General features: G+C 58.1%; 39 protein-coding genes (1 of these 39 running past the window's edge). 12 read left to right on the top strand and 27 right to left on the bottom strand.

Going from position 1 to position 57,671, the window contains the following annotated elements:
* On the top strand, window positions 1–1,472 hold the 3' portion of the coding sequence (locus RSSM_RS05395) for a hypothetical protein (RefSeq protein ID WP_044301220.1). It extends 76 nt beyond the left edge of the window; the window shows 1,472 of its 1,548 coding nt (coding positions 77–1,548); its start codon lies off the left edge, out of view; its stop codon occupies window positions 1,470–1,472.
* Window positions 1,473–1,700: 228 nt separating this feature from the next.
* On the opposite strand, the gene RSSM_RS05390 is transcribed toward RSSM_RS05395, so the two are convergent.
* The 4 genes from RSSM_RS05390 to RSSM_RS05370 form a co-directional block, all read right to left on the bottom strand.
* Window positions 1,701–3,185, bottom strand: a complete 1,485-nt coding sequence (locus tag RSSM_RS05390) for a sulfatase family protein (protein ID WP_044301246.1) — start codon at window positions 3,183–3,185, stop codon at window positions 1,701–1,703.
* Window positions 3,186–3,383: 198 nt separating this feature from the next.
* Window positions 3,384–6,893, bottom strand: a complete 3,510-nt coding sequence (locus tag RSSM_RS05385; RefSeq protein WP_008675395.1) for a PVC-type heme-binding CxxCH protein — start codon at window positions 6,891–6,893, stop codon at window positions 3,384–3,386.
* 377 nt (window positions 6,894–7,270) lie between these two features.
* Window positions 7,271–7,900 (bottom strand): hypothetical protein, encoded by a 630-nt coding sequence (locus RSSM_RS05375; RefSeq protein ID WP_008675390.1) that lies wholly within the window; start codon window positions 7,898–7,900, stop codon window positions 7,271–7,273.
* A gap of 382 nt (window positions 7,901–8,282) precedes the next feature.
* The gene (locus tag RSSM_RS05370; protein ID WP_160168091.1) at window positions 8,283–9,020 is read right to left on the bottom strand and encodes a PEP-CTERM sorting domain-containing protein; all 738 of its coding nucleotides are present in this window, start codon (window positions 9,018–9,020) and stop codon (window positions 8,283–8,285) included.
* Between the two features lie 795 nt (window positions 9,021–9,815).
* On the opposite strand from RSSM_RS05370, the gene RSSM_RS05365 reads away from it, so the two are divergent.
* From RSSM_RS05365 to RSSM_RS05355, 3 genes are read left to right on the top strand one after another with little or no spacing between them, the layout of a single operon-like run.
* Window positions 9,816–11,807, top strand: a complete 1,992-nt coding sequence (locus RSSM_RS05365; protein WP_008675387.1) for a CotH kinase family protein — start codon at window positions 9,816–9,818, stop codon at window positions 11,805–11,807.
* A complete protein-coding gene (locus RSSM_RS05360; protein WP_008675385.1) occupies window positions 11,804–12,649 on the top strand; it encodes a polyphosphate polymerase domain-containing protein in 846 nt (281 codons plus the stop codon). Before RSSM_RS05365 ends, RSSM_RS05360 begins: the two co-directional genes overlap by 4 nt.
* On the top strand, window positions 12,642–13,322 hold the full coding sequence (locus RSSM_RS05355; protein ID WP_008675384.1) for a DUF4956 domain-containing protein: 681 nt from the start codon (window positions 12,642–12,644) through the stop codon (window positions 13,320–13,322). Before RSSM_RS05360 ends, RSSM_RS05355 begins: the two co-directional genes overlap by 8 nt.
* Before the next feature lie 316 nt (window positions 13,323–13,638).
* Here the strand turns inward: RSSM_RS05355 and RSSM_RS05350 are convergent, their stop codons facing one another.
* Window positions 13,639–14,340 carry a YceH family protein gene (locus RSSM_RS05350; protein ID WP_008675383.1) on the bottom strand — a complete coding sequence of 234 codons (702 nt, stop codon included), beginning with the start codon at window positions 14,338–14,340 and terminating at the stop codon, window positions 13,639–13,641.
* A gap of 269 nt (window positions 14,341–14,609) precedes the next feature.
* Between RSSM_RS05350 and RSSM_RS05340 the strand changes: the two genes are divergently transcribed.
* The gene (locus RSSM_RS05340; protein ID WP_008675382.1) at window positions 14,610–16,904 is read left to right on the top strand and encodes an AMP-binding protein; all 2,295 of its coding nucleotides are present in this window, start codon (window positions 14,610–14,612) and stop codon (window positions 16,902–16,904) included.
* 377 nt (window positions 16,905–17,281) lie between these two features.
* Here RSSM_RS05340 and RSSM_RS05335 read toward each other — a convergent pair whose 3' ends face one another.
* The 5 genes from RSSM_RS05335 to ubiE form a co-directional block, all read right to left on the bottom strand.
* A complete protein-coding gene (locus tag RSSM_RS05335; protein WP_044301212.1) occupies window positions 17,282–18,259 on the bottom strand; it encodes a DUF1559 domain-containing protein in 978 nt (325 codons plus the stop codon).
* A gap of 144 nt (window positions 18,260–18,403) precedes the next feature.
* Window positions 18,404–19,561, bottom strand: coding sequence for an aminofutalosine synthase MqnE (gene mqnE / locus RSSM_RS05330; protein WP_008675380.1), 1,158 nt, complete (start codon window positions 19,559–19,561; stop codon window positions 18,404–18,406).
* Window positions 19,562–19,619: 58 nt separating this feature from the next.
* Window positions 19,620–20,576 carry a UbiA-like polyprenyltransferase gene (locus RSSM_RS05325; protein ID WP_008675379.1) on the bottom strand — a complete coding sequence of 319 codons (957 nt, stop codon included), beginning with the start codon at window positions 20,574–20,576 and terminating at the stop codon, window positions 19,620–19,622.
* Window positions 20,573–21,262: a UbiX family flavin prenyltransferase gene (locus RSSM_RS05320; RefSeq protein ID WP_008675378.1), complete on the bottom strand. Its 690-nt coding sequence runs from the start codon at window positions 21,260–21,262 to the stop codon at window positions 20,573–20,575. Before RSSM_RS05320 ends, RSSM_RS05325 begins: the two co-directional genes overlap by 4 nt.
* On the bottom strand, window positions 21,259–22,062 hold the full coding sequence (gene ubiE, locus RSSM_RS05315) for a bifunctional demethylmenaquinone methyltransferase/2-methoxy-6-polyprenyl-1,4-benzoquinol methylase UbiE (RefSeq protein WP_390174044.1): 804 nt from the start codon (window positions 22,060–22,062) through the stop codon (window positions 21,259–21,261). Before ubiE ends, RSSM_RS05320 begins: the two co-directional genes overlap by 4 nt.
* A gap of 201 nt (window positions 22,063–22,263) precedes the next feature.
* On the opposite strand from ubiE, the gene RSSM_RS05310 reads away from it, so the two are divergent.
* On the top strand, window positions 22,264–22,956 hold the full coding sequence (locus RSSM_RS05310) for an HAD family hydrolase (protein ID WP_008675375.1): 693 nt from the start codon (window positions 22,264–22,266) through the stop codon (window positions 22,954–22,956).
* Between the two features lie 334 nt (window positions 22,957–23,290).
* Here the strand turns inward: RSSM_RS05310 and gatA are convergent, their stop codons facing one another.
* Window positions 23,291–24,790 (bottom strand): Asp-tRNA(Asn)/Glu-tRNA(Gln) amidotransferase subunit GatA, encoded by a 1,500-nt coding sequence (gene gatA, locus RSSM_RS05305; RefSeq protein ID WP_044301240.1) that lies wholly within the window; start codon window positions 24,788–24,790, stop codon window positions 23,291–23,293.
* A 344-nt stretch (window positions 24,791–25,134) separates the two neighbouring features.
* Between gatA and RSSM_RS32285 the strand changes: the two genes are divergently transcribed.
* Entirely contained in the window at window positions 25,135–25,467 is a 333-nt protein-coding gene (locus RSSM_RS32285; protein WP_201767181.1) for a hypothetical protein, read from the top strand.
* A 438-nt stretch (window positions 25,468–25,905) separates the two neighbouring features.
* On the opposite strand, the gene RSSM_RS05295 is transcribed toward RSSM_RS32285, so the two are convergent.
* From RSSM_RS05295 to RSSM_RS05285, 3 genes are all read right to left on the bottom strand, one after another.
* Window positions 25,906–27,243, bottom strand: a complete 1,338-nt coding sequence (locus tag RSSM_RS05295) for a sensor histidine kinase (protein WP_008675370.1) — start codon at window positions 27,241–27,243, stop codon at window positions 25,906–25,908.
* Window positions 27,243–27,830 (bottom strand): response regulator, encoded by a 588-nt coding sequence (locus RSSM_RS05290; RefSeq protein ID WP_173403134.1) that lies wholly within the window; start codon window positions 27,828–27,830, stop codon window positions 27,243–27,245. The genes RSSM_RS05295 and RSSM_RS05290 overlap by 1 nt, the downstream gene beginning before the upstream one ends.
* Before the next feature lie 508 nt (window positions 27,831–28,338).
* A complete protein-coding gene (locus tag RSSM_RS05285) occupies window positions 28,339–29,007 on the bottom strand; it encodes an RNA-binding protein (protein WP_008675367.1) in 669 nt (222 codons plus the stop codon).
* A 657-nt stretch (window positions 29,008–29,664) separates the two neighbouring features.
* Between RSSM_RS05285 and RSSM_RS05275 the strand changes: the two genes are divergently transcribed.
* Window positions 29,665–30,552 carry a hypothetical protein gene (locus RSSM_RS05275; RefSeq protein ID WP_008675366.1) on the top strand — a complete coding sequence of 296 codons (888 nt, stop codon included), beginning with the start codon at window positions 29,665–29,667 and terminating at the stop codon, window positions 30,550–30,552.
* A gap of 234 nt (window positions 30,553–30,786) precedes the next feature.
* Here the strand turns inward: RSSM_RS05275 and RSSM_RS05270 are convergent, their stop codons facing one another.
* The 3 genes from RSSM_RS05270 to RSSM_RS05260 form a co-directional block, all read right to left on the bottom strand.
* Window positions 30,787–31,275 carry a hypothetical protein gene (locus RSSM_RS05270; protein WP_236620958.1) on the bottom strand — a complete coding sequence of 163 codons (489 nt, stop codon included), beginning with the start codon at window positions 31,273–31,275 and terminating at the stop codon, window positions 30,787–30,789.
* 11 nt (window positions 31,276–31,286) lie between these two features.
* Entirely contained in the window at window positions 31,287–31,589 is a 303-nt protein-coding gene (gene hemP / locus RSSM_RS34535; protein WP_008675358.1) for a hemin uptake protein HemP, read from the bottom strand.
* Between the two features lie 333 nt (window positions 31,590–31,922).
* Window positions 31,923–32,210 carry a hypothetical protein gene (locus RSSM_RS05260; RefSeq protein WP_044301238.1) on the bottom strand — a complete coding sequence of 96 codons (288 nt, stop codon included), beginning with the start codon at window positions 32,208–32,210 and terminating at the stop codon, window positions 31,923–31,925.
* Between the two features lie 443 nt (window positions 32,211–32,653).
* Here RSSM_RS05260 and RSSM_RS05250 point away from each other — a divergent pair, with 443 nt between their 5' ends.
* Window positions 32,654–35,620: a hypothetical protein gene (locus RSSM_RS05250; protein WP_236620957.1), complete on the top strand. Its 2,967-nt coding sequence runs from the start codon at window positions 32,654–32,656 to the stop codon at window positions 35,618–35,620.
* A 445-nt stretch (window positions 35,621–36,065) separates the two neighbouring features.
* Window positions 36,066–36,527: a ferritin-like domain-containing protein gene (locus tag RSSM_RS05245; protein WP_008675354.1), complete on the top strand. Its 462-nt coding sequence runs from the start codon at window positions 36,066–36,068 to the stop codon at window positions 36,525–36,527.
* Between the two features lie 271 nt (window positions 36,528–36,798).
* Here the strand turns inward: RSSM_RS05245 and RSSM_RS05240 are convergent, their stop codons facing one another.
* The 10 genes from RSSM_RS05240 to RSSM_RS05190 all read right to left on the bottom strand — a co-directional run bounded on the left by RSSM_RS05240 (window position 36,799) and on the right by RSSM_RS05190 (window position 55,838).
* A complete protein-coding gene (locus RSSM_RS05240) occupies window positions 36,799–37,143 on the bottom strand; it encodes a GxxExxY protein (RefSeq protein ID WP_236620956.1) in 345 nt (114 codons plus the stop codon).
* Window positions 37,144–37,359: 216 nt separating this feature from the next.
* Window positions 37,360–39,051 (bottom strand): S41 family peptidase, encoded by a 1,692-nt coding sequence (locus RSSM_RS05235; protein WP_008675349.1) that lies wholly within the window; start codon window positions 39,049–39,051, stop codon window positions 37,360–37,362.
* A gap of 621 nt (window positions 39,052–39,672) precedes the next feature.
* The gene (locus RSSM_RS05230) at window positions 39,673–43,497 is read right to left on the bottom strand and encodes a DUF4347 domain-containing protein (protein WP_236620955.1); all 3,825 of its coding nucleotides are present in this window, start codon (window positions 43,495–43,497) and stop codon (window positions 39,673–39,675) included.
* A gap of 286 nt (window positions 43,498–43,783) precedes the next feature.
* Window positions 43,784–44,995, bottom strand: coding sequence for a type II secretion system F family protein (locus tag RSSM_RS05225; protein ID WP_044301207.1), 1,212 nt, complete (start codon window positions 44,993–44,995; stop codon window positions 43,784–43,786).
* Window positions 44,996–45,128: 133 nt separating this feature from the next.
* The gene (locus RSSM_RS05220; RefSeq protein WP_008675343.1) at window positions 45,129–46,820 is read right to left on the bottom strand and encodes a GspE/PulE family protein; all 1,692 of its coding nucleotides are present in this window, start codon (window positions 46,818–46,820) and stop codon (window positions 45,129–45,131) included.
* Window positions 46,817–49,879 carry a secretin N-terminal domain-containing protein gene (locus RSSM_RS05215; RefSeq protein ID WP_081613691.1) on the bottom strand — a complete coding sequence of 1,021 codons (3,063 nt, stop codon included), beginning with the start codon at window positions 49,877–49,879 and terminating at the stop codon, window positions 46,817–46,819. The genes RSSM_RS05220 and RSSM_RS05215 overlap by 4 nt, the downstream gene beginning before the upstream one ends.
* Window positions 49,880–50,186: 307 nt before the next feature.
* The gene (locus RSSM_RS05205; protein WP_044301235.1) at window positions 50,187–50,969 is read right to left on the bottom strand and encodes a hypothetical protein; all 783 of its coding nucleotides are present in this window, start codon (window positions 50,967–50,969) and stop codon (window positions 50,187–50,189) included.
* Between the two features lie 104 nt (window positions 50,970–51,073).
* Entirely contained in the window at window positions 51,074–54,187 is a 3,114-nt protein-coding gene (locus RSSM_RS05200) for a M28 family peptidase (protein ID WP_008675335.1), read from the bottom strand.
* 123 nt (window positions 54,188–54,310) lie between these two features.
* A complete protein-coding gene (locus RSSM_RS05195; protein ID WP_008675332.1) occupies window positions 54,311–54,775 on the bottom strand; it encodes a hypothetical protein in 465 nt (154 codons plus the stop codon).
* 181 nt (window positions 54,776–54,956) lie between these two features.
* Entirely contained in the window at window positions 54,957–55,838 is an 882-nt protein-coding gene (locus tag RSSM_RS05190; protein WP_008675331.1) for a helix-turn-helix transcriptional regulator, read from the bottom strand.
* Window positions 55,839–56,530: 692 nt separating this feature from the next.
* Here RSSM_RS05190 and RSSM_RS05180 point away from each other — a divergent pair.
* Together RSSM_RS05180 and RSSM_RS05175 are read left to right on the top strand one after the other, a co-directional pair.
* Window positions 56,531–57,196, top strand: a complete 666-nt coding sequence (locus RSSM_RS05180) for a ribonuclease H family protein (protein ID WP_044301233.1) — start codon at window positions 56,531–56,533, stop codon at window positions 57,194–57,196.
* A gap of 199 nt (window positions 57,197–57,395) precedes the next feature.
* The coding region (locus RSSM_RS05175; protein ID WP_008675327.1) for a GlgB N-terminal domain-containing protein at window positions 57,396–57,671 on the top strand (276 nt) is incomplete at its 3' end.

Here is a 57,671-nt window from a genome sequence, read left to right as displayed (position 1 = left end):
TGGACCAATTCGGTTTTCTTTCGCGGTTGCCTCGTGTCGCAGCGGACGAGACGCGGTTGCCGGCAGGTTCGGTTCAGTTTTCCGATGACATCGAACCCTTGGTGCGTTTGCTCGAGGAAACCGAACGTAGCAAAGTGATCGAGACATTCGCTCGAAAGATCGCATCGGGCACGAGCTACCGCGAAGTATTGGCCGCGTTGTTGCTCGCAGGAGTCAGGAACGTGCAGCCACGTCCGAGCGTCGGATTCAAATTCCATGCGGTTTTGGTCGTTAACTCGGCGCATCTGGCCAGTCTGGCGGCGCCGGAGTCGGACCGATGGTTGCCGATTTTCTGGGCGTTGGATTACTTCAAGTCTTCGCAGGCGCGGGACGAACGCGAGGGTGATTGGACGATGTCGGCTGTCGACGAATCCAACGTTCCGCCATCGCATCGTGCCGAGCAGGCGTTCCGCGACGCAATGGATCATTGGGATGGGGACGCGGCCGATGTTGCGGTTGCCGCGTTGTGTCGGTCGATACCGGCTAACCGTGTTTTCGACCTGATGGCTCACTACGGATGTCGCGACTTTCGCAGCATCGGTCACAAGGCAATCTACGTCGCCAACGCGTATCGGACTCTCCAGTGCATCGGGTGGCAGTACGCGGAACCTGTGCTGCGATCGCTCGCCTACGCGATTCTCAATCACAACGGTGAACCCAACCCGTCGACCAGCAACCTACACGCGGACGAGGCGTGGCACACGACTCAGGAAGAGAGTCGCCGACTCGGAGAGAACTGGAACCATGGCCGAACCGACGCGGCGGCGACGCAGGATTTGTTGGCTGTCCTGCGTGAGTCGACGCCAGCCGATTCGGTGCGGGCGGTCGCGAAGATGCTCCGCGATGGTGTAGCGACGCAGTCCATTAGCGACGCGATCTTTCTCTCGGCGTCCGAAACGCTCGGCCAACAACCCGGGATCGTGTCCTTGCATTCGACGACGTCCACCAACGCGATGCAGTTTGCGTTGCGAACCACGTACGGTGACCAAACCCGCAAGGAATTGTTGCTGCAGAACGCCGCGTTCCTGCCGTACTTCCGCGAATCGATGCGGTCACGCGGAAAGGTAAACGATCGGACGATCGAAATAGATGCTCACGCCAATACCGACGAATCGAACGCGACTCAGGCAGCGACGGTCGATGAGATTTTTCGTGCCGTATCAACGGACCGTCCAAGTGCCGCGGCCGACATGCGAACTTATCTCGCAACGGGAGGCGAACCGGAAGCGTTGATCAACGCGGCGCGAAGGTTGGTATTTCTCAAAGGAAACGATTCCCACGACTACAAATTCAGCAGCGCCGTGCTGGAGGACTACTACGCGGTTTCGCCACCGTTTCGGGCGGCCTATCTGGCCAACGCGGCTTACCTGTTGCCCGGCACGCTCGACCGCGACAACGGGCTCGTCGGTCGGGTGAAGGCGGCACTCGTGTAGTGCTTTGGTGAGCGAATCGCGGCGTTGAGGTTTCCTGTAGGCCGTATTGGATCTTGCTGAAGATCCTGCTGTGTGAGGATCTTTCACAAGATCCACTGCGCGGAAATAGGACTGGCGTAAACTACGCGACCATTTTGATGCTCGACTTGTTCGATCCCTGTGACTGGATTGGCCACAAGTCAAACCACCGACGTCTGGCGACATCGGCTACGTCATTCTTAGAACGCTTTAGATGCCTTGGTTGCGGATCGCCATGCAGGCTTTCTCGAGGCGATCAGCGACTTCCGGGTGATCGTCGATGACGTTTTTCGTTTCCGCGATATCCGTCGAGAGGTCGAAGAGCTTGTATGGCCGTTTGTCTCGCTTGCCACGAGGAGCTTCACGACCACCTGATCCGTTTCCGAGAACGAGTTTCCATTTGCCTTCACGGATCGCGAACATGCCGCCGACCGAGTGATGGATGACGGGGGGACGCTCGAGCGAATTGCCGTCGAAGGTCGCCGTGAAACTGTAGCTGTCTTCGGCCGCTTTCGGGTCAACCTCGGTACCGGCGATTTCAGCGAGCGTTGCGAAGACGTCGGTCAGGCAAATTGTTGCTGCTGATTTCTCGCCGGCAGGCACATGGTCAGGCCAACGGACGAAGAACGGGACGCGGTGGCCGGCTTCCCAGATATCAGCCTTCGTTCCACGGTACGGTCCGTTGGCACGGTGATGGTCGGCCCGGTATTCCTGAACCGAATGATCCTCGACATGGTCAACAAAGTCGGGGTCTTCGCTGCAACGCATGAACGAACCGTTATCGCTGGTGTAGATCACGATCGTGTTGTCGCGGACTTTCGCATCGTCGATCGACTGCATGATTTGGCCGACGGTTTCATCGACTTGCACCACAAAGTCGCCGTACGGGCCGAGGCCGGTTTTGCCACGATATCGTGGGTGTGGAATCACAGGTTTGTGTGGCCCCGTCAGTGGCACGTAGAGAAAGAAGGGGGTATCGGTTTTCGCTTGTTCTGTGATGTACGAGCCTGCTTCGCGAGCGATGTCGTCGAGAACATTTTCCATGACGAGATCAGGCGACCGTTCGCCTTTGCGGAGGAACTCGGGAAAGCCGCGGGCCGGTTGTGGCAGCGACGGGAACTGCGTCAGCTCTCCGTCGCGGATATAGACGTATGGCGGAAAGTCGAGCGAAGCAGGAATGATGAACGAGGACTCGAATCCGTGCGTGTGTGCACCGTCGCTGACCGGTTGGGTGAAATCGAACTCCTTGCCGTTCTTTGCGAATCCCAATCCGAGGTGCCACTTGCCAACAATCCCCGTTTGATACCCAGCGTTCTTCAGCATGTCTGCGATCGTGATCCGATCGGGTTTCATCAAGGGGGCGCCGTAACCATTGAGTACACCGGATTTGAGTCTCGTGCGCCAGCAGTAGCGTCCGGTCAGCAAGCCATACCGTGTCGGTGTGCAGACGCTGCTAGGCGTGTGGGCGTCGGTGTACGTCATACCCTCGCCGGCGAGCCGATCGAGATGCGGGGTTGGAATCTTCGAGTCAGGGTTCAACGCATGAACGTCTCCCGTGCCCATGTCATCGGCCAGAATCAACACCACGTTGGGCGGAGTGGTTTCGGCCGATGCGGCAACGGGAATGAGCACGGAAAGAACGAGACTCAGCAAACATGCGGTGATTGCCGAGGAGCAGGCGTTGATTGAAGACATGGGATTCATGGCGAGGGGCTAGTGGAGTCTCTGCGCGAAGGCGTCCGGTTGTTCGAGCCGGGCGTGACTTCCGGTGGGACGCCACGCAACGAGGATCGATCCCGTCGGCGTTGGCGTTTGATAATGAGTAATCCGCGTGATCATGAATCATCACAGCGAACGAGTAACACGCGATTGGCGACGAGCGTCGCGACGTGGTTACTTACTGCGGACGTCGATGATGTATTTTACCAAGTCATCGAACTCGCTGCGGCTCTTGAGTTGCCGGACCAAGTTCTCAGGCATCATCGAGACTTTCGATTCGATGATCTCTTCGACGTCGTCTTGTGGGATCGTGATCGGTTCCGGTGATGCGACGTTGCGTAGAACGACCTCATCGTCCGTTTCGGAAACCAGGATGCCGGTAATCAATTCGCCGTCGGCTGTCAGTACACTGACCTGCGCGAAGTCTTTGTTGATCAACACAGACGGTCGTAGGATCGCATCGACCAGTTGTTCGGGCGTTAACGCGGTGGTCATTTGAGCCAGGTCGGGTCCGAATTTCGCAGCGCCGCCCGGAGGGTCGTGACACGCAAAGCATGCCGCCGATGACTCGTAGAAGACCTTCTGTCCTCGCTTCGCGTTGCCGCGTTCGATCGCAACGCTAGCGAGTTCAGCAGCCGACGACGCGAGCAGTTCGGCTTCGAGAGGTTCGTTGGAGAACTCTTCTGCGGCCGCCATTGCCGCATCGGCAAATTCGGGTTCCAACGGATGCTCGGCGAGCAGGTCGGCGGGTTTATAGAACGTGGAACGTCCGGCGGTTTGTTCGCGGACACGTTTGACCGTACGGGAACTGATCGGGGAGGCTTCATTGCCCCATGTGTTGCGGACAAAGGTGAGCACGGCGGCGAGTTCTTTGTCGCTCAGTAGTGACCGGAAAGCGGTCATCGGCGGGGTGCCGCGTGCAGGATCAAACGTCTTGCCGTGAACCGAGAGTTTTCCCCAAAGGCCGTGGAGTGACAATTTAATCAAGCGTTCTTCGTCGCCGAGAACCCAGGGGCTGTCGACCAGCGACGGGTAAACCGTTTCGTTCCCTTTGCCGTGCGTCAGGTGACACGTCGCGCAGTGTGATTCACGTTGATAGACCTGTGAGCCGAGGCGATAGGTTTTGCGAAGTGATCGATCGAGGTGCTTCGGTGTCGAGAATTTGACGAACTCGCTTTCGGCCTCGGATGCGAAACCGCTTCCTCCGGTCGTGTCGACGTTCTCCCAAAAGTGTTTAACCGTTTTGGCAGCCATGGCAGCGTGTTTGACATTCGAGCTGAGCAACGTCTCGAGCAGTTCTTCGTTTCGAACGTTGTGTTGCTGATGCAGCCAAAGGGCCTCGAGCAAATGGTGGGCTTCCGTTTCGTCGTTCGGATCGAAATCGGCACACCATGTCTGTGCGGCGGCAATCACTTCGTTGGAATCGCGCGCGCTGAGTTCCACGCGGGTTCGGTGTCGAACGCCGTTGGTCGGGTGTTTGAGGTTTTCGAGGAGGGCAGCGATCGGTTGCCCGGCGATCTTGACCGGTTCCTGCAGCGGACGATCCTTGACCGTCAAACGCAGGATACGGCCGTGTGCGTGATCGCGATTGGGGTCACGAATGTTATGTTGCATGTGCCCGATGATGGCATTGTGCCAATCCGAAACGTATAACGCACCGTCTTCACCGACGACCGCATCGGTCGGGCGAAAGTTGCGATCATCGCTGTTGATCAGTTCGAGCCCCGGCGTGCCCCAGACTTCGCCGAACTTTCGTGATTTACCGTCGCCCTCGCGATCGAGAGAATATTGTTTGACCCCTAGGAACCCGATTGTGTTGCAGATGAGGAAATCGTTTTGGATCTCCTCGGGGAAGTGCTGCGATGACAAAATCGCGTTCGCGGCAACGGGGCGGAACTCTTTGGTCAGCAACGTGTGCATCTTGAATCCCTTGCCTTCGGGACGCACTTGGTACGACCGACCGCCGGTGCCGTCGTTGGCATAGCAGTAGCCCCAGTAGTCGAAACTCGTGCCGTGCGGGTTCGGGCTGTTGGCGGCATGAGGCGTGATGGCAAACGTCCGTGGATCGAATCGGTACATGCCCGAGGCACCGATATGCAGGTTTTGCTTCCACGGGGTTTCGTGGTTGTGGACCAGGAAGATTCCGCTCTGCCAGTAGATACCACCGTCAGGACCGTAGACCAAATTGTTGGCCGCGTGGTGAGTGTCCGACGTGCCGAGTCCCTGCAGCAACACCTGACGCACGTCGGCTTTGTCGTCGCCGTCGGTGTCTTTGAGAAACAGCAGATCGGGGCCGGACGTTACGATCACGCCGCCACCCCAGAATTCGAAACCGAGCGGATTGTGAACGGTCGCAAAGATCTTTCGCGAGTCCGCTTTGCCGTCGTTGTCGGTGTCCTCCAGGATCATGAGGCTGTCTTTGAGTTCCGTGCCGGGTTCCCATTTCGGATAGGAGTTCCAACTCGCGACCCACAACCGGCCGTGCCCGTCGACTTGCATTTGCACCGGATTGGCGAGGTCGGGGAACTGCACCTCGGATGCGAAGACGTTTAATTCGTATCCTTCGGGGGCGTTCATCTTTGTGATCGACTCTTCCGGCGTCAGGTAGTCGATGTTGCCTTCCTTCTTTGCGCTCGAACTGCGACTGCCACCGCCGATGTTCGAGATGACTTCGACCGGAGGAGGTACGTTGCTGTCGTCAACGACGTGTTGCTTTCCGGCGACCGCTGCCCAAATGGCTTCGTCGCGGTTGGCCGTCATCACGTCGAGCATCTCGAGTTCGTGTTTGAGCACGTCCGCGTTGCTCTGTCCGTCAACAAAAGTCAACGTCGAGCGGGATCCCCAAATGTCATTGCCATCGGTGGCTCGGTAGCGATTGTGCCAGTGCCAGTTTTTGTCTTGCACGGCGTCATAAACTTTGCTGATGTTGGATGTCTGCGTGAGCGTCGTGCCGGTCAGAGCGTCCGTGATGATCTCGGCGAGTTTCTCGTATCCTTTGGCGTTTAAGTGAATGCCGTTGAGCGTGTACGGTTCGGATGTGCTAGCGAACAGCCGGCGAGTCGGTGTGAATAGGTCCACGAACGAAACGCCCGCATCCTCGGCGGCTTTCGCCGTTGCCTCGGTGTAGATGGCCAGGTTGGTGTTCAGGTCGGTGCCTTCGGGCAGATTGCGATCGCCCAGGTTTTGATACGCGATTGGGCTGAAGAGCACGAAGCGAACTTCCTTGCCTTGCTCCTGCATCAGTCCACGATAGCGTTGGACGAGTTTGATGAGTTCTTGCCGATAGGCGTCGGCTCCTTCTGGTCCGGCGAACGATTCGTTGTACCCGTAAAAGGTGAAGACGACGCTCGGTGCGACGTGCTGTAGGTATTCGTCATCGTTGGTGAACCCTTTGCTGCGGGGTTTCTTGTTGACCATGTCGCCCGAAAAACTCATGTTTCGAAAGCGAACGTCGAGCCCTTGGGTTTGGCACTGAAGGAACGTTTCCACCCACGGTGAATGCTGCATTCGGTCGGCCAAACCGTTGCCGTAGATTGCAACGACGTCGTCTTTTTGGAACGCAAAGGACTCGTCGGCACCGGCACGATGAGGATCAAGAACAGAACCAATAGCGAGCGTGAGAAGCAGCACACTCCCGAGCCGGGCGAGTCGCTCGGCGGGGATGCAACGGCAAATGCGTTTCATATTTTCAGCGGCGGGTAGGTGTGGTGGCGACGAGCAGCGAACGATTCACGTCGGCTGTCGGTCGACCGGGGCGGGGGCAAGGCGGGCGCGTTCAGGATACCGAACGCGGGTGCATCGATTTCAGTCACAAAGTATAGACTAAAAGAAATTGTGCATCACCGCCTTGCGATTGCAAAGCCAAATGCGGCCGAAATGCCACGCATCAAAAACATGGTGAACGCCAGTGCAGCGGTCGCGGTCTGGGAGGCGGCTGGCGAGACACGATTGGTTTCCCCCTGATCCGCCGAGCCAGTACAGGAGCAGGCCAGAAACCGTTGGAGTGAAGGCTTTAGCCGACCAAGTCACACCCCATCGTATTTCACGGCCCCCACATTCCGCTAAAACTCCGCCGGATCCCAGTCATTCCCGTAATCATCGATCGGGTATGACTTCCAGATTCGCAAGGCTTTCTCACGTCCAACGGATTCAAGATATTCGCGTGCGTTGCAGTACGGCCACTCCGTCCATTTTTCGCAGTACCCGTGCTTGACCGCGTTATGCAAAACGTAATTGGTCGAGGCATGAAAGTGCCCCTCGGACTTCATCACGGTTTCCGCGGTGTTGCACCAAACTTGCCGCCCGCGAGTTTCATCATCGCCGTTCCAGTCGAACGAGGTGCGGCCATGCAGTTTGCCGAGTTGCTTGAGCAGGCTCTGGATTTCCTGGGTTTGAACGAGCGCGTGGTAGTGGTTGGGCAGCACGGTCCACGCGTAGATTTGCGTGCAGTTCTCGCCAAGCACACGAACAAGGTCCGCTTCGAACTTCGCCATGCGGTCGGGAGACTCGCCGATGACGGGAACGTGCTCGAAGCATGCAGCGGTAAGCATGTAAACCGTTCGCGTCTCGTCACTGCGATGCGGGATGCTGTGCCAAGGCTGTTGATACTGGCGACGCTGTTCGAGCGTCTGACGTCGCTGCTCGTCCGTCAAACTCCGCCAGCGATACATCGTTTCCGATTCACGCGGCATGATCTGAATACCGTTGGAGTGAAGGCTTTAGCCGACTTTACCCTCACTCAGCGAGATGACGCGCCGAATGATGGACTTGAGTTCGGTGTGATGAATGGTGACTTGGGATCAGGCCGCGATCGGCTAAAGCCTTGACTCCAACGGTGGGAGTGGCTGCGGGGCGCGATGAACAACTCTCTCTAATATTCCTACTCATAATGCCGTGAGCTTGAAACGCTTACCGAACGCGACCTTGAAGGCGTTGCGTTACCTTGGAGGGGAAGCACATCTAAGGCCCCCCTATCATCTGAACCCAAGACAAGCGAACTCATGTGGACCCTATCCAATCTCAAAAACTGATTTGCCTTGGCGTGGAACTATCCATCTTGGGCTAGGTCCTACCCTAATTCACTTTCGCCAATCTTCGACGATTCCGAAGGGTGACTACCCCCGCAATTACTCCTAGCAATGCGAGCGACGATGGTTCTGGAACGGCAGTTGCCGTTATTGTGCTGAACTGAACGCTCCAATCTTCAAAAGTCCCGGAATCAGCCAGGTCCCCCGTGTTGGAGTACTCGAAAGTTGGGTTGACGTACAAACCACCTAGCGGCGTGCTACCACCGACAAGTGTAATTGTCGTTCCACCAGACATACTTGTAATGCTGAGATCGGTATCGGCGAGATTGATGAAATCAACTTCGCTGACTCCATCAAAGACAACATCATGAGTCGCTGATGTATCGGAAACGATGTCGAATGTCATTGTGAATGACTCGCCCAGCGTGATCTGTCCGTCGCCCCCTAATCCCATTGTTTCTAGTGAAGTGGTGAAGTTTATATCGTTGGGAGAGGAGAAAGTGAGATCAAAAACGAAAGACTCATTGAAAGAATTGTCATCATTCAAGTCGACGTTGGAGACTGTGAACCGAGCGGATGTTGAGCCGACCTGGACCGAGGAGGGCGCCGTGTTAATAGCAAAGGAGCTAGTTCCATCAGTTCCGTTACCTCCGACGGTTCCCTCGAGTTCGGCTCCTGAAGAGGGGTTCCCATCTGCATTCATATCAACAATGGTGATTACCGACGATTGGCATTCAGCCGCTAGAAGAAGCACGAATGCCGCAACCCGGAGTGCGTGAAGCATCGTTCTTAGTTTGTTGGAGAACATTCCAAATCTCTTATTTCCACGAGTTGATCGTCAATTGAACCAAGTGAGTGGATTACTTGGTTTTCGGTGACGGAGTTAGATAGGTCACAAACAGCCGACGGGGTAAAACACAGCTTACAGGGTATTTACGGAAACACACCGTCGCCCCCCACTATTTTTCTTGAATTAACCGGTTCTTAAAGAGAATGAGAGGTTGGATGGTGCCACCCATGAGAGGTCGGATGGTGCCGCCCATCGACCGAAACACCAATCGGCTAAAGCCTTGACTCCAACGATGGCCGGATGGTGCCATCCACGGGGCGGAGGAGCGATCATGTCCCGCCTCTAGGCCGGCCTACACCTCGACCATTCGGGGCATTTTGCGTTTAGGGGTTTGTACGCGAAGCGTATGTCCTTCTAACGTTCGAGCGACCTTAGCCGGTAGCTGCCCTGCCCGCCCGATCGGGGCGGCTTTATATCTCAAAACGCGGCGATTTCCACATGCCTCTCTCTGGCAGGCTCTCTCTCTCGTCGCGATTTCAGGGTGGCGCCGATCCAAAGCCCAGGTCGCGTTTTGCGGCGCGGGAGAAATGTTAATTTTTGGTGGCGGTTTGTCGGCTGCCACGCAACTGGTTCAACAGCAGATTGATTTCGATCGCTGTTTCCTGCGTGAATCGTGGCCTCGGTGATGGCCACAGCGGCGTGAGCCGTTTTGGTGTTTATCGAAAGAGGGCATCAAAAGGAGGGCAGGGCTGCGATCCTTCTAGTCCCCGTTCCGTTGAGAAGCCCCTGATGTTGTCCCGTGTCGGTTTGATTGTTTTTGCTCTCGGTGTCGTCGCTGCGGCCACCTTCACTCTCGCACAACCGCCGGGAATGGGCGGTGAGGAAAGAGAAATTCTCGACCAGTTTGATACCGACCAAAACGGATGGTTGGACGAGGCGGAACGGCGATCGGCGAGAGAATACGTCAAAGAAAACCCGGCCCAGCGAGGAGGCTTTGGCGGGCCTGGAGGGCCAGGTGGCCCCGGCGGCCAGGGCGGGTTTGGTGGACCCGGCGGACCCGGCGGACCCGGCGGACCCGGCGGACCCGGCGGACCCGGCGGACCCGGCGGACCGGGCGGACCGGGTGGACCCGGCGGATTTGGTGGGCCACCGGAAGGATTCGGCCCGCCACCCGGATTTGGGCCTCCGCCTGAGTTCGGCCCAGAAGGAGACGAGGGCCGGTTTGATCGCGGTGGCCCAGATCGCGGCGGCCCAGATCGTGGCGGCCCAGATCGTGGCGGCCCAGATCGTGGCGGCCCAGATCGTGGCGGCCCAGATCAGCGAGGGCGAGATCAGGGTGGCCGAGATCGGGGCGGCTTTGACCGTGGCGGTTTCGAACGAGGTGAGCGAGGCCGTGGTGGATTTGGCGGACGCGGAGGTCGTGGTGGACCGGGAGGTCCCGGCGGACCGATGGGCGGACGCGGTGGCAATCGTCCGGAAGCCAAACCGGGAGAGAAGATCGAAAAGTCATCCGTCAAACCGCTCGACAACGAGCTCTACGATACCTCGGTGCTGCGAACCATCTTCATCGACTTTGCCAACGACGATTGGGAGTCGGAGATGGAAGACTTTCACAACACCGATGTCGATGTTGCGGCAACGTTGACGGTGGACGGTGAAGAGTATCCCAATTGCGGGATTCGTTTCCGCGGTGCGTCGTCGTACGGGATGGTGCCTTCGGGATACAAGCGTTCGCTCAACGTTTCGGTCGACATGGCCAACGAAGACCAACGCGTGCTCGGGTACAAGACGCTCAACCTGCTCAACTGCAACGGCGACGCCTCGCTGCTTAGCACCGTCTTGTACTCGCGGATTGCCGGAAAACATATGGTTGTCCCCAAGTCGAACTTGGTTCGCGTTGTCATCAACGGCGAGTACTGGGGCGTCTACAGCAACGTTCAGCAATTCAACAAAGCGTTCTTGAAAGAGAATTATGGCAGTGGCAAGGGAGCCCGATGGAAAGTCAGCGGATCGCCTCGCGGGGGCGGTGGGCTCGATTACCGTGGTCCTGATCCTACGAACTATCAGCACCCGTATGAGCAAAAATCGGGCGACGACAAAGATCTCGCCAAACTGATCGAACTGTGCCGCGTCCTCGAAGAAACGCCGACCGCGGACCTGCCCGCTGCTCTCGAGCCGATCGTCGACGTTGACGAATTGTTGTGGTTCTTGGCTCTCGACAATGGACTGATTAACTCGGACGGCTATTGGATTCGGGCGAGCGACTACAGCATGTTTTTGGATAAGGACGACGTGTTTCACTTCATCCCTCACGATATGAACGAAGCGTTCCGCGGGGCAGGTGGTCCGGGCATGGGCGGCCGAGGTCGTGGAGGTCGACGAGGTGGAGGCCCCGAGCAGGGCGAACGCGACAACACCGCCTCACCGGTCGAACTCGATCCGTTGATCGGCCTGAACGACGCCAGCAAACCGCTACGCAGTAAAGTGTTGGCTGTTCCTAAGTACCGCGAGCAGTATCTGAGCAACCTCCGTGAGCTCGCCGAGAATGATCTGAACTGGAACAACCTCGGACCGTTTGTCGAGCAGCAACGTTCGCTAATCGAAGATGCGGTCAAAGCGGAAACGCGAAGTCTGTCGACGTTCGAACAGTTCACGTCCGTGATGTCCGAATCGACCAGTCCCGCTCACGAGGCCGTTCCGCAACGCGGCCACGGCGCGATGAATTTGAAGGCGTTCGCGGACAGTCGTGGTGCGTTTTTGTTGAAGGAGGCTTCCAAGTGACCTACGCGAATCCTAGGCTGCGACGCGTCGAGATGAAGTTCATGCTCGACGCGGATTTGTCCGAACAGGTGAGGGACTGGGCGATCGACCGACTCGGTGTCGATGAAAACAGTGCCTCCGATGGCAGCAATAGTTACGACATCCATTCGCTCTACCTCGATACGCCCGACTACGATCTGTATCATCGCACCGGTGTGATTGGCAAAGCGAAACATCGCGTTCGCCGGTACGGCAGCGACGAGATGTTGGTACTCGAAACCAAACGCAAAAAGAACATGGTCGTGCGAAAGAATCGCTCCGCCGTTTTCGAATCGGACTTCGCCGCACAGGTTCTCGAATTATCGCGGCAGTCCGGTGGCAGCGTAGTGGCATCGGACCAATCGTCTGGTGAGCCTTGGTGTGGCGATTGGTTCTTGAAACGAATCGCGGAGCGACGTTTGTTCCCGGCGACAGAAATTGCGTACCGGCGATTCGCACGAACTTCGATGGTCAACGGCGAGAATTTGCGACTGACCATCGACAGCAACATGGTGGCCCGTTCGCCTCGTGGGTGGAGCGTTGCGATGCCCGGTGATGTTTATGGTGATGACGCCCGCAGCGGTTTTCGGTCGATCGGTGAGTTTGAGATTCTCGAGCTGAAGTTTGAAAAACAGATGCCGCATCTGTTCAAAGAGTTGCTGCGGAGTTTTCCGATTCCTGGCACGCGGTTCTCGAAATTTCGTACCGCGATGAAGCATCAATTGAGACGAACGGACCGAGCCCACACCGGGGTGGCGAGGCCAGCGATTCCCGACGCCGCTTTTCACCGCACTCATGCGACGGAGCAGATGAGCAATGCCTGAATGGTTCACGAGCGTCACGACGACTCAGGTGGATCCCAACCTTCCTGTGCTGGTCACTCGGTTGGCACTGGCGTGGTTGTGCGGGTGCGTGGTTGCATGGTTGGCCGGACGTCAACGGCCCGCGGATTCCCCGGACACGTTGACGTTGACGTTGATCTTGATGAGCATTCTGATCGCGATGGCGACGCAGATCATTGGCGACAATATCGCTCGGGCGTTCAGCCTGGTCGGTGCGTTGTCGATCGTTCGGTTCCGGACCGCGGTGCCGGCGACGCGCGACGTGGCGTTCGTTTTGGCTGCGGTCGTGGTCGGAATGGCCGTCGGTGCCGGTCAGTACTGGGTCGCCGGTTTCGGGCTTTGCTTCGTCGCCTTGGCGAGCCAGTTCAATCGCACCGAACCCAGTCGTACCAGCGGTGAATCACGCGGCAGCAGCAAGACGAAAGCGTGGCGGCTGAACATGGTCGTTGGTTTGAGTTCCACCGAAGGATGGGAGCCGGCGCTGGAACAGTTCGCCGAAAGCCATCAGTTGGTGTCAGCCCAAACGACACGCCGTGGCGGCGCGATGGAGTTGGTGTATCGAATCGTTCCAAAAACCGATGCCAACGCGGTCGAGATGGTGGCCACGTTGAACGGATTGCCCACGGTCGAGTCCGTTTCGACCAAAGAGGGCTAGAAATGAGGTCGCGCTCGATAGAAAACGTTTCATTGGGCCATCCAAAAATCTGACGAGCCTGATCATCCGTAGCGAAAGTCGCCAAGACTTTCGGCGATTGCACGAGGCACGCCGAAACTCTTCGGGGGGTGTTGATTTAATCAAGAGTCAACCTGTTTTCGTTTAGCCGGTAGCCGTAGGCGACGTGCAGTGGCAAGTAGGTCGCCTACGGCTGCCCGCTAAACGATTAAATCGACAAACTCTTGGCGAGTGTTGTTACCCCAGTGGATTCGAACACTGACATGTTCAATCCAGCTACGTCGTTTTTGAAAACGTTCTAGGACTCGAGGTCAGCGAGTTTCTTTTCGAGGGCTTCGAGGCGAGCGGTGACGTCGTCGAGGCGTTGTTGGATCTTGTCGATCTTGCCTTCGTTCGCGGCCGATCCGGGAGCGGTCGCGGGGACGGTCGAGCCTGCCGTCGCGGCTTGCTTTTCCACTTTCGCCGCGATGTGTTGACGCTCGGCGGGTGTGTAGAGGGTATGGGCGAAAGTCTGGCCGCGTCCGGGTGGAGTGACGGCAAAGACGAGGTCTTTTTCGACCAACGCATTGACTTCGGCCTGCACGGCGCTGAGGTCCACGAACGGGTGCATTCGCGAGGCGCGTGTTCGCAGTTCACCGAGGGTTTGCGGCCCACGCAGCAGCAGTTCCGTCATGATGGCCGCGCCGGGGCTGTCGACGTCGAACCATTCGTAGGCGGCGTGTCGGTATTTGGTCACCCGGCCGCTGCCTTGAATTTCGCGGACCGCGCCGGCTTCGCGGAGTTCGTCGAGTGCCCGCAATGCGTCTCCTTCGTCGACGTCCATTTTGGGATCACGGTTCGACTTTTGGTTGCAACCGGTGATGATTCCCGCCAAGCTCAACGGATAGCTATCCGGGGTCGTTTTCGCTTTTTCGACCAGCACAGCGAGGCATCGGCGGGCGACCGCGGTTAGCGGTTTGACGCGTGATTCGGATTCTTCGTTAGCGGATGGATCGCTCATGATGAATAAACTGCTCAGTGGGGTTCGTGCGGAGACAGCAAGACGTCCGATCGATGAATCGTATCATCTCGCGCCGAAATTCCGATCCCCCGGCAACCGGTGGCGGTTTTCTGTCGAACATTTCTTGGTGAACCGGGACAAATCTCGCGCATCGGTCTCTGCGCCGAGGGCACCAGATCGGTATCATCATGCGTTTTGGTGAATTAGAAATCCCTACTGTCCAGAATCGCGTGCCACGGGATGAATCCGACACGCGCCCGGGAGTTTGAATGTTGTCCCCGCTGACTATCACGTTGCTGATCATCGCAGTCATTATTGCGATTTGCGTTTACATGGCTTACCAACACCCGCGGCTATTCGTCCGCGGGATTTTTCGGCCGATTCTAGGCACGCTTTATCGCGGTCGAACCGTCGGGTTGGAGAATCTGCCGAAGGAAGGCGGCGTGATGGTGGTCAGCAATCACGTGTCGTGGATCGACGGGATTCTCATTTTGTGGCTGCTGCCGCGAAACGTTCGGTTCGTCGTCGACGGTGGCAACTTCAAGTCGCGGTTGGGTGATTATCTCGGCCGAGCGTTCGACACGATCTACATGATGGGCGGCCCCAAAGCGATCGGGCGAGCCTTGCGAACGGCCCGCGAAGGTCTCAACAACGGCGACGTGATCGGTATTTTCGCCGAGGGCACGATCACCCGAACCGGTCAGGTGCAGGCGTTCCGACCGGGGATGACAAAGATTCTTCAGAAGACCGACGCGCAGGTCGTTCCTGTTTATCTCGAGGGACTTTGGGGCAGCATCTTCAGTTTCTCGGGCGGGCGTTTCTTTAAGAAGTGGCCGAACAAAATTCGCCGCACCGTGACGTTGTATGTTGGCGAGCCTCTGCCGCCGGACACGCCGATCTCGACGATCCGCACCCGCGTTCAAGCTCTCGGGTCGCAGGCTCAGATCGACAACCGACGAGAGTTCCCTGTCTTGGCCAGACGAGTTCTCAAACAATGGCGACGACGGGGGAAACGACTGCAAGCCGCTGATTCACTCGGAATCGAGGCCGGCGGTCGCACGTTGTTGATCCGCACCTTGGCACTGCGTCGGTGTCTTCGCCGCGAAGTGTTCACCGATGACGAGCAGTTTGTTGGTGTGTTGTTGCCACCGAGTGTCGGTGCCGTCGCGGTGAACGTGGCTCTCGCCGCCGATCGCCGCGTCAGTGCGAACCTAAACTACACCGTGACGAGTGAGGTGATGAATCACTGCATTCATGACGTTGGGGTCAAACACGTTTTGACTAGCGATCGGTTCATGGAGAAGCTCGATCTCGATCTCGACGCGGAGGTCGTTTCGCTCGATGAGCTGAAGAAGAAGGTCTCGACGCTCGACAAAATCATCGCTGCTCTCCAAGCCACCGTGGTTCCGTCGTGGTTGCTCGATTGGATCCTCGGGCTCAACAAAGTCAAGAGTGACGATCTGCTCACGGTGATTTTCACCAGCGGCTCGACCGGGATGCCCAAGGGGGTTCTGCTGTCCAACGCGAACGTCAGCCACAACGTCGACGCGGTCCAGCGAGCGATCCGGCTCGACCAGGAAGATGTCGTGATCGGGATCCTGCCGTTTTTCCACTCGTTCGGGTACGCGGTGACATTGTGGGCGGCTCAAACACTCGGTCCGGCCGGTGTCTACCATTTCAATCCGCTCGATTCGAAGCAGATCGGAAAGCTGTCCGAGAAATACAAAGCCACGGTGCTTTTGGGGACACCCACGTTTTTGCGGGGCTATCTCCGGCGGGTCACGGTGGAACAGTTCAAGACGCTCGACGTGGTCGTCGTTGGAGCCGAGAAGATGCCACTCGATCTATTCGATGCGTTCGAAAAGAAGTTCGGCGTCCGACCGGTCGAAGGTTATGGGACTACGGAAATGAGTCCGTTGGTGAGCGTGAATATCCCGATGTCGCGTTCGCAGGCGAAGTATCAACCCGATCGCGTGGAGGGCAGCGTGGGCCGACCGCTGCCTGGGATCTCGGCGAAGATTGTGTCGCCAGACGACGGCAGCGAATTGTCGACGGGCGAAGACGGCATGTTGTTGGTGACCGGTCCGAACGTGATGCGAGGTTATGCCGGGCAAAAGGAGTTGACGGAAAAAGCGGTCGTCGACGGATGGTACAGCACGGGAGACATTGCCCACATCGACGCGGACGGTTTCCTGCACATCACCGGGCGGTTGAGTCGGTTCTCCAAGATCGGCGGCGAGATGGTGCCGCATTTGAAGATCGAAGAGGAAATCGCGAAGATGCTTTGCGAGGGCGATGAGGACGATCAATTGCGGGCATGCGTCACCGCGGTACCGGATGAAAAGAAGGGCGAACGGATTATCGTGTTGCACAAGCACACCGCGGTTTCGGTCGACGAAATGCGAGAAGGTTTGCGAGCGGCTGGGTTGCCGAACCTTTTCATCCCCGGAACGGATTCGTTCATCGAGGTCGATGAGATCCCGTTGCTCGGTACCGGCAAGTTGGATCTCAAAGGGGCAAAGGATTTGGCGTTGGAGCGAACCAGCAAAGCCACCGCAAAGTAGTGGGCCCGTCGTTGGGATAAACACGTAGCTCGGTCTTTCCAAGACCGAGTGCAGGCGTCGGTTGGGTTGGTGGATCGATGTGCTTCGATTGGTTTGCTAGCTCGGGAGTGGTTTGTCCGCCTCGGAGATGCGGACCTACGTGGCGGTGCTGCCAAGTCGTTGGCCTGGGTTAGGCAAATGGTTGGTCCTTTGGGCCGTTTGATGTTGAGATGTTGGGGTAAAACTAGCTCGGTCTTGGTAAGGTCGAGCTACGCACGTGAGCCGAATGGCCGTGAGGCCATGGGTGGAAGGGTTGTGCGATTTTGCGAGCCTGGCAGGCTGAAAACTCGAGTGCTTACGCACTTCGGCTCACCATTCAGATTCGGTCGAACCTGCTATCAGAATTCTGACATGTCGATGACTTCGTGCTCGGCGCGGGAGCCGATTGCGTGGCGTACTTCGTGGTTCATTGCTTCGTTTGCGAAGCGTACCGAACCGTCGCACATCAGAATGTGCAAACCGCCTGGGTGATAGCTGCCTAGAGAGATCTCTTTCTCTTCTTCACGTTCGTCGCCGTTGAGGTTGAAGCCGTAGTGCAGTGATCCGAGGACTTCTGAAAAGTCTTGGCCGTTGAGTTTGTCGATCTCGGGGTGGTACAGCGAAAAGTGGTCGCAGATGTTGCAGTCGTTGAATTCGATGTATCGGGTCTCGCCGACCAGGGCCGTGTTGCTGAGTCCGTCGAGCACGTCGGCGAACGACATCGCTAAACGTTCCGGGTTATTGTCGCACTTGTCCGTCGGGTTCACGATGTGGCAAAAATCGGTGGCTAGAAAAACACCGTCGCCTTTGTCGAACCCGATCCGCGACGTGGAGTAATTGTCCGTTTGGACGTTACCGCCGCCGATACCGAGATAGCTGTTGAGAACGCGACCTTCGATCTGGTCGATCGATTCACCGAGGGCGATCGGTCCGTACTGCGACGGACACCGGAACGCCATCACTGGCGTTTGAGCGAGTTGTCGAAAACGTTGGCTTTCGATCTGTCCGCCGGTCGGACCACCGGGTTCGCCGTAGGGGACAATGTCCGCGAGAGCGCGTTGTTCGATGAAACCCAAGATGTCCGTCGTCCAACTCAGCCCCCACCCGCCCTTGGCTCCCCACGGGATTCGGCGGTAGGTGGCCTCGTAGTTATGGATGCCGAGCCCGATCTGTTTCAAATTGTTCGAACACTGGACTCGGCGAGCGGCCTCGCGGGCTGCCTGAACAGCCGGCAGCAGCAAACCCACCATCACTCCGATAATGGCGATCACCACCAATAGCTCAACCAGGGTGAACCCGGTTCGGGGGCGCTGCAGGGGTGGTCGCGTCGACGGCATGAGCGGCGGGAGTGTGGGGAGGCGAGGATCGATCGGCCATCATTTTCGCCCAATCACCCCTCCCGGGGAAGCATCTGCGGATCGAAAAATCGTATTTCGTTGGTAAACAAACGTTCTCGCGGCGGTATTCGGTGCCGATTTTGCTTAAACGCTCGCTAGTTCGACGTCGACACTTTCGCCCGAATGCCACTTCGTGAAGTCGTTTGGGTCGCGGATCACACGGTTGTACGTCGTGTCACGTTCGATCGGATCGCGGCCGGCTTCCCGGATCAATTGTTGGATCTGATCGACCGACAGGAACTCAGGCGTCTGTGCCCCGGCGTCGTGGTAGATCAGTTCGTGCCGGACCGTACCGTCGATGTCATCGGCTCCATAGGCCAACGCGGTTTGAGCCGTTTCGATACCGAGCATGATCCAGTACGCCTTGATGTGACGCACGTTGTCGAGCATCAAACGGCTGATCGCGATCGTTCGCAGGTCCATCAAACCCGAAGGCTTTTTCAGGTCCGAGAGCTGTGTGTTTTCCGGGTGGAACGCCAACGGGATGAATACCTGGAATCCGCCGGTCTTGTCCTGCAGTTCACGCAAACGCATCAGGTGGTCGATCCGGTGGTACGCCTTTTCGACGTGCCCGTACAACATCGTGCAGTTCGTCTTCATGCCGATTTCGTGGGCCGTTTTGTGGATCTCAATCCATGACGGCGTGTTGGCTTTGTGTTCGCAGAGTTGGTCGCGGACCTCGGGGTGGAAAATCTCCGCTCCGCCGCCAGGCATGCTGCCTTGGCCCGCGTCCCGCATGTCTTCGAGCACCCAACGGAATGACTTCTTCGTTTGAAAGCGGAACCAATCGATCTCGACCGCCGTCCACGCTTTGAGGTGGATTTGCGGGAAGTTCTCTTTTAACAACGTGAGCATGTCGCGGTACCACTCGTATTTTCGTTGGTGGTGGAGTCCACCGACGATGTGCATTTCGGTGCAACCATTGGCAGTCGCTTCGCGGCCGCGTTCGAGGATTTGGTCGTCCGTCATCGCGTAGCCGTTCTGGTCGCGAAGGTCTTTGCGGAACGCACAGAAGCGACACCGGTACACACATACGTTTGTGGGATTCAGGTGCGTGTTGATGTTGTAGTAACCGACGTTCCCGTTCATCCGCTCGCGGACATAGTTGGCGAGTTCACCGATCGCCTGGATGGACACATCGGGCTCGTACAAAAACAACCCATCCTGCAGCGACAAACGCTCTTCGGCTTCGACTTTGTCGCGGATCTCTCGCAGGCGGGCACGGATGTTGGAGTTGGACATGAGAGACGTCAGGGGGAGAGGTAACAGGGTGAGGTGATAGGTAACAGGTTGGTGGTGTTCAGCCGGCAAGGCAATCGGCGGTTCCGGCGACTAGCAACAGCAAGCTGATGATGGCGTTGGTGTGGAAAAACGCAGCGTTCACGCGGCTGAGGTCGTCAGGACGGACGAGCCAATGCTGGACCAAAACCAACACTGCTGTCAAGGCAACTGCGACGGCAAAGATCCATCCGAGCCCGGCCGGCGAACCGCTCATCACAAGAGCGACGAGAAAGCCGAGCATGACGACGTGCATCCCAGCGGCGATCCGCAACGCTCCGGCGATTCCAAACCGACTCGGAACGCTGTGCAAACCGGCCGAGCGGTCGAAGTCCGCGTCCTGGCACGCATACAGGATGTCAAACCCGGCAACCCAAAACGCGATCGCACCGGCGAGAAATAACGGAATCGAAATGTATTCCCACGACATCGCATTACCTCGGATCGCCACCCAAACGCAGATCGGCGAAAGCGACAACGCCACGCCGAGCCAAAGGTGAGCCGAAGCGGTGAACCGTTTGGCGAGCGAGTATCCGAGCAAAAACGCGAGCACCGGAATGGATCCGTAAAGCGGCATCCGGTTGGGTAAAAACAGCAACGTCGACGCTACAAAACCGACTGAGCAGGCGATCGTGAACATCAAAACGCCGCGACGCGAAAGCACACCGGCGGGAAGGTGACGTGTCGCCGTGCGTGGGTTCTCCGCATCGATCCGATGATCGACCAAACGATTGAACGCCATCGCGGCGCTGCGTGCGGTGACCATGCAAAGCAGCACGCCGATGATGTCGGTCACCCGTACCGCGGGTGTGACTGCGTCTGTCGACGAGAGCGGAGTTGACCAGGCCAGGAAGGCGGCGAGGATCGCGAACGGAAGGGCGAAGATGGTGTGAGAGAACCGAATCAGTCCCAACCAATCTCCGATCGATGCCGAACCGGTTGAGTTACCGTTGTCGGTCGTGGGATTCACCGTCGTCATGACGTCTCCTTCCATCGAGAGATCAATGTATTGTCGACGCCGATTTGGTCGAGGATACGAGCGACGACAAAATCCACGAGATCGTCAATGCGTTGCACGTCGTGATACCAACCGGGCATCGCGGGCAGAAGAACGGCGCCGGCCGAAGCGAGCCGATGCATGTTTTCGATCTGCAGCACACTCATCGGCGTCTCGCGTGGAACGAGCACGAGTTTGCGGTGCTCTTTCAAGTGAACCTCCGCGGCGCGTTGGATCAGGTTCGACGCGGCGGCGCGTGCGACACCCGAGAGTGTGCTACCGCTGCACGGACAAATAACCATCGCGTCGGTCACAAATGATCCGCTCGCGATGGGCGTCATGTAGTCATCGAATTGGTGGTAAAAGAAACGTTCGTCCCCTTTTTGACCGAGCGAGCTATCGAGCTCAAAGGCAGGCAATTCGGACCACTGCGGGACACACGTCACCAAAGCATCGAGGTCGGGTTGTCGAAGGTTGAAAGACAATCCGAGTTCCTGTCCGATCACCGCCGCACCGCTGGGGCTGACCGTGAGGTGAATCTCCACGTCGCTGAGTCGCAGCGCCTGCAGAAGCTTGACCGCGTACGGTGCGCCGCTGGCTCCCGTGATCGCCACGACAATCCGTCGGGGACGTCCCGTGTCGTTGTTTTGCGTCGCCACCGGTGTCACTGCGCCACCATTTTCAGCGGTTGATCTGCTTCCTGATCGGTAGCCGTTTTCTCCGGCGCAGCGGAAGGTTTCCCAGGTTTAGTGCCGATGTAGATTGTGGCCACCCCAAGGGTCAGCGGGTGGAACTCGACTGAATCCAATCCGGCATCGCGAAGTCGAGACGCGAGAGCTTCGCCGCAGGGGAATTGTCCGACCGAGGCGGGCAGGTATTCGTACGCGGATTTGTCGTTACGTGCGAGCCACTGGCCGACTTTCGGCAAGATCGCACGAAAGTAAAAACCGTAGAGTTGTTTGAGGACCGGCAGCGTTGGCTGCGAAAATTCGAGCACCATGACTTGCCCGCCCGGACGGCAAACGCGAACCATCTCGCGGATTCCCTGGTCGGTATCGACAATGTTTCGGAGCCCGAATGCGACCGTCACGCATTGAAACCGGTCGTCGGTGAACGGCAACTGCATCGAGTCGGCTTCGAAGAACGGGATCGTCGGACGGCCCGCTCCGCCGGAGGTATCGATCACCCGTGAGGCCTCTTTGTCGCGAGCGATCTCCAACATCGCGTGGCAGAAATCGCTGCCGATCACACGCACGTCGCTGCCCGCCCGGTCGGCAATTTCGATCGCCAGGTCGCCGGTGCCGCAGCACATGTCGAGAATTGGTGCGTCGCCTTTGATTTTCAGCCGATCGACCGCTTTGCGTCGCCACCATTTGTCGATGTTCAGCGACAGGAGATGGTTCATCGTGTCGTAACGTGGGGCGATTTGCCGAAACATCTCGCGAACCCGTTTGCCGCTCTTGTCCAGCGGCGGTGTGGTGTCGTTTCCGGAATGGGAATCGCGGGCGGAGTGGCAGTCTGCCGAACGTGTGGACGCAGCCGGGCGATCGTGATGCGGCGTATCGTCCGTGGCCGCGAGTTCGTCGCGGATGGGCTGGTCGTTTTCGGCTGGGCTCTGGGACACTCATTGGCGTGACTAATTGATTCCACAAATTGGCTGGCAGGAACGATGCCGGCGGGAGCCGACGTGCGGGTTTTTTTATTTGATATCGATGGAACGTTGTTGACGACCAAAGGCGTCGGTAACTCGGCACTCTCCTTGGCGTTGAAGGAGGAGTTCGGCGTTCTGCTGCCGGATTGCGACGTGATGTTTTCGGGCCGAACCGATCGCAGTTTGGTCATCGAATTGTTGCAGCGTAACAACCTCGAACCGTCCGACGAACACTGCGACCGACTCCGTGATCGCTACATCAGTCTAATGGGCGGCCAGCTTGCTCGTCAGGGCGGGATCGTTTTGCCCGGAATCCGGCAGCTTTTGACGAATTTGTTTCGTCGCGACGCTCTCGAGCTTGCTGTCATGACCGGAAATTTCCCCGAGACGGCAACTCGAAAACTCGAACATTTCGACCTGCGGCAGTGGTTTGCGTGGATCGCCGGCGGTGACGCGCACGTCGATCGCGACGACTTGGCTCGCAGGACGGCGAAAATTGTCGCCCGTCGACACGGCAATCGGGTGAAGGAAATGGTCGTGGTGGGTGACACCCCAGCCGACATTCGATGCGGGCACGCGATCGGCGCTAAAACCATCGCCGTCGCAACCGGCGAGTTCACGATCGACCAGCTTGCGGCCGAGAACCCATCGCAGATGTTCCCGGACTTCTCGAAAACCGAGGAAGTGCTCGAGGCATTGATGCGAGACTGAGGTGGTGCCAGGCCGTTGGCCTGGGTTAGGCGAACGGATGGGGAACCACGTAGCTCGGTCTTTCCAAGACCGAGTGCAGGCGTCGGTTGGATTGGTGGACCGTTGTGCTTCGATTGGTTTGCTAGCTCAACAGTGGTTTGTCCGCCTCGGAGATGCGGACCTACGTGGCGGTGGCTGCTAGCGACGCCGCGTTCCACCGGTGAGCCGAAGTGCGTGAGCACTCGGGCATTGGGCGTGCCAAGTTCACTCAATCGATCGACGCTTCCACCCGAGGCCTCACGGCCGTTCGGCTCACTTGAGGAGCGCGGTTTGAGTTTGCTGTGCAGAGCACGAACTAGGTCGCGACGAATCCTTCGGGACGCTGTTGGTGGTGTGAGGTCGCGGATTGGAATGCGGCTCCGGCGGCGAGTAGTTTGCATTCTTGCATCACGGGGGCCTGCAACTGCACACCGACAGGCAAGCCGTCATCGTTGGTTCCACCTGGCAGCGAAATCGCGGGGACTCCGGCCAAGTTCGCTCCGACGGTGAACAGGTCGCACAGGTACATCGAGATCGGATCGTCGATGTTTTCGCCTAAACGAAACGCGGGCGAAGGAGTCACCGGGCCGAGGATCAAGTCGACTTTCTCGAACGCCGCGTCGTAGTCGCCGCGAATCAATCGACGCACCTTCAAGGCTTGGTTGTAGTAGGCGTCGTAGTAACCTTCGCTCAGTGCATACGTGCCGACCATGATGCGGCGTTTGACTTCGCTGCCAAAGCCCGCAGCACGACTCGAACGATACATCGCTTCGAGCGGTTGGGTGTTTTCGAGTGCCGCTTCGCCACTGGCGCCTGCCTCGTGACGATAGCCGTAGTGAGCCCCGTCGAAACGCGACAAGTTGCTGCTCGCTTCGCACGGCGCGATCACGTAATAAGTGGGCACCCAGTAAGGACTGTGTTCGAGGTCGATCTCAACGATCTCGGCGCCCAAATCGCGGTAGACCTTTTCCGCTTCGGCGAACGCGGTGCGAATCGCGGGAGTCACGCCTTCTTGATCGACCGCGCTCCTCAGCACTCCGATCCTCACGCCTTTCATGTCGGGATCCGTGATCGCGGCGCGGTAGTCGGGCACCTCGTGGTCAACCGAGGTGCTGTCGGCGGGATCGTAACCGGCCATGGCCTGCAACCCGATGGCAACATCCGACACCGCCCATCCCATCGGACCGGCTTGATCGAGGCTGCTCGCAAACGCCACCAACCCGTATCGGCTGCAACGTCCGTAGGTGGGCTTCAATCCGGTGATGCCGCAGAACGCGGCGGGTTGCCGGATCGATCCGCCGGTGTCGGTACCGATCGACAATGGCACCGTGCCCGATGCAACCGCGGCGGCCGCACCGCCGCTGCTGCCGCCGGGGGTTCGGTCGGTGTCCCATGGGTTTCGGGTCACGCCCATCGCGCTGGTTTCGGTCGACGCGCCCATGGCGAACTCGTCCATGTTCGTCTTTCCGATCACGATCGCGCCTGCCTGTTTCAATTTGGCGACCACGGTGGCGTCGTACGGCGGCGTGAAGTTCCGCAGCATGTTCGACGAACAGGTTGTCGGCATATCTGACGTGCACAGAACGTCTTTGATTGCGACCGGCAAACCTGCCAAGGGCGGCAGTGGGCGGCCGGCTTTGCGATCTTCGTCCACCTTCGCCGCCGCCTGCAACGCCGCGTCGTAGGAAACGTGTGTGTACGATTTATGCGTCGGTTCGGTCGCCCCGATGGCTCGCAAAGCGGTCTCGGTGACCTCCTTCGCGGTCGCGTCACCAGATTCCAAGAGTTCCAAAATCGTCGAGGTCGAATCCAACATGTTCGGCAAAATTCCGGGCAAATAAAAATGACGTTCGGCGGCACGATCGCGGGATCGTTCGGATTCGTTCAGAGTGGTTCCGGGCCGGACCGAATTGATCGGACGAGTTTTACCCGACGAAGGTATCTGACAACCGGAAAAATCGAAAGTAGGGACCGTGAACCCCGGCGTCGCGGGCCCGGTAAACGTTCGCTCGTACGAGCTGCCGGCAGATACGGCATAATGAACCGCAGGCTAGCCCGGGACACAGCCTTCTGACGGGCGTGCTCATCTTGGTTAGCCTTCTCGATCGTTGGCATTCTCGTTTCAGTCGGCAAACTCATGCGATCTCGCCAAAGGCATTGATGAATCAACTCGAAACTCCTGCTGAATCTGCTCCTGGCGAATCGGAATCCTCAGACCGCCCCGACGAGAACAGATCGACACAGAAAGTCCGGTCGTCTCCGGCGAGGATTTTGCGAACGCTTGTGATCGGGTTCGCCATCGCGTTGTCGCTGCTCGTTTTTCCGAGTGTTCTGCCTTGGATGATCGCCGGGTGGTTGGGCGTGTTCACCGTCGCCGCGTGCCGGGGACGTGTCACGTGGGTGCCGCTGGCGATTTGTTTGGCGGTCCTCGTCGTTCGTTTGGTGCCACACACTCCGGCGATGTTATCGAAGCAGATCGGTTCATTGAGGTAACCGACGCCTGGTTTTGGAAAGACCGAGCTACGTGTTGCCCGGACGATCAACAAACGACGTCCCGATCGGCCATTTTGATTTGTGTTGTGATGTTGGATCTTTAACAAGATCCACTACGGGGGCGTGAGCCGAATGGCCGTGAGGCCTCGGGTGGAAGCGTCGGTCGGTTGTGCGAACTTGGCCGGCCGAAAAACCCGAGTGCTTACGCACTTCGGCTCACTGGTGGGGACGTTGGCTTTGTGAAAGCGTTCCACGTTGGTTCGCATCTCCGAGGCGGACAAAACACCGTTTAGCTCGCGGGCAGATCGAAGCAGATCGGTTCATTGAGGTAACCGACGCGTGGTCTCGGTCTTGGAAAGACCGAGCTACGTGTTGCCCCGACGATCAACAAACGACGTCCCGATCGGCCACTTCGATTTGCGTTGTGATGTTGGATCTTTAACAAGATCCACTACGGGTGTTTGGGTGGTTTTGGGTCGGCAATGTTATCTTGGCGACACATCCGGCGATGGCAGGGACCAGTTCGAGATGGCCGCCGTGTAGTTCTGCGATCCGGTCGGCTCGGCAGAGTCCCAGTCCCAAGCCTCGTCCGGCTTCCCGGCCGCTGTAATATGGGTCCGTCGCGACGGAGGTCTGCTGCGGAGTCATCCCAGGTCCGCTGTCGGCGACTGAGATTTCGACTTCGCATTCGTTGACGGTCACATTCAATCGAATCACGCCATCGGTCCCGATCGCTTCGATCGAATTCTTTACCAAGACCGCTATCGCTTCGCCGATCATTTCATCGTCACCGACGATCTCGATGGGTGTTGGGGCCGATCCATTTTCAATGTCGATCGAAATTCCCAAACGATCCGCGGTCTGGCGCGCGGAATCTGCGACTCGCTCGATGCGCTGAATTAAATCGAAACGAGTCGCGTTCATCGCAGGCGGGTTCGCGTAGAACATCAAGTCCGCGATCATCGCGTGAGCACGTGATGTTTGGTCGACGATTCTTTGCAGCGAATCCTTAACGTCGGCTTCGTTGATGCGATGAACGAGCGACTGTGCACGTGTCGATATATTTGCCAACGGGTTGTTAATCTCGTGGCTCAGGCCGTACGCCAACCGGTGAGCCAGCCCGCGTTTGTTTCGTTGGACAGCTTCGCTGAACGAACCGGATCGCACGTCGGATTCGTCCAAGCGGCGAACGAGTCGATCGATTGCCAGATGCGCTTGGCCGAACGGACTGTCGTCGGCGCATGCGGGACTGCGCAGCTTAGTTTTCCACGACGACGGTATCGGGTTTGCGATTCCGACTGCGTCGAACCAGGGATCCGATTGCTCGACCCATCGGGACATCGGAACGACACGGAAATAATCATCGAGACGTTGGAACTCGGCGAGACCGGCGTCGCAGTCCGCGACGTCAGGAGCCGCTAACCAATCGGTTTCGTTCCAAACCTTTCGCCCGTTTCGTTGCCACCAGCGTGAAAGTTCGTTCGGGGCTAGTTCATCTGCCGAGGCAAATTGATCTTCAAAGTGCGTTGGCGGAACTTCGTTTGAATCTTGGCCGGACTGTTCTTGGGCTAATCGAGCGATCGTGAAGAGCACCAAGGCCGGGTCCGTGGAAAATGCACGGACGAGAGTGCCGCATGGGGATGCGGCGTTGGAGTCGACCACCGACAGCGCGTCGACGATTCCCGCGACCGAGGTCGCTTTGAGAGGAAACCATCCGCCACCGCCTCGAACAATCGGCGGCAGCCAACCTGCGTAGCGCGTGGTCTTCGGTGGCATTAACCCATCACGCCACGTTCCATTTCGAGCAAGTCACACGCACGTCCGACGAGGTCGTCGATCGAGAATGGTTTTTGCATGAAATCGTTCGCGCCGGCGGCCTTTAGTCCGTCCACCTTGCTGTGTTCGACCATCCCCGAGATGCACAGGATTTTCACCATGTCCATCGAAGGATCGCTGCGAACGCGTTGGCAGACTTCCTTCCCGTTGATATCGGGCAGCATCACGTCGAGAACGACGAGGTCCGGCCGAAATTCTTTCACGCCCATTCCGGCGTCGAAGCCGTTGTTGGCGGTGCGAATTTCAAAGCGACCGTCACGTTGGAAGCCGTCCTGCATCAAGTCAACAAGATCCTGATCGTCGTCAACGATCAGCAATTTTTTCTTGCCGCTTTCGAGGGCGTCGGTCGGAATGCCGTTGTCCTTCATGAACATATAAAGCTGTTCACGCGGGATGCGGCGGAATTTGCTGCCGGGGACGCGGAATCCCTTGAGCGAGCCGTTGTCGAAGCAACGGATGATCGTCTGTTGGCTCACCTTGCAAATTTTTGCGGCTTCGCCAGTCGTAAAGACAGTTTTCTTGGTCATGGCCGGAACCATCCTCCCTGTGGGGTAGTACCATTACCTAAAATAGCGAAGGCTTAGTTATCCCACCTTCACTGATTCACTTCATTTAGCAAAACCTCGGGCACGATGCACTAGCACTTATGCCCTGCAGTCGAGCACGCTGCCCCTAAACTCTTTTCATGGGCTCAAAGCCCGGTAGCGAGTGCAGAACACGTGCGGTCCGCAGGCGACATAAGCGACCTGTCTTCCCTGGATTGCCGATATTGAAGATTCTAACGGTTTGGCAATCTGGGTCAAGATTGATCTAAGACGCGGAAAAACCGCGGAACGCGTCCGGTCGTCGCGCAAAATCAACGCTTCTCGTATGGAAGCGCCTCGTCTCCAAACATTTCACGCGAGACCTCTCTAGAGGAGGTCACTTGCGTGGATGCAGCAAAATCAGACGCAGCAAAATCAGACGCAGCAAAATTAGACGCAGCGGAATAAGACGCTGCGAAATCAACCGACGAAGAAATCAACCGCCAGAAAATTATCGGCTAGGGTAAAACGGCTGGCTGCTGTTTTGAAAACTACGTGAAGGTGGCGGGAGCGTGTTGCCGCGGGTGGTGTTTCGCGACGGTTGTGGCGACGTTGAGGGGCGTGACCCGGTCGATTGCGAATCGGTGGGGAGTTGTGCCGGTTTGTCATCCGACAACGTCCAACGTTTTCCATTGAGTCCGGACTGGGAATTCCATGTCAAACCGGGCACGAACATGATCGATGCGATGCTTGGTCCATTGATCGACGCGGTGCCCCACTCGGTTTCCACGGTGATCATTTTGACATCGGTCGCTCCGGTGATCGAGTCACCGTTGAGCATGACGACTGTGGTGGTCGCATCGTCGGCCGATGCAAAACGCACCCCGGCGACTTCCGACAGCGGAATGCTCGCGGTTCCGAACGACGTTTGCATTTGCAACTGCGTCGTGTCGGTCAGCGTCCCTTCGATCGTGTTTTTTGTGATCAAACCGACCGTGACGCTGAGCGGGCGAACGGTGGGCGACGCCTTCGCCGGTGAAATCGGTTTGGCTTCGGTTGGTTCCGCTTTGATCGGTTCTGCCTTGACGACTTCCTGAGCGTTTAGCGGTGCGGTTGCACTGATCCCTGCCACGCAAACGAGTGCGGCGAAAGATGCGGAAAGGAAAATGCGATTCGACATGGGGACTCTCGAGAGATACGAGACAAACTGAATTGGCAGGAAACGGGAAGTGCCTCGCGGTTCACACCGAACCGGAAGGAGAAATCCCTGCAACGCAAAGGATAGTTACGAACCTATTCGAGCAAGCGAATTGATGGCGGTGGTCGGAAAGGCTCTCATGATTTTCGCAGAATAATCCCATTTCGTGCGAGTGCTAGGAAACAGCGGCATTTTGTGAACAAACGCTCAAAATGGAAGACTGGAAATTCGATGCAGACGTCACGATCTGACATAAACTAGAGTGAGGCGACTAGACTGACAAAGCCTCCGATCGGTTGTGTTCGGGCGGATCGCAACCACGGAGCAGACCCGGCAGCAGTGTCGAACCCGGCGGCAGTGTTCGGGGGCAGTTGCTGGGCCGGCGCTCTCCGGAGTGCAGCGACCCGGCACGCGATCGCTCGGCAGATTACTTTCGGCAGGCAGCACTCAGCGAACTCATTCGGCGGATCGTGATTCGGCGAATGATGGTTTAACGAAAGATTGTTCGGCGAAAGATTGTTCGGCGAAAGATTGTTCGGCATGTCGGCGGTCATGCTCTGGTATGTCGATCGGTCGTGCGTCTGCGATCGGAACGCTGCCTCGTAACCCGATTCCTTCTCCTTCTCGCGGTAATCCAACATGTGGCCACTGACCAACGGTTTACGATGCCTTACCGGGCCGGAAGCGTCGCTGTTTCGCGGCGGTGTGGGGATGATGATCGATCAGATCGTGATGGAACTGAATTCCACCTCAGAAGAATCAGCGCCCCCTTTTGTTGAAGACGAACCGAGCAGCGACTTCGGATTCCGTCCGCCGCGTTGGTATTCGATGTGGGAACCGCAGCAGCGGGTTTGGCTGCTCGAACGAGTCACGACATCGTTGCTCGCCGCTCGCGTGGCACCACCTCAATCGGCGATCTATGAAGCAACCGTGGAAGCGGTCTATGTCGAGATTGCCGATCTGATCGCGATGGAGATCACCACGGGGGCGCCGATCCAGCGCGGCAGTTGGCGTGGTTCGCTGTTGGATGCGTACGTGCAGCGGTGCCCGGAGGACAGCCTTCTCGGCGCGTTGCAGTTCGAGGCAACCACGATGGATCCGTGTTTGCCACCGTCGCTGACCCGGCAGTGGAACGAAGCCCAATCGGAAGAAGAGGCCGCCGATGCGAATCAAACGAGTGAAGCAAACGCATCCGATCTGGAATCATCATCCAGCCCAAGCGATCGAAACGAAGATTCGCTCGGCAGAAAAACGCGGAACTCCGCAAACGATTCTCGCGAGGAGGAACCGGACTGGATGGCGTGGTGGACCAGCGTGATCGAGCGTCTTGTCGATGCGACCTACGGACCGCGTCTTCACCACGAAGCCGAACGTTATCGCGACGGCGACCCGGAAATGCTACAGCGTTTTCTGCAGTTAAAAGGGGTCAACGACAAATTCATGCAGCGAATCCCGCCGCTGCGATCCCGCGGGCAAACACAGGCCGCGATCGACCGAATCCAAAAGATGGTTTTTCCCGACGAGTGAAACCGAAGACGCCCCACGTTGTAGAATCTTTCCAAGACTGAGACGACCGGGGCGAGTGAGCCGAAGTGCGTGAGCACTCGGGTTTTGGGCGTGTTGGGTTTTGGAGATCGGTTGGCGATTCGGCCCGACGCCTTACGGCCATGCGGCTCACCCACGTAGCTCAGTCTTTTCGTGATCGCTCGCCAAATCCGCTACTGCCATTGGAAGAACCTCCAATGGCAAGACGGCGATTCCCTAAGCAGGGACTGCGTCTTCGTTCGTGATCGAGAGAGCGATCACTTCGCCATCGGCCGACAGAACGCGGTTGGCTCTACTGCGGGACCGTTGGACTTCTCGGCGTCGCGTCTTTTGTTCGAAACGCGAAGATGCGAAACGTGACGGTGAGCCGGTCGCAGACTCCGAACCGCTACCGGGCAGCATGGTGGTCTTCATTGCTGCCCACTGCTGCATCGTCAATTCCATTTCGCTCTGGGTGAACCATCCGACCGCGGGGCTGAATGTTTCCTGGCGCAAGACGATCGGGCGATCCCGGATCGCTTGGACCTGTTCGCAGAATGGACGACTGCCCAACTGCAAAGATGCTTGAGCGGAGGTGTCGTCGGGCTGTTCGGGGGCGAACAAACCGACCGCGTCACGGGAATCCATCGACCGGTGCACGATCAACAATCGTTGATGTTCCGATGCCCCGGGGACTACCGATAGAACGTTTTCGTTGGGCGTCACGACTGACTCAATCACTTAGTGAGAATTAACTTTCCTTGTCGCGTTTTTCGCAACCGATAGAGCTGACCTTCGTTTTCGATCCAGATCTCGTCTCCGCACCGGGCGAGACTCTCGAATTTCACCACTTTCATGGCGTGCGGCGGATGATTGGCTCCCGCCGGGCTCCCCGGAGCACCGGTCGATCCCATCACACGCGTTTCGATCACAGCCGACTCCACCACGGTCGATTCAGTCGCGGCGAGACCGGCACCGGGAGCAGGCTGCACAGGCGGCCCTGGCTCATTCGGTTCAGAGGTCGGCGGCGTTGAGTCCATCAAGTAAGTCGCTGAGTCTGGAGAAATCCCGCGATATCATCACTCGCGAGGGTCAATTCAGCACCAATTTAAGCAGCGAGCGGAAAGCGAGCAAGACGTTATTGCGAATCATTTGCAACAAAAGCAAACGGAGCTTTCTGGTCGAAAATGCATAAAAAAAGCCGCCCGGTCAAAGAACGGACGGCGTTGGGGCGTGTGTGGGCTTGCCTGCGAGGAGCCGCATGCAGCCAATTGATTCGAATTCTGGCCGTCGAAATGGCTCACTCGAGGGTGAGTATTCGCGGGGCCGGAGCTTTGGTGGCTGGCGGTCGGGGGTGCTCGGGAGCCGGAGGCCTAGGATTGGTCCTTTTCGAGCATTTCTTTGTATTGATCCCGTTCGCGGCGGGTCGCTTCGAGGTCGAAGATCAGATACTTCATGTCCAGACGCAACTGCGAGAGAGCTTCTTGGACGAGGTTCAAAATCCGACGACGACGGGTGCTGCACTCGATCACGCGGGCCAATGCGGGAGCGACCGAATCACGGTAACGTTGCGGAAGGGCTTCGATGGCGGCAGCCATTTCTTGCAGTTCCACAGGGGTTTCGTCGGTGAGTTTCGCTTGGGTGGCGGCAATCTTGGTCATGATCAGTTCTTTCTGCTGGAAAGTTTCGTGCCGGCGTGTCGGCGACGGCCGTGTTGTTCTTGATTGATAGCCATCCATTGCATTCACGATGCCACTTCACTGAGGCACCTCGTCGAATCTCCGTAAGTCGTTTCCTGTAATGGACTTACGTGATTTGGTGTGTTCTGTTGCGAAAACGCAACGTTGTCTGGAAGCAACGTCGGATCAGCCTGGACGGCGGACCCAAAACTTGATACCAGAAGGACTTAGGTCTCATTTTAGTTCGAATTTGATCGTCGGTGCGAAAAAGCAACATGTCGTTGTTTGTCCGCCACATTGGTGCTTCGCGAGAGAGTTTCTCGTGCCAGCCTCCGGTGGCGTCGTGGTGATCGGTTGACTTCGCTCCGACAGCATTCTGCGTGCGAAGGGATTGTTCCGCCCGCGAGTGCTCGGGTCAACGATCAATGCCTCTTCCAAACCATTTGGTGGACTTTGCCGACATGGCTGTGCCGGGTAGGAAAACTGTTCAGCCGAAGCCCACGCGTGGCCCTCGCGTGTGGCCGGGGCTGCTCGCAATCTTGGCGACGGCGTTTGTTTTTTCTGCGGTCGCAAAGGGACAGTTAATCGACCCGCTCGATGCCTATCCGCCACGGTGGTCACTCGACGAAAACGACTGCGACGCGCGGATCACCGAGCAGGGCCACGCAAACGATCCGGGGGCCGACGGCGGTCGTTGTGAAACAATCACGATGTTGATGTCCCATGGCACGAAAGCTGTCTTGGTTTACCCGATCGAACCGGTGCGTCCGATTGATGCGTTGACAGCGACCCTTTCGGTCAAGGGACTTAGCCGGGGGATCCAAATCGGATTTCGCGTTCGGTTCCCGTATGTGATAGATCCAGAAACGAAACGTCCCGCTGCGTTGCTGGTGTATGGTTCGTCGTACGAGCACATCGGCGAGTTTCAACGGCTCGGTATCAGTGATATCGAAGGCGACCTAAAACTCAAACGTGTGGCCCTGCGCAACCAATTCGGTGCACGCTCCGACGTTTCATCACCGTACGTCGACGCGGTGGTGATCAATGCCTATGGCGGACCGGGCAATCATACGCTGCGTTTGGATCAACTGCGGATCGAGGCGATGGTGCCTCTGATCGATGACCTTGCCGCGGCCCATGCATCAGGCAAGTCAGCGATCACGCGCGCGGCCGGAACATCGATTTCGGGCGGTGACTCGGGATCGCAAAAAATGTTGAGTGTCCCCAATCCGTACGTGACCTCGTATGACGCGAATCGGTTGACCCCCTCGACGGGATTGCCTGCGGTGGCGTTCCCGCCCGGACGTGTGACGAGGATTCTGCAGCACAACGGCGAACCGCTCGCATGGGTTCGTTCACTGGGGTTCGACAGCGTTTGGATGTCACAACCGCCCAACGCGTCGATCCTTTCCGAAGCGATCGCGGCGCGGATGAAGATCTACGCCCCCGCACCTTCCTCGCCGGACGAATCGCTCGCTCCGTTGCTCGAACCGGTCGCCGGATGGATCGTCGGAGGTGACCGCCCGATGGATTCGTCCAACACCTGGGAGCACTCCGAAGATGTTCGCAGGCTGCGGCGAATGCCTGCTCGATGGCAACGACCGCTGGTGGGGTGCCCGGTGGAATCGTTCCGGGAATACTCGGCGATGCTCGACGCGGTCGTGCTCGACGCTCCGCCGCGTGTCAGAAACCTCTCAACCGCGGCGACCAAAGCATTCCGTGCACAACAGTCGATCCGCACCAACGGAAAGCCGATGGCGGTCGGCATCTCCGGGATGGCCAATCATGTCGCTTCGCTGCAGACCGACGCCATCGCCGCTCGGATTGGCACGCCAGGGCGAAACGGTTTCCGGTGGCACGGGATGTGGCGTCAGATCGCCGACGCACTTGGGGACGCCCCTGATGCGATCCTGATTCGTTCGACCACGCCGCTCTCGGGCGGCACGCCGTTGCAACAGAACCGCGCGATGTCGCTGTCGTTCGTCAACCGCTTCACCGCCGCACTCGAGCAATGGGTCAACGGCGGGTTAACCGATCCGCAGGGGGAACTGATTCATGACGTCGACTCCGACCGTCCGCTGTATTTCGCTCACCGCGTCAGCAGTGGGCCGACAACGCTCCTGATTTTGACGAGCGTCATGGGACGCGGCGATTCGGCCATCGCCGGCGACGGCAAATCGATCGGAATTCGTCTCCCGCCGTCTGATGAAGGCAAACTGATTTGGCGACTGACGCATTTTTCCGCCGAACGCCTGACACCTCAAACAACAATGGGTGGCACCGTTGTTCCGATCGTGTCGCCAGATGTCGTGGAGGTGATCGCGATCAGTGACGAGATTTCCGAAGCGGGTAAAATCGCGAGCTCCGCGAAACGTTTCGCCCGCCAAGCCGCGATGGACCGTTGGCAATTGACGAGTGAGGCGATCCGTCGCAGTGAGAACGCGTGGACACAAGCCGTCGCCGCACGCGTTGTATCACGGGCGGCACCGAATGATTTGCTCCAAGTCGCAGCGGCGTCTTTGGAGAGCGCCGAACAACTCGTCCGCAGTGGCCAATCGGAAGCTTCGCTTCGCATGTCACGGCGAGCCGACGCGTGGTGCGCCAAGAGTGACTGGATGTTGCAGGACGCGTTGCTCGACGACGTTCATACTCATTCGCAATCCCTGCCAACGACGCCTGAGTCATCTTCACAGCGTTTCATCAGCAGTCCACCGACGATCGTTGGCGACTTCGAAACGCAGGTGGCTTGGTCGCCGCTGTTGAAAACGCCGGTCGATGATTTGGCAACGTTCGCTCCTTCGGTCGCAAATCAATTGGGGTTGCGATCGCGTTGGGGCGTGAACCGGATCGCTGGCGGCGACTTTGAGCGTGGCGGGCATCTCGGCGATCGTGATGCATTGGCGCGAGAGGGGTGGACTCTCGGACGACGTCACGCGAAGTGGGCCGAAGCGGAGGCGACGTTGATTCACCGGGGCGCGTTTTCGGGCAATGGAGCTCTGCGTCTTCGGGTAACGCCTCGCGGGAGTGATCCGTTGCCGGGAGGTTACGAGGGCACGTGCCTGATGGTCCGCAGTCCCGCAGTTCGGCTGCAGGAAGAAGGCGTCGTGCGGATCGATGCCGTCGTTCGAACGCTCGGGTTCGCGAACCCGCATCAAGGGCTACTGATCTACGATTCGATCGGAACTCAGCAAATGGGGGTCCTGGTCAACGATCAACCGCAATGGACGCCCGTCACCCTGTTTCGACAGGTCGGCAAGAATTCCGTCGTGCATGTCATGATGGAGGTCATCGGCGGTGGCGAAGCGATCATCGACAATATCCAAATTCGGACTTGGGAAACGACCGCCAATCCAGCCTCGTTGCTGCGTCCGCTCGAAACGGCATCGAATTAGCAACATCGAAATTCAGCGGCTGTTTGGCGCGTCTTTGAAAACGAAGTAGTCGATGTCGCCAAACTGATGTAATCGATGCCGCCAGACTTCGGTGCCGTGGATCCTGGCGAATTCAGCTACAGGATCGGACGCGTCGAACTGCTCGCTCCGCTTTGATCGTCGAAGCGGCGTGTTTGGGCGAAGCGATGCACTGGATGCTCGCCGCGTAAAAAGATAGATTGACGCTCGTGTGGGACGTCCGCCCCTCGCAAGAGTCGACGGTGGTGGAGAAAACCCTTTCCACCGTGTCACAATCCTAGCCATCGTTTCACAATGCAATTACCGGCACTGAAACCGGCCGCGGGCGATTGCCAGCTCCGCACGCCGTTTCGCTGTAGCCGTTGCACGCGAACCGACATCCCCAATCACAACCTCGTCACTCACCCCCTAATCGAAAGAAAACGCCATGGCCAACGAAGCCCTGATCGATTGTCTCAACGAAATCTTGAAGCACGAGTGGACCGGCGTCGCTCAGTACTCGCAAGCTTCCTTCATCATCGAAGGATTGTGGCGAGAAGTTTACGCGCCGAAGTTTGAAGGCGATGCAAAAGAATCGTTCAAACACGCGAGATTGGTCGGTGAGAAAATCTCCGCACTCGGCGGAGTGCCCGTCGCCACGCGTAACGAGATCAAACAGAGCAAAGACCTTCGCGAAGTGCTCGAGTTCAGTCTCGCGTTCGAAGCCAAAGCAGTCGAAATGTATACCAAGGCCCTCGAGCTCGCCGAACCTCATCGCAGCCTCGTCGTGTTCCTCGAAGACATCCTGCTCGAAGAACAAGAAGGCGTCGACGAGTACACCAAATTACTCCGCGACACCCCAGCCGCTCACGCTTCAATGAGTGGCGAACCGGTTCGCAAGTCGAGCTAACGCGGAATTGCTTTCCGCCGAAAACGTTCGAAGCCGGATGTTGTCAGACTTCAGTGCCCCGAAGCCTGGCAACTCCGGCTTTTTTCTTTGCGCCGTAGCGTCTCTGCGCTTTAACTTCACAGACTCAATGACAGCCTATCCGTCGTTGCTCGGGGGCGGAAACGTAGGGTTGTGGTAGGTGTTTTTAACGCAAAGTCGCTAAGACGCAGGGACGCGAAGATGAGACTGGCGTGTCTGTGGATTTACGTTTGCGTCTTTGTGGTGTGGAGTCTCACAGGTCGTTCACGACACGGTGGATTCCGTCTTTGACGAGCTTTTTGCCGAAGTTGATGACTAGGCCCAGTTTGAGTTTCCTCAATCGTAGGTACGTCAGTAGCTGAGTTGCAAAGATTGGATTGTACTGCGTGACGGCTTTGCATTCGACAATCACGAGGTCGTTGACGATCAAGTCGATCTTCAAGGGCGTCGCAAGCGTGACGTCTTTGTATTGGATCGGAGAGGGAACCTGTCGACGAACATTGCAACCGTGTTGAGGCAATTCATACGCTAGGGCTTCTTCGTAGACTGATTCGAGCAAACCAGGACCGCCCAAGGTGCGATGCACTTCGATAGCCAAGAGACGATCGATTTGCTGATCTCGTTCTCAGTCATCGATCGGTTCGCTAACGTTGCATTGCTATGGAATCGCGGCTAACGCTAGGTGGGAAGTTGTTTTAACGCGAAGTCGCTAAGACGCAGGGACGCAAGGGAGATGCTGCTGCGTCTGTCCTGTGTCTTTTTCTCTGCGTCTTTGCGTTTTTGTTTTTCCGCCAAGGTCAAACGTTGGTGCGACTTAGAATCCGGCGGCACTGAGGTGCTCGATTGCTTTTTGCAGGACCGAGTCATCCAGTTCGGTGGTTAGTCGTCCCTGGTCGTCGGGGCGAGCGGCGATGTAGGTTGGTGGGACAACGATGTTGGGTTCGACACCGTTGCGGCTGATTGCCTTTCCGCTCGGCGAGTAGAACTTCGCCGTCGTCAGGCACAACCCGAACCGGGCCGACTGCATCCGGAAGATGCCCTGCACGCTGCCTTTGCCGTAACTGGTTTCCCCGATGACCGCACCGCGTTCGCTGTCGTGGATCGCTCCCGAGAAAATCTCGCTGGCACTCGCACTGTTGCGGTCGATCAAGACCACCATTGGGACGTCCCAAGTGTTGGGGCGATGTGCGGCGTAGTCAAAGTTCTCGCGAGCGTTTCGGCCACGGGTTGTCACGATTCGTCCGTTACTCATGAACCGATCCGCGACTTCCACTGCGGCGGACAGCAGACCGCCTGGGTTGTCCCGCAGGTCCATGATCAGCGATCGCATCCCGTCACGGTGCAACGCCCACAACGCCTGTTCGACTTCACGCGGAGTCGTCTTTTGGAAGTTGGTCAGGCGGAAGTAGCCGATGCCGTTGGCACGGTCGACGATGTGAACGTTTTCCACACAAGGCACATCGACACGGCGACGGGTAACGGACACTTCACGTTGCGTCTGATCGGCACGGAGGATCGTCAATCGTGCCGCGGTGCCTTCCGGTCCACGCAGCAAGTCGGCGATGTAGTCCGGATCCTTTTCGTCGGCACGGTTCGAGCCGACCGCCAAGATCCGATCACCGGCAACGATCCCGGCTTCAGCCGCAGGGCCGCCTGGGATCACCGAAAGGATCAACAACGAATTGTCTGCCGATTTCAACTCCACGCCCAAGCCGACGAAGTTACCTTCGATCGTCGAGAACATTTCATCGAGTTGACCGGGCGACAACAGGCGGGTGTAGGTGTCGAGCGTCGAGACCGCACCGCTGACGTATTCCAGCACCGTCGCGGTGCCGGAAATGCCGAGCTCCTCGTGTGCCATGCTGGCGACCAAGCCGACCGTCGAACGCAGATCGAAACGGCTCTGCGTCGATCGTTCGGCGATGCGATGATGGATCGCTTGGCGAAACGCTTCGATACGTTCGTGCTTGTCGGCTCCGACAACACGGTCAACGAAGGCAGGTTCGGTCAACGCGACTTCCAACGCTGCGGTGCCGTGCAGCAGGACTCGCGACCACTCGATCGTTTCCACGTAATGCGTTTGCAGGTTCGCGAGGATTTCGCTGTATAAATCCAACGTCTGCGAAGTGCTCATGTCGCGAACACTCGCGAGATAGGTTTTGTCTTCGTAGCGACGTCGGACGTCGAAGTGCAAACGGCTGATCAACAACCGTTGATACAAAATCCGATCTTCCGGATAAGCCCGAGTTGCAGAGTCGTAGTGGTCGATCGCATCGCCCCACTGACCGGCACGCTCAAGAGCGAGGCCGTCTTCGAGCAAGCGATCGCGAGCCGATTGGCCGTCAATGTTTTGTGTCGCAACACCGCCGGACGCAGAATCCGCAGCGTGGGCAGACGCCACCGGTGCGAGTTGGATCGTGGAAAACAGAACCAACGAACCCAGCACGATCCCGGCGCGGTAAACTCGACGCGAACGACGACACAATACGCTTGACAACAAATCCATACGGAACATCCATTGGAGTGTCTGGGCACAGGGGGACGGCCGCGAAATCGACACTCGAGAAGACGCGGCTGAGCAAACTTAGGTCACGATTGGTGCCCGGTCAAAAAACCGCGCCGAAAAAAAATCGTTCCATTTCCACTAACCCGAATCAGCCGACCTTAGGTGGTACGATCGAGCGGGTTAGGGTGATCAAGAGACGGAAGTGTCATCACTCTGTCTCAAGATTTTTGCGAACGAATTCGCCCGAGCCGGTCGTGAATCAATCTTCACCGGCGGACGGGCGACCTTTCGGATCTGCTAGTGCATCCTGTGCACTGAGAAAGAGTCCGGCACTCCTTCGTGTTTCACAAACGGAATCGTGAAACACATTCACTCGCTCCGTGGCGAGTGGGCCGAACGTCTTTGGCGTCAGTCAATTAATAGGCAGTGTCAACACGCCGGGCAAGGATCACGCTCCGGCGGAAACACCTCACGCGTCCGAGTTGCCTCAGTAAATGCCTGTTTTTGCGTCAAAGTCACGTCGTTCGGAAATGAAAATATTACCGAACGAGACTGCGTGCCTCATCCATCTTTCGTTTCAATCGACCGGATGAAGAAGACGCGTCGACGTATGCACGGCTGCTAGATCAGTTCCCAGCGTCCGATGCGGCCGTCGTCAAGGTCGACGTAATGCAGAATCCCGTCCGGTCCTTGGCTGATCGCGACGACAACGTTTGCACCGGTTACGAAAGTTTGCACGTCGGTAACGTTTCCGTTGGCATCGATCGACGCATGACGAACAATCCCCTGGCCGAGATCATTGAAGAAGATGTCGCCATCAAACACTTCGCCATAGAAGTCGCCGCGGTAGACGTCACCCATCACGATTGCGTTGATGCCGTCCACCTGGTGATTCAGTCCGTAGATGGACGCTTCGACATCGATGCTCTGAGAAAAGAATGCCTGACCCTCTGGGGTATCACGGTAACGCGTGTTGACCTCGCTCACTCCACTGCCGCCCTCGTAGAACGGCCATCCAAAGTTCGCACCCGGTCCGGCCGCGTTGATCTCTTCCCATTTTGTCCAACCCACATCACCGACATAGAGTTGCCCGGTTTCAGGATCCACGGACATGCGGAATGGATTTCTCAGTCCGAGCTGATACACCTTGCTGCGGTTAGCGTCCGCATCGCCGTTGAAAAATGGGTTGTCGGTCAGCCCTTCACCGGTGATCGGATCAATCCGGAGAACCTTGCCCGAAAGACTATCGATGTCCTGAACCCGATCGGCACGAACGTCGACGCGGTTGTAGCTCGCCCCGTCACCAATCGAAACGAACAAATTGCCATCGGTGCCAAACGCGAGAGCGCCGATGGTGTGCGACTCACTGTCACTCGGAATAAAGTCTTCGAGGTAGGAACCGTCAGGCAGTTCGCCGGCGGGCGGTTCATTGAAGTCGAACGTGCTGTTGGCGAACCCGTTGAAATTGTCCCATGTGCTGTTGGTCCCTAGCAGGACAACTTCGCTGCCCGCCACTGCGGTGTGGTATCCGTTGTCGACGTCGGCGGTGACGCGAATCAGTCGTCCTGCGCGATTGCCGTTCCCGTTGGGGCCGGCCAGTGTTCCTGCCGCTTGGTTGTAAACCTCCGGCGGGTCGTACGTGAACAGCAGGTAAACGTACGGGTTGTTTTCGAAGTCCGGATGAACGGCGATGTCGAGCAGTCCACGGTCACGGGTTCCGTTGACCATCGTTGAGATGTCAATGAACGGAGTCGACGAAACACTCTCGCCGACGCGTGCCTTCACGACGCCTCCCTTTTCGGCAATCAACATGGTTCCGTCGGGGAGCCAGTCGATCGCTGTTGGTTGATTCAATCCCGACGCGAGGGTCAAAGAGTAGACCGTGTCGGGTTGTTCGGCCGGCGGGTCGAGCGCGGGGGCTTGTTGGTCGAGACTCCAATTGCGAATTCGATGCGAGTTGTCCAGTCCACCGGTCCCGGCGGTAAAGCCGACGTAGCCGGTGTCACCAACGATCGTGCCTAAATCAACAGTCGCTTTCATCAACGCCAACGCCGGTTTGTCGGGAGTCGACGAAAGGAACACCGACAAATTGTCACTGACCCCGTTGTAGTCGACCCACACGTAGTACCGGCCGCCATCGTTCAGGTCCACATCGGGTATGGCCGTTCGCAGGCTGTCAAAGATTGTTCCTGAGATGATCGATACGTGATTTGCATTGACTTCGAGATCGCCGTTGCGATAGGTGTCGAATTCGATGGCAACCGAGTTTTCGATTCCTTCGTATCCGAGACGCCCACCGTTGGCGCCCACCGCATCGGCCTCGCGAGGATCGTTTTGGATCGTGAACGTCAAGCCGTCGGCACCGTTGGGGCCACCGCCTCCGGTGATTTCGAAACTGAACGCAGACCGAAATGACGCGTTTTGATCGAGTTTGATCGGAGAGGTGAAGAACGCACTACCGGCGCGATTCAGGTTGTCCGTCGTCAACTCCAGCGCGTTACCGGTACGTCGTGCGTCGCCGTTGAGTTGCAACCCAGCGACAGAGTTGAAGTTCGAGTAGCTCGGCAGTTCTACTTCATCGTCGACGATCGTCACCGTAGCCGTGCGGGGCACGAGCAACGTCGCACCTCCGGTTACGTTGTCGATCGTGACGTTGAACGCTTCGTTGGATTCGATCGTGTTGTCATTGCTGAGTGCGATCACGATGTTTTGGGACGTCTGACCGTTTTCAAACGTCAGCGTTCCTTGCTGGCCGACAAAATCTGCTCCATCGGTCGCGGTTCCTTCCTGGGTTTCATAGTCGACCGTTACCTCCCCGTCGCTGCCTCCGCTGCGGATGACTTCGATGCTCACGGTGCCGGCATCTTCGTCTACGTTTACGTTGCTCGTTTGCAGCGAGATCACGCCCGGGTTCAATGCGCTGCCGTACTGGAAGTATCCGTTGATGTGCAACGTTTCGGCTTGTTTGTATCCAGGCGAGATTTCATCGTCCTGGTAGGTGCCTGTCGAAAAGACGTCCGGGGCTTCGGTTTCGTACACCGCACCGTCGATCACGACTTTGTCGACACGCAGGTTTCGGTCGATCTCGCCATCGTTTTCGTAGAGATCGTTTGAGAAGACAATTTTCACCTGATCGATGCTGACCTGCGAAGTCGCGGTGTAGTCGTACCGCACAAACTCTCTCGCGTCGGCGTCGCCACCGATGTTGTTCCACGTGTTGGCGAGCGTTCCGTCGATCCACAGTTCCATCCGTTCTGTGTTCTCGCTGCCGGCGGCATAGATTGAAATCGAACTCGGCAATTCGGAGTTGTCGTAATATTGGAAATATCCGTTGCCGTGAATCCATTCGCTCTGGCGATACCCCGGCGAGATCCCGTCATCGGGCAACCACGTTCCGGTTCCGAACACGAGCGGATCTTCCGATTGCACGGTGTTGCCATTGACGACCACGCGGTCAACACGCAGGTTGCGGTCGAGGTCGAGCGACGGTTCGTAAGCATCGTTGCTGAAGATCACACGCACTTGGTCGGCGGTCGCGTCGGCCCCGCCGTTGTAGGTGAACTCTTGGAAGACGCCCGCCTCCGCGTCACCGGCAACGTTGTTCCACGTTTGGACGATCGTCCCATCGATCTCGAGTTGCATCTGTTCTTCGCCCGTCGAACCGGCGGCGAACACGGTGATTGGCAATGTCGTTGTGAAGCGATTCAGATCTTTCGCTGAGGCGAGTAGGTTTGCCTCGATCGCACCGGTGGTGACTTCCAAATCCCAGTCGCCGCGGAACCGGTCCGATCCGGTGACGTCGGATGACGCAGCGACATCGGCGCCGGTATGCCTAGCGAGCATCTGGACGAAACGTTCTCCCTCGCTTCCGGCGGCGACTTTGCACCCATAGATCAGGATGTCTGCGTCGTCTGTCAGCCGTTCTGCCCACGAACGCAGCATCCCCGCGTGCGATTTCAATCGCTCGGCGTCGATCAGTTGGTCGCCAATCATCAAACGGCCCGAGTCACCGTGCGAAAGGATGTGAATCGCAGAGATAGCAGATCGCTTTTGAATCGCCGCGTCCATTTGCATGACCGCATCGGACGATGAGTCGACGATCACCAACTCAACGCCGTCTCGAACCCAGGCATCGATCTGTTCCGAAACTGCCACCTCGGAATCAACAAACGCGATCTCGCGGGCGGCCGTTTCAGCTTGCAGTGTGGCTTTGGGGGAGGATTCCGCATGCTCGGATCCGGAGACATCTGTCGACGTGGGAGCGGAATCCACCGCAGCGGCGACCTCGGCCCCGGCATCCCCGGCCAACATCCTCCGCGGTTCGAGGTGAGCCAACGACCAGTGGTTTTGCCGTTGGAGTTCGAGCGGCTTTTGGTCGCGGGACCGACGGCGCAGGATGGACGGTTTCATTCCGGTAGCGAGGGTGTGGGTAATTTTGGGGGGCATCACAGACCCTGACATACTAAATACCGGCGCGACCAATGCAAACGTTCAGACCCACCAATGGGGAACAATCCGCATTCTCGGCACGCGACCGCATTCTCCGCACACAGCAGCGTTTCCCACACAGCAGCGTTTTCCGCGAGCAGATGCATTTTCCGCGGTCAGTTGCCCCGGCGTCGTCGCGGCGACCTCATTCGCCCTGGCAAATCGCGCAGAACACTCCTCCCACCCGGGCGAAAAAAAGATCCGCCCAGGGTTTGCAGCAGTTGGGGGCCGAGAGGGCGGTCGCCTACAGAGTCGTGCTGCTCTTGAGGACCGGAACGAGCAGGGCGAGGACCACGGCGAGAACCATGATCGCCATGATCAGCAACATGATCGGCTCGAGCAGACGGACAAACAAATCGAGTCGCCGGAACGTTCGCTTCTCCAACGAATCGGCGATCTCGGGCAAGACGCGGTCGAGCGAGTTGCTTTCCTCGCCGACGCGGATCATCTCCACAACCGCCATCGGGAAATAGCCCGACGCGCCGAGCGGTTTTGCCAAACTTTCACCGCTGCGGATGTTGTCGGTCGCGTCGCCGATCGATTGACTCAGCAACCGGTTGCCGGTCGCACTGCGGCTGATGTCGAGCGATTTGATGATCGGAACCCCGTTGCCGAGCAACGTTCCCAGCACGCGGCAAAACCGAGCCACGGATAGGTTCATCAGGATGTCCCCGAGGACGGGGATTTTCAGTTTGAATTGATCGGCCTGTTCTTTTCCTTTGTCGGTTTGCAGGTGCATCCGAAGGGCGATCACCGCGGCAGCCAAAGCGATCAAGATAAAGATGCCGTAGCTCTGCAAGAAATGACTGAATACGAGCAGCCATTCCGTCATCGCGGGCATCTCTCCCTTCTTGCGAAGTCGGTCGAACAGCATGTCGAACTTCGGCACGAAGAACACTAACAAACCCGAGACCACGACCGTTCCGACGGCGAACAGGAACGTCGGGTACGCCATCGCACTGACGGTTCGGCCTTTAAGGTCTTCCTGCAGTTCGGTAAACACGCTCACCCGGTCCAATGCGTCTTCGAGGAAACCGCCTTCGGTTCCCGCCCGCACCATGTTGATCGCCATCTCGCTGAAGACGCCGGGATAGCGGGCCATCGCGTCGCCGAGCGTCTCGCCGTCTTCGACACGGGCTTTGATTTCCGACATCACTTCGCCGAGGACCGGTTCGGACGATTGGGAGCCGAGCAACGTCAACGAACGAATCATCGGCACGCCGCTGCGCAACAGCGATGCGAGTTGCCCGTAGAAGGTCGCCATCGTTTGGCCTTTGACCTTCTTGCGACCCCGGCGAAAGATACTCGAACCGGCCGACGCCTGTTCGGTAATCTTTGTGGGAAACAGCTCTTTGCCCGACAACAGCGAACTCGCCTCACGCGCGCTGCCGGCCTCAATGGTGCCAGAAACCATTTTGCCGGATAGGTCGCGAGCGGAGTAACTAAAGGATGGCACCGGTGACGTCGTACTGTGTGAGAAAGGGAAACGGACTCGGAAGGGCAAACCCAACAACGAGTATAGCGATCGAAGTGGGGGCGATCATCAACGCGCCGGCATCGGACGCCCGCGTCGAATCGGAAACGAAAGCCTACAATGCCTCGCCCTTGGTAACACGGAGCACCTCGTCAATGCTCGTGACACCGGCGACGGCTTTGTCCCACGCGTCCATCCGCAGTGTTCGCATTCCCTCACTGACGGCGGCGCGTCGGATGTCCCAACTGCTCGCCCGGGCCTGAGCCAATTCGCGGATCGGTTCGCTCGAGACGAGCAATTCGTAGATACCGAGACGTCCGGAATACCCGACGTTTCGACATTCACGGCAACCGACCGAACGGTACAACGGTTCGCCGTTGAGTTCGTCCCATGGGAAGTCCTTGGGCAACTCGTCGCGGTCCGGTTGGTAGGCTTCTTTGCAGTGCGGGCAGAGCCGGCGAAGCAGACGCTGGGCCATGACCGCCTCGACGGTTCCCGCCACCAAGAACGGTTCGACGCCCATGTCGACCATCCGAGTGAACGCTCCTGCGGCGTCGTTGGTGTGCAGCGTGCTGAAAACCAAGTGACCGGTCAACGAGGCTTGGGTCGCGTTTTCGGCGGTTTCCAAATCGCGAATTTCCCCGACGAGCACGATGTCCGGGTCGTGACGCAGGATACTCCGCAGGGACGCGGCAAAGGTCAAGCCGATCTTGGAGTGGACCTGAATCTGGTTGATCCCATCGAGTTGGTACTCGACCGGATCTTCGGTCGTGATGATTTTGTTTTCGGGACCTTTGATCTCGAGCAGGCTGCTGTAGAGCGTCGTCGTTTTACCACTACCCGTCGGACCGGTCACCAAAATGATGCCGTGCGGTATCCGGATCAAACTTTTGAACCGGTTGTAGATTTCGGTGGACATCCCCAACCCTTTCAGGTCGAAGACCATCGAGGATTTATCGAGCACCCGCATCACGAGGCCTTCGCCGTGGATCATTGGGATCACACTCAAACGAATGTCGACCTCGCGTCCGTGGACACGCAATCGGATGCGTCCGTCTTGCGGCAAACGCTTTTCAGCGATGTTCAGCCGAGCCATGATCTTCAGGCGGCTGATGATGGCGGCTTGGAAACGTGTGATCTCGGGCGGCACCGGTTGCGGGTGCAGGATCCCGTCAATCCGATACCGAATGACCAACCCGTCGGACTGGGATTCGATGTGAATGTCACTCGCCCGCGAGTCGACCGCTTCGGTCAGAATCTCGTTGACCAATCGCACCACGGAGGCTTCCTGAGCCATCTCGCTCAGTTCGCTGCCGTCGGTCTCGATGCTCTCGAGCAGTTCAATTTCTTCTTCGCCCGCCGCCGCGACCAGACCTTCGATCGTTTCGCTACCGACACCGAGGTGTTTCTTGACGAGGCGATTGATCTCGGCTCGCTCGGCCACCACTGGCGTGACAGTTTTTCCCGTCGCCGCGCATGCTTCGTCGAGCGGGTAGAGGTCGAACGGGTCAGGAGTTGCGACCCGCAGACCACCGTCGGCCCATCCGATCGGGAACAACGAATGACGATAGATCAGCTTTTGCGGAAAGCCCTGCAGAGCCGACAAATCGACCTCGGCGGTACGCAGATCGATGAAGTCCAAACCGACTTCATCGGCGATTGCCTCGAGAGCTTCGCGGGCGGAGACATATCCCAACGTGACCGCGTTGTCGACAATCGACTCCGGATCACCGCTACGCGATTGCTCGAGTTGTTGAGATGTGAGCAGACCTCGTCTGCATAGAATTTCCGCCGCGTGCATGATCATCTTCCGCGTCCTCCGCGTCCGCCTGTGTTTCCGCCTCCGCCGCGGGTGCCTCCCCCGCCGCGTGTGTTTCCTCCGCCACGTCCTGTATCGCCGCCACCTCGACCGCCTCGGTCACCGCCACCAAATCGTGAACGGAAGGCTTCGATTCGACGTTGGATTTCTTCCTGGGAACTCTGATCGGACGAACGGCCCGATGAATTGTTCGAGGAAGAACTGCTGCTCGACGACGAGTCCGTTGTGGAAGGTTCTTTGCCGGTCACCGACTGCAAAGCCTGCAACATGATTTCCGGACGAACCGATCCTCCCATCGCGATGACTTCCACGCGTTGTTCGGATTCGAGTCCTTGCTGATCGAGCGTCTCGACCAGATCACGGACCGCCTGCAGGTTCTGTGGGGTTGCCGTCACGACGAGCGAATTACTCCGCTCATCGACAGCGACAATGATTTTACTCGGTTCGCTTTTCGGTGCAGCCTGGTTATTGCCACCACCCCCGCCGCCTCGACCACCACGGCCGCCGCGGAGTGCTTCGAAGAATTCTTGAGGGCTCGGTTGGCCACCACGTTGGTTGTTGCCTCCGCTGCTGGAGTCGCCCATCAAATCGGCAAAGACCGCTTTGACGATGTTCGCAACCGCCGTTGCGTCCTGGTAGATCACCGGAATCAACGTCGGGCGAGCGATCGTTTGAATTGTTTCAGGGCTTTCCTCCCGGTCAATTTCCTGCAGCACCGTGCGGATGAAGTCGAGGTCCGCCGGAGGAGCCTGAACGATCAACGCATTCAATCGGTTGTCGGGAACAATGTTCACGCTACCACGGCTGGTCAGGATCGTCCGTGTGTCGGATTGGTCGCCGCCTCCGCCGCCACCCATGCCGAGCAAACCGCCCAGCATCCCGCCACCGATTCCGCCCATCATCGACTCCGTCAACGCCGCCGCCGAACCGCTCGAGTCGGCACCGCCGAGAACCCCTGCGACCAATTCCGCCGCGATGTCTGCTTTGAGGAATCGTAGCCAAAAGATCGTGGGCAGGTCGGAGGCGAACGAGTTGTCCGTGCCGAGCGACGAAACCAATTGTTCCATCAAGTCCAACGCGTTCTGATCTCGCGAAGCGATGACGATCCCACCGGGAGTCAATTGAACCACGATGTCTTCACCGGCGAAATCTCGCTCGGCAGGCATGTCACCGTTCTCCGGCGCAGTGCGTGGTTGTGAGGAAACGTCGTTTGGCTGGGCCACGAGTGATTGAGCTTCCGACGAATCGTCGCTCTGATCCGACTCGTCGCCGGGATACTGCCACACCAACGTTTCGTTGTTCGTTTGGTAAGAAACGCTGGTGTCTTCGAGTCGCGACGAATCGAAACGATCCGGTTGGTCGTTGTTCGACGGCGAAGAACCGCGGTCTCGCGAGTCCTGCCGATCTTGGGCGGCCGATGGAGTGATCACGCGGATTCGGTTGGCGCGACCGGTCAACGGCCACAGGCTTTCGATTTGCCGCAATGTTTCCGAGGCGGCCGTTCCGGTGAACGGAAGGATCCGGACATTGTCGCCAAGGCCACCGGACAGAGGATCGTTCTCGAGTTCCGCGATCAGTCGTTTGACCGACTCGATTTGGTCCGTCGAACCGCGAACCCACAAACGTCCCGTGACCGGGTCGCCGTCGACGATCGGGCCGTTGCCGCCGCCTTCTTCGGTGACACCAAAGAATTTATTGATCGTCAAAAGTGCCTGTGCCGGTTCGAGTCGTTTCAGATCGATGATCGTGAAATCTTTTCCGGTGCCTTCGAGTTCCGCGATCGTTTTCGAAATGGTCTTTTGAGTCTCCGGACGGGCGAACGCGATCACCGCACCGCGGTTGGCATCGATCGCCAAACGGGCATCGGGTGAACCCGCGATCAACGTTTGCAACACGTCGTAAACCGTTTGCAGATCCGCCGACGCGACCGGATGCGTTCGCAGTTCTGGGGTGATCAAAGTTGCGTCGACCTCTTCGGTCTCGCCCGGCATCGGCCGGTCGGCTTTCTCGATCACGCTCGACAGTAGGTCGAGTTTGGATTGGTTGCCGGTCGCGAAGATGCGATCGCCGTAGATCGAAACGGACAAACGAATCTCGTCGTTGGCGTTGCTGCCTGGTTCCAACCCGAGCAACGGGCGAGCGATTTCGAGCACCTCGTCGGCGGCCCGATGTTTCAACGTCAATTCCACCACACTCGACTGAGCCTGGGTTGCGGCGCGAAGCACTTCGTCGATCACCTTCAGTTTGCCAACCGTCTCGGTCACGACGACTTGGCGGGCACCGGCGAGCACATTGATCCGGCCCCACGGCCCGATGATTTGTGACAACTCTTCGCGGGCCTGATCGGCCGAAATCGATCCGAGTGGGAACACGCAGCGAACAATGTCGCTGTTCCCACGTTCGCCGAATGTGCTCGGGGTGACCAGTTCGGCCATTTCCGAGATCAGTTTCTCGGCGTTGTCGGCTTCCAAGTCGACGACGAGCAACATGCGTCCTCGGCGAACGACGGCCCAACCTCGGTCGAGCAAAAGTCGGTTGATCAAATCCAACGCTTCGGAAACCGTGTATCCCTTGGTCGGGTCGACAAAATTGACCGTCCCGGCGGGAACCGCGTCGACTTGCAACGACAGGTCGGCTTCGTCCGAGATCCACTGCAAAACGTCATTCCAGCTCGCGCCTGAGAAGTTGAACCGCAGACCGTCTTGTTGAGGCTCGGGCGAGGACGCGGGAGCAGGTTCAGAGGCAGCGGCCGGTTCGGGGGCAGAAACCGGTTCCGGGGCGGAAACCGGTTCGGGGGCAGTGTCCGGTTCGGGGGCAGTGTCCGGTTCGTCCGCCGCCGGTTCGGTGGGCGCGGGTTGCTCGGCCGATGCCGGAGCCTGCTCCTCAGCGGCTTCGGGCGGAGCGGACGTGGTGTCCGCAACCGCGGGGGCATCGGAATCGGTTTGGGCAACCGCAACCGAAGCTCCCTCGTTGGTTGCCGTCGCGATCAAAAATACGACCAGGACGCAGCGAACTGGACGGAAGAGTGTTGAGACGATGAGTGGCATTTCGCGGCGTTGACTAGAAAAGGAAAGCGAAGCGGGACAACCGGCCAGACGGGAATCGATCAGTCTACTCGACTCGGCAATTTTCCCCACTAAAAATTGGGGCGAACCGCCGTCAATGCCGTGTTCCCGACCGGATATGCCGATTCAACACCGTCCTCTCGCGGAAGTTCCGTCAAATCGCCGGCCCCGTTAACGATGTGCGACAACCCCTTGCGAGATTCGAGTGGGGAACGCACCGCAGTTGATCGTCCAAGCGGGTTTCGTGAAGCACCACGCGGCACTCTCTCGCCGGCGGCATGACGCTCATTCAGGGGTTGAGCCATTGATGCAGATCGCCTGACCGGGGAACCGCGAATTTTCCGTGGTCGGTTTGACGATCGAGTTCGCGGTACCGGATGCCAATCAGGTCGACGGCTTTTTGAAACTCGGCGCTGACAATCTCTTTGAGCCAAGGCTGTGCGTCGCCCCCGGTCAACGATCTTAAAACCGACGAGCGGCCGTACCGCGAACGACCCGATCGGCGGCTTGCTGCCGTGATCAGCGGTTCACTTTCTTCCCGCGTCAAAATCACCCGATCCTGTTTGCGGACGGCCGACAGGAAACGCGACGTCACCCGCGGATCCGTCGACAAACGCACGTGATCGAACTCATGCAGCACCAGCGGCGATTCCCAAAACGCCTCTCGATCGGGCATGTCCTCAAACCACATCAGATGGCTGACGTTCAAACGCAATCGGTCATACCCGACCCCGATCGCCAGTTCCCGATCGTTCGGCGAACCGTTCCACGCCCAACGACATCGGCTTTTGAACGTGTAGCTCAGCCGGAACTGCGTCTCCGCATCAAACGTACGGCCACGCGTTCCGGTCGATCGACTTGGGTCGACAACGGACGGACGCGTGCCACCAATTAAAAAGGTGATGTCCCCTTTCCCGATCAATTGCTTCAATTCAGCCGGCGGTTCGGGCAAACTCCTCAGCGACAACTTTCGCTGGCCGTGCTGATTGGGCGAACCGAGCCCCTCGTCCGCCCGGGCAACGCTCTGCGGATACAGTAAAACGCTGCCCGCGAGCAAAACGATCGCGATCATGCCAACCCATCCGAACGCCCGATGTTCTCGATCTGCGATGCCCGGCCAGGCTGTCACACGCGACGGACCTAGCCATTTCTCTATCAACGGTTTTCGCAGGTCGCTCAATCTCGCGACCCCGGTGTCACTTCGAACTGCAACGTTTCGCCGTCGCGGACGACTTCGATCGTAATCGGTTCGCCGATCTTCAGGGCCTCGATCGCGTAGGTGTAGTCGTTGATGTCTTCGACCACTCGGCCGGCCACCTTCACGACCACGTCACCGCCTCGCAATCCACCCTCGGCCGCCGGAGCACCCGCCGTCACGCCACTGAGCCGTTGTCCTTTGACTTCGCCGGCGGCGTAATCGGGAATCGTTCCGAGATAGGCCCGCAACGCAACCCGAGGCGTTTCTTTGCCAGCGTCGCCTTCGTTGAGTTCGAACTTCGGCAAGCTCGACGAACCGAGAAAGCCACGGGTCAGCAAACCGAACAAGCGGGCGATCTTTGCCGTCGCGTCGTAGTTCAACTTGTCGGCCGTATCACGAGGCGTGTGGTAGTCTTCGTGAGCACCGGTGAAGGCGGACAGGATCGGAACACCTCGCGAGACAAACGCCGACGCGTCGGTCGGCAAACCTGTGCTCGCGCGGTCGAGTTGGATCGGCAATCCGACCGGCACGTTCCGGCGGCCCACTTCACCTTCGAAACCAGGCGACGAACCGATGCCTTGGATGATCAGTTTTTGATCCAATCGTCCGACCATGTCGAGGTTCAGGTAGACGCCGATCGCCGGTGACAGCGACGAAGGCTCCGGGGTCATCCCGTGAGCCGTCGCCATCGCAGCCGCCTGCTCGTCGACGATCGGTTTGGGCGCGTCGGGATATTGTTTGGAAAAGTTCTCGACGAAGTACTGCGAGCCGAACAACCCGAGTTCCTCCCCGCTCCATGCGGCGATGAACAGATCGCGTTTCATCTTCCATTTGCCCGCCCGTTTCTCTGAGGCGATCGATTGAGCGATCTCGAGCATCGATGCGACACCGCTGGCGTTGTCGTCGGCGCCGTAGTGAATCTGTCCTTCCTCGTCATCACGTGCCAACGAGTTGCTGCTGCCGCCGCGTCCGAGGTGATCGATGTGAGCTCCCACCATCACGACCGGATAAGTCGCGTCACCGGAATCGCTCGCCGGCAATCGAGCCAACACGTTACGCCCGGTTCCCGTCCGGCGGATGATTTCGACATTCGCACCGAGGGTGACTCCTTCGATCGGGAATCCCATCGCGAGCGATCCGTCATCAAGCGACTTCTGCAGTTCACCGAGATCCTCTCCCGCGTGGCTGATAATTTTGGCCGCCGTCTCATTGTCGATCGAAACCGCCGCAATGCTGACCTCCGCTTGCGACGCCGAGCGGTCAAACCGGATCAGTTGCCGGTTCACTTTGCTGGTCGGCCCCGACACAAACAAAATACCCCTGGCCCCTAGATCGCGGGCAATCGTCGCCTTGCGGCGTGGCGACCCATAACGTGCCATCCATTGCCGCGTTTCCGGCGTAATGTCCTGCGGCACGTCGCGGAAGACCATCACCCATTTGTCCAACACATCCAGGTGAACGTAGCTGTCGTATTGGTCGTGGTTCTCGTCACCTTGGATCTGCATCCCGTATCCGGCAAAGACGATTTCCGCCGGTTCGATTTCGCCCGTCTGTGAGAAGGACAACGGAGTCCACTGCGATGACAAATCCAACGCCTGCGACTGTTCTTTGGACGAAAGGGTCAGCGTCGCGCGATTGGCGTCGCCCAACGACGAACCGGCCGGGAACTCGAACGATTGGAAGAACGTTCCGTCGTCGCCCGCGCCGACAAAACCGAGGCTTTCCAAATAAGCGGCCACGTAAGCCGTCGCCCGGCGTTCGCCTTCGGTTCCCGTCATCCGTCCGGCGAGTTCCTTGCGGGTCAGGAAATCCACGTGCCGCATCACGTCGCTCGGACGATACTCCGGCGCAGTGGCTTGTACGTTCTCGCGAGCGATCTCGGTCTCGCGGCTTTGTCCGTCCTCGCCGTCTTCGGTCAACCCGAGCAACTCGCGTGCTTTTTGATCGTCGAAGTCAGCGAGATAGATCTGCGACGTTCCCTGTTTCGGTTTCTCGTCTTCCATCGCCAACGTTCCGTCCGCGTTCAAGACACGGTTGGATGTCCACGAGAGTTGATCGCCACCGGGCAAGAAAACCGGCAACCCGTCAAAACCGGGTGTGGTCGTCACACGAACCGGTTCGCCGGTTCCATCGGCACGAACGAGGTACAGCTCAAAGTTCGCAAAGCCGTGACGGTTCGTCGTGAAGATCAGGTAGTCACCGCTGGGATGAAAGTACGGTGCCCAACTCATCGCGTTCAAACTCGTCAAACGTTTCACATCGGTTCCGTCGACGTTCATCGTAAAGATTTCGGCAGTTGCGCCGTTCGGTGCAAAACGTCGCCAACAAATCTTTTCGCCGTCGGGTGAGAAGAACGGTCCACCGTCGTAACCCGGTTCGTCCGTGAGACGTTTGACCGTCTCGCCGTTTTCGAAAGCGGATCCATCGGCCTTGATCATGTACAGATCGATCATGAAAGCCGGATCCGTTTCGAACTGTTCTTTCTCGCGCGGCGTCAATTCACGGCGGTAGGCTTCGCGATTGGACGCGAACACGATCAAACTGCCATCGGGACTGTAGCTACCCTCCGCGTCATAACCTTTCGCGTCGGTCAGTCGCCGCAATCCTTCGGTGGTGCCCTCTTCGATCGCATCCAAATCGGCCGCGTAAAGTTCGTAGTTCGGATCGTAGTCCCAACTGTAGCGGCGCTGTTTGCCTGATTCGCGAAGTGCGATTTCCTCTTCCTGCTTCGCCACGGCTTTTTCGTCTTCGTGCGTGCTGGCGAACAACACGCGATCACCATCGGGATGAATCCACGCGCAAGTCGTCTTTCCGAACCCCGGGCTGATCCGACGCAGGTCTCCTGTTTCGAGATCGGTCAGATAGATTTGGTAGAACGGATTGGAGGGATCGCGTTCGCTTTGGAACACCATCTTCGATCCGTCCGCGCTGAAGTACCCTTCTCCTGCCCGGCGGCCTTCCCAAGTCAGTTTCCGCGTGTTGGTCAACAACTCGGTTTCGGCAGCCACGGACGCATCGGCCGGGCCTGCAACAGCGTGCTCCTGGGCCCATCCCGTCACGTCGACGTAGAAACAGGAAACAGCCAACGACACAAGCAGAATCGGATGGGGCAGTGCGGAATAAGTCGAGCGAGTTATCTGCATTTTGGTGGGGCAACAGGCTAGGTGGGATGGAAACGGTTGGTAGGGAACCCGAACGGACTCCGACCCGTTAGTTTACGAGTTCGCGAGCCCTTTGGCTCCCCGTAGACAAATTAAACCATCGCTCCAACGTTGAAATAACTCGAGCCGCTGTGACTCGCTTTGAAAGACACGCACGTTGCTTCGGTTCTGACGATGGTCTTCTCGCACGAGACCATACAGACGGTGGTACTCTGCCTCGGGATCAGGCCCATGGTCATGCTCAGAATGCTCCGCGTTTGCAATCATGTTGTCTGTTCCTGCCGATGATGAATCCGTGCCTGCTGTTGATGAACTGGCCGGGTTCACCCGAGCGGTCACTTCGAATCGAAAAATTTGTAACCAACCGGGACGCTGCACCGCGACCAAACGGACTGCTTCGAATTTCGCGGTATGGCCGAAGTAGCCGTTTTGGGTCAGGTGCGATCGGATCGACATTTCCATCTCGCGATCGCCGCACCAATCGTCCCACTTCTTCCGCAGTTGTTGCCACCAATTCATGACGTAGGCTCTCTTTGCTCTGTGCACTGCTATTTCTTCGTGCACCGACTATTCCGAGCAAACAATAAACACGCCGGCGGCGAAGAACTCTGCGACCGAGTGCAACGGAACCTCATCGGCTGAACGCTGCGTCAAAACGTCGCCAGCGAACTTTGCCGGCGAAAGTCACTAGCGAAAGTCACTAGCGAACTTTGCTCAGCTCTTTCGGCGGGATTCCGTATACGCGTTTGAATGCTCGGGAGAATTGAAACGCGTCAGAAAACCCTAACCGTTCGGCAACCTCCTTTACTAAGAGTCGCTCCTCGATCAACAGTTCCGCCGCATGGTTCATTTTCTTTCGCAGCAGGAACTGGTACGCCCCCACTCCGCCGAACCGTTTGAATAATCGCGAAACGTGGATCGGTGACAAATCACACTTCGCCGCGACGTCTTCGGCGGTTCGCAGTTCCATGTAGTTTTCTTCGATCTCGTCGCGGATTCGGCGATAGGTGGCGTAGGCACGCGACATGGTTTTGCCTTCGACCACGGTACGCTGCCGAATTTTCAACACCAACAACTCCGCGAGCGAACGGCAAACGTCGGGCGTCCATTCGCTGTCACTGCGAGCCTCGCGGTCGAGGCTTTCGAAGATCTCAACAAACTCATGCAGCGCGATCACCCGCAGCGGTCGGCCGTCGAGCAATCCCGCTTCGCCGAGCAAACGCTCGGTCGTCTGACCAGCGATATCGAGGTAGTACTTCCGCATCGGGTGAATCGAATCGGTCCAAATGCGGTGCAGAGTTCGCGGCCCGTAGGCGAACACCACTCCGGGTTGCAACGGAAACATGTTGCCGTCGAGTTCCAACCGCCCCGCCCCTTCGGTCACCATTTCGATCGCGTAGAACGGAAACTGGGTTCGAGCGACTTCGTATTCCGGCGTCATCCGTTCCACGCCGCCACACACGACCGTGAGAGCCGACTCCTCCGATGGATTTAGATCCAGGTAATACCGCCGAGCCCCCGACACCTGCTGCGAAACAAAGGTGGGTTCGGGAGACGATTCGTTCGGGCGAGGTTGGCTCATGCCTTGATGTTAAGAATCCACATGCCAGGTACAAGCCCGGCATGCCGGCGACGCGATGATGTTGTCGTCCTGATCGTAAAAACGAACGGTCGTGCAGGATATTCCGGTTGTCCCACACACTGTTAATTTGCGTCGACGTTTTCGATCAGGACAACTCGGGAGAACCCGCTGAGATTGTCGAAACCAACACTTGTCGAGTTACTCGTTGAACGCCTCAACGATCGCCGGCTCATCGGCTCCGAGCAGCAAGGAAGTACAGCCCCCCCGAGTCCACTGGATGGACTGCATTGCATGACGCAATGAACGGTCGGGTGCCGTGGCTGTCGCTGCGAATCGTCGATGGGTGTTTGCCTGTGGATCCGCCGCGCCGGGTGGATCTGATGCGGGCGATTCCGGTTGAGGCTGCCGGGTGATTCGATCAATCGCGTAAACGGTCGTGACTTCCCTCCCACACCTCCGCAAACGCCGCGATTCCGGCGACGGCCCGATCTCTGGTTCTTCCCACCAACCAGAGCGACTCGGGCCGTCGCCCGAAAGTTAACCTCCCATTTTCGATTCCTTTTCGCAGCCGCCCACCGTTGGCGACGAAACCTCCCATGATTGAATTCTCCCCAAAGAAGACACCGGAATCACTCGCCCTGGACCGCCTCGCGTTTGCCGAGCGTGCCGTCGAGGAAGCGTTGAATCCGTCGATGGACGTTGCGGAATCCTCACCGGTGCCCAACTTGGCATCCCTGTTGCTCGTGGTCTCCGCACAGAGCACGACGCTCGACGACGGACGATGGCAGTTTGCGATCGAAACCGCCGGTGGCAAACCGATCCTGGAAGCCGAGGACCACGAACGGGGCGATTTGAACCGTTTGACGCTGTTGGCGGCGGTCCGTGGGCTCGAAGCAATTGACGGCCCATCTGGGGTAACGCTGCTTAGCCACAATCGCTATTTGATCAGGTCTCTGACCGATTCGCTGCCACGTTGGCGGCGCAGCGATTTCGTGTGGGATCACTTCGGCAGGCGGGTCGAGGTCCAACATGCCGATCTGTGGCGGCGGATCGATCACGCCTTGGGGATCCATGAGGTTCAGGCGTGTTTGTTGACCGCGCGGATGGTCAGTCGTCCCGACAACTGCACCAAACACCTCCCCGCACCGAGCCCTGCGAGTGAATCCGAAACAACCTCCGAAACACCGCGGCAGTCCATTGTCTGCCACACGCCTCGATCGCGAGTCGAATCGGCTCACCATCGACACAGCGGACCGCACACCGGCAACCGTCTGAGAGATTGGTTGTTGCAGTCGGCTGTCGACACCAGCCAACGGGCACACCGCATCGCCATGATCGGACAACAACGCCCCCGATAGCAAACGCGATCCTGCCCCGCACGTTTGATCGCAGAGCCCACACGTTTGATTGCAGAGCCCGCACGCTTGATCGCAGAGAGCGTGCGATGGCCAAACGCCGCCGATCGACCCGTGTCAAAACCGCACATCATTTTTTGTTTTATTTGAGTCTTATTCCCTTACACGCTTCTGCCACCTCCTAACGTCTTGCAGACACCGCATGAATACGCAACTCTCCCTCTCCAGCATCCAATCGCTCATTGACGGGAATGTGTCCGACCCCGGCAGTTTGCTTGGTAGACACTCAGTCGACTATCGTGGAACGCAGGCCACGGCGATTCGAATGTACGAACCCGAAGCCCAATCGATTTGGGTCGTCGATTCCGCCAGCGGGCTGCGAAGGCCGATGCGTCGGTTGCACCCCGAAGGTGTCTTTGAAGCCATTTTTGATGAAACTCCTGAGAGCAACTACAAGGTCGAGATGATTGACAAACAA

Source organism: Aporhodopirellula sallentina SM41, from assembly GCF_000346505.1.
Classification (GTDB): domain Bacteria; phylum Planctomycetota; class Planctomycetia; order Pirellulales; family Pirellulaceae; genus Rhodopirellula; species Rhodopirellula sallentina.
This window is presented reverse-complemented; position numbering and strand designations above follow the sequence as displayed.

Bases quoted from the DNA above. Each gene is read 5' to 3' on its own strand.
- RSSM_RS05390 (WP_044301246.1), bottom strand. From the start codon at position 3,185: ATGTCTTCAATCAACGCCTGCTCCTCGGCAATCACCGCATGTTTGCTG.
- RSSM_RS05385 (WP_008675395.1), bottom strand. From the start codon at position 6,893: ATGAAACGCATTTGCCGTTGCATCCCCGCCGAGCGACTCGCCCGGCTC.
- RSSM_RS05375 (WP_008675390.1), bottom strand. From the start codon at position 7,900: ATGCCGCGTGAATCGGAAACGATGTATCGCTGGCGGAGTTTGACGGAC.
- RSSM_RS05370 (WP_160168091.1), bottom strand. From the start codon at position 9,020: ATGCTTCACGCACTCCGGGTTGCGGCATTCGTGCTTCTTCTAGCGGCT.
- RSSM_RS05365 (WP_008675387.1), top strand. From the start codon at position 9,816: ATGTTGTCCCGTGTCGGTTTGATTGTTTTTGCTCTCGGTGTCGTCGCT.
- RSSM_RS05355 (WP_008675384.1), top strand. From the start codon at position 12,642: ATGCCTGAATGGTTCACGAGCGTCACGACGACTCAGGTGGATCCCAAC.
- RSSM_RS05350 (WP_008675383.1), bottom strand. From the start codon at position 14,340: ATGAGCGATCCATCCGCTAACGAAGAATCCGAATCACGCGTCAAACCG.
- RSSM_RS05340 (WP_008675382.1), top strand. From the start codon at position 14,610: ATGTTGTCCCCGCTGACTATCACGTTGCTGATCATCGCAGTCATTATT.
- RSSM_RS05335 (WP_044301212.1), bottom strand. From the start codon at position 18,259: ATGCCGTCGACGCGACCACCCCTGCAGCGCCCCCGAACCGGGTTCACC.
- mqnE (WP_008675380.1), bottom strand. From the start codon at position 19,561: ATGTCCAACTCCAACATCCGTGCCCGCCTGCGAGAGATCCGCGACAAA.
- RSSM_RS05325 (WP_008675379.1), bottom strand. From the start codon at position 20,576: ATGACGACGGTGAATCCCACGACCGACAACGGTAACTCAACCGGTTCG.
- RSSM_RS05310 (WP_008675375.1), top strand. From the start codon at position 22,264: ATGCCGGCGGGAGCCGACGTGCGGGTTTTTTTATTTGATATCGATGGA.
- gatA (WP_044301240.1), bottom strand. From the start codon at position 24,790: ATGTTGGATTCGACCTCGACGATTTTGGAACTCTTGGAATCTGGTGAC.
- RSSM_RS32285 (WP_201767181.1), top strand. From the start codon at position 25,135: ATGAATCAACTCGAAACTCCTGCTGAATCTGCTCCTGGCGAATCGGAA.
- RSSM_RS05295 (WP_008675370.1), bottom strand. From the start codon at position 27,243: ATGCCACCGAAGACCACGCGCTACGCAGGTTGGCTGCCGCCGATTGTT.
- RSSM_RS05290 (WP_173403134.1), bottom strand. From the start codon at position 27,830: ATGACCAAGAAAACTGTCTTTACGACTGGCGAAGCCGCAAAAATTTGC.
- RSSM_RS05285 (WP_008675367.1), bottom strand. From the start codon at position 29,007: ATGTCGAATCGCATTTTCCTTTCCGCATCTTTCGCCGCACTCGTTTGC.
- RSSM_RS05275 (WP_008675366.1), top strand. From the start codon at position 29,665: ATGTGGCCACTGACCAACGGTTTACGATGCCTTACCGGGCCGGAAGCG.
- hemP (WP_008675358.1), bottom strand. From the start codon at position 31,589: ATGGACTCAACGCCGCCGACCTCTGAACCGAATGAGCCAGGGCCGCCT.
- RSSM_RS05260 (WP_044301238.1), bottom strand. From the start codon at position 32,210: ATGACCAAGATTGCCGCCACCCAAGCGAAACTCACCGACGAAACCCCT.
- RSSM_RS05250 (WP_236620957.1), top strand. From the start codon at position 32,654: ATGCCTCTTCCAAACCATTTGGTGGACTTTGCCGACATGGCTGTGCCG.
- RSSM_RS05245 (WP_008675354.1), top strand. From the start codon at position 36,066: ATGGCCAACGAAGCCCTGATCGATTGTCTCAACGAAATCTTGAAGCAC.
- RSSM_RS05235 (WP_008675349.1), bottom strand. From the start codon at position 39,051: ATGGATTTGTTGTCAAGCGTATTGTGTCGTCGTTCGCGTCGAGTTTAC.
- RSSM_RS05230 (WP_236620955.1), bottom strand. From the start codon at position 43,497: ATGCCCCCCAAAATTACCCACACCCTCGCTACCGGAATGAAACCGTCC.
- RSSM_RS05220 (WP_008675343.1), bottom strand. From the start codon at position 46,820: ATGATCATGCACGCGGCGGAAATTCTATGCAGACGAGGTCTGCTCACA.
- RSSM_RS05215 (WP_081613691.1), bottom strand. From the start codon at position 49,879: ATGCCACTCATCGTCTCAACACTCTTCCGTCCAGTTCGCTGCGTCCTG.
- RSSM_RS05205 (WP_044301235.1), bottom strand. From the start codon at position 50,969: ATGATCGCGATCGTTTTGCTCGCGGGCAGCGTTTTACTGTATCCGCAG.
- RSSM_RS05195 (WP_008675332.1), bottom strand. From the start codon at position 54,775: ATGAATTGGTGGCAACAACTGCGGAAGAAGTGGGACGATTGGTGCGGC.
- RSSM_RS05190 (WP_008675331.1), bottom strand. From the start codon at position 55,838: ATGAGCCAACCTCGCCCGAACGAATCGTCTCCCGAACCCACCTTTGTT.
- RSSM_RS05180 (WP_044301233.1), top strand. From the start codon at position 56,531: ATGGACGTTGCGGAATCCTCACCGGTGCCCAACTTGGCATCCCTGTTG.